Origin of the sequence: Citrobacter sp. MGH 55, assembly GCF_016906145.1 — a bacterium.
Taxonomy (GTDB): domain Bacteria; phylum Pseudomonadota; class Gammaproteobacteria; order Enterobacterales; family Enterobacteriaceae; genus Citrobacter_A; species Citrobacter_A amalonaticus.
Genome location: NZ_CP070239.1, coordinates 4,419,261 through 4,475,997 on the forward strand (window position 1 = coordinate 4,419,261; position 56,737 = coordinate 4,475,997).

Annotated in this window: 56 protein-coding genes and 1 tRNA gene (2 of these 57 only partly in view); 27 read left to right on the plus strand and 30 right to left on the minus strand. The window is 54.8% G+C overall.

Annotation, left to right across the window (positions count from 1 at the left end; genetic code table 11):
- Together JTI98_RS18285 and JTI98_RS18290 are read left to right on the plus strand one after the other, a co-directional pair.
- Window positions 1-660, plus strand: partial view of a pirin family protein gene (locus tag JTI98_RS18285; RefSeq protein ID WP_216082265.1) — the 3' portion only. The gene continues 201 nt to the left of window position 1, outside the view; only the last 660 of its 861 coding nucleotides appear in the window; its start codon lies off the left edge, out of view; its stop codon occupies window positions 658-660.
- A 194-nt stretch (window positions 661-854) separates the two neighbouring features.
- Window positions 855-942 (plus strand) — tRNA-Ser (locus JTI98_RS18290).
- A gap of 229 nt (window positions 943-1,171) precedes the next feature.
- Here JTI98_RS18290 and clpA read toward each other — a convergent pair.
- The 3 genes from clpA to JTI98_RS18305 form a co-directional block, all read right to left on the minus strand.
- A complete protein-coding gene (gene clpA, locus JTI98_RS18295; RefSeq protein WP_043001212.1) occupies window positions 1,172-3,448 on the minus strand; it encodes an ATP-dependent Clp protease ATP-binding subunit ClpA in 2,277 nt (758 codons plus the stop codon).
- A gap of 31 nt (window positions 3,449-3,479) precedes the next feature.
- Complete coding sequence (gene clpS / locus JTI98_RS18300; protein ID WP_042320277.1) at window positions 3,480-3,800, minus strand: ATP-dependent Clp protease adapter ClpS; 321 nt, start codon at window positions 3,798-3,800, stop codon at window positions 3,480-3,482.
- A gap of 98 nt (window positions 3,801-3,898) precedes the next feature.
- Window positions 3,899-3,973, minus strand: coding sequence for a hypothetical protein (locus JTI98_RS18305; protein ID WP_212807582.1), 75 nt, complete (start codon window positions 3,971-3,973; stop codon window positions 3,899-3,901).
- Between the two features lie 150 nt (window positions 3,974-4,123).
- Here JTI98_RS18305 and cspD point away from each other — a divergent pair, with 150 nt between their 5' ends.
- Window positions 4,124-4,345 carry a cold shock-like protein CspD gene (gene cspD / locus JTI98_RS18310; protein WP_042284847.1) on the plus strand — a complete coding sequence of 74 codons (222 nt, stop codon included), beginning with the start codon at window positions 4,124-4,126 and terminating at the stop codon, window positions 4,343-4,345.
- 75 nt (window positions 4,346-4,420) lie between these two features.
- Here cspD and macB read toward each other — a convergent pair whose 3' ends face one another.
- Both macB and macA read right to left on the minus strand, forming a co-directional pair.
- Complete coding sequence (gene macB / locus JTI98_RS18315; protein ID WP_216081635.1) at window positions 4,421-6,367, minus strand: macrolide ABC transporter ATP-binding protein/permease MacB; 1,947 nt, start codon at window positions 6,365-6,367, stop codon at window positions 4,421-4,423.
- Entirely contained in the window at window positions 6,364-7,482 is a 1,119-nt protein-coding gene (gene macA, locus JTI98_RS18320; RefSeq protein WP_043001214.1) for a macrolide transporter subunit MacA, read from the minus strand. The genes macB and macA overlap by 4 nt, the downstream gene beginning before the upstream one ends.
- Window positions 7,483-7,627: 145 nt before the next feature.
- On the opposite strand from macA, the gene JTI98_RS18325 reads away from it, so the two are divergent.
- Entirely contained in the window at window positions 7,628-8,578 is a 951-nt protein-coding gene (locus JTI98_RS18325; RefSeq protein WP_043001215.1) for a VirK/YbjX family protein, read from the plus strand.
- Here JTI98_RS18325 and JTI98_RS18330 read toward each other — a convergent pair.
- Window positions 8,575-10,233, minus strand: a complete 1,659-nt coding sequence (locus tag JTI98_RS18330; protein ID WP_044327091.1) for an ATP-dependent endonuclease — start codon at window positions 10,231-10,233, stop codon at window positions 8,575-8,577. The two genes, JTI98_RS18325 and JTI98_RS18330, sit on opposite strands and share 4 nt — an antisense overlap.
- A gap of 413 nt (window positions 10,234-10,646) precedes the next feature.
- On the opposite strand from JTI98_RS18330, the gene aqpZ reads away from it, so the two are divergent.
- From aqpZ to hcr, 4 genes are all read left to right on the plus strand, one after another.
- Window positions 10,647-11,342, plus strand: coding sequence for an aquaporin Z (aqpZ, locus tag JTI98_RS18335; protein WP_099433467.1), 696 nt, complete (start codon window positions 10,647-10,649; stop codon window positions 11,340-11,342).
- Window positions 11,343-11,488: 146 nt separating this feature from the next.
- Window positions 11,489-12,388 carry a lysine exporter LysO family protein gene (locus tag JTI98_RS18340; protein WP_043001217.1) on the plus strand — a complete coding sequence of 300 codons (900 nt, stop codon included), beginning with the start codon at window positions 11,489-11,491 and terminating at the stop codon, window positions 12,386-12,388.
- Between the two features lie 143 nt (window positions 12,389-12,531).
- A complete protein-coding gene (gene hcp / locus JTI98_RS18345; RefSeq protein ID WP_216082266.1) occupies window positions 12,532-14,184 on the plus strand; it encodes a hydroxylamine reductase in 1,653 nt (550 codons plus the stop codon).
- Window positions 14,185-14,194: 10 nt separating this feature from the next.
- A complete protein-coding gene (hcr, locus tag JTI98_RS18350; RefSeq protein ID WP_104446272.1) occupies window positions 14,195-15,163 on the plus strand; it encodes an NADH oxidoreductase in 969 nt (322 codons plus the stop codon).
- Window positions 15,164-15,196: 33 nt separating this feature from the next.
- Here hcr and JTI98_RS18355 read toward each other — a convergent pair whose 3' ends face one another.
- Complete coding sequence (locus JTI98_RS18355; protein ID WP_044327093.1) at window positions 15,197-15,631, minus strand: DoxX family protein; 435 nt, start codon at window positions 15,629-15,631, stop codon at window positions 15,197-15,199.
- Window positions 15,632-15,782: 151 nt separating this feature from the next.
- On the opposite strand from JTI98_RS18355, the gene poxB reads away from it, so the two are divergent.
- From poxB to JTI98_RS18375, 4 genes are all read left to right on the plus strand, one after another.
- Window positions 15,783-17,501, plus strand: a complete 1,719-nt coding sequence (gene poxB / locus JTI98_RS18360; protein ID WP_044256366.1) for a ubiquinone-dependent pyruvate dehydrogenase — start codon at window positions 15,783-15,785, stop codon at window positions 17,499-17,501.
- Window positions 17,502-17,539: 38 nt separating this feature from the next.
- Window positions 17,540-18,541 carry a low-specificity L-threonine aldolase gene (gene ltaE, locus JTI98_RS18365; protein ID WP_044327094.1) on the plus strand — a complete coding sequence of 334 codons (1,002 nt, stop codon included), beginning with the start codon at window positions 17,540-17,542 and terminating at the stop codon, window positions 18,539-18,541.
- Window positions 18,542-18,551: 10 nt separating this feature from the next.
- A complete protein-coding gene (locus JTI98_RS18370; protein WP_043001222.1) occupies window positions 18,552-19,988 on the plus strand; it encodes an SDR family oxidoreductase in 1,437 nt (478 codons plus the stop codon).
- 92 nt (window positions 19,989-20,080) lie between these two features.
- A complete protein-coding gene (locus JTI98_RS18375; RefSeq protein WP_043001223.1) occupies window positions 20,081-21,094 on the plus strand; it encodes an NAD(P)-dependent oxidoreductase in 1,014 nt (337 codons plus the stop codon).
- On the opposite strand, the gene JTI98_RS18380 is transcribed toward JTI98_RS18375, so the two are convergent.
- Entirely contained in the window at window positions 21,091-21,921 is an 831-nt protein-coding gene (locus JTI98_RS18380; protein ID WP_044256372.1) for an N-acetylmuramoyl-L-alanine amidase, read from the minus strand. The two genes, JTI98_RS18375 and JTI98_RS18380, sit on opposite strands and share 4 nt — an antisense overlap.
- Window positions 21,918-22,241: a heavy metal-binding domain-containing protein gene (locus JTI98_RS18385; protein WP_042320310.1), complete on the minus strand. Its 324-nt coding sequence runs from the start codon at window positions 22,239-22,241 to the stop codon at window positions 21,918-21,920. Before JTI98_RS18385 ends, JTI98_RS18380 begins: the two co-directional genes overlap by 4 nt.
- A 128-nt stretch (window positions 22,242-22,369) precedes the next feature.
- Between JTI98_RS18385 and JTI98_RS18390 the strand changes: the two genes are divergently transcribed.
- From JTI98_RS18390 to artJ, 6 genes are all read left to right on the plus strand, one after another.
- A complete protein-coding gene (locus JTI98_RS18390) occupies window positions 22,370-22,885 on the plus strand; it encodes a lipoprotein (RefSeq protein ID WP_216081636.1) in 516 nt (171 codons plus the stop codon).
- A gap of 229 nt (window positions 22,886-23,114) precedes the next feature.
- Window positions 23,115-23,843 (plus strand): arginine ABC transporter ATP-binding protein ArtP, encoded by a 729-nt coding sequence (gene artP / locus JTI98_RS18395; RefSeq protein ID WP_043001226.1) that lies wholly within the window; start codon window positions 23,115-23,117, stop codon window positions 23,841-23,843.
- Between the two features lie 16 nt (window positions 23,844-23,859).
- Window positions 23,860-24,591, plus strand: coding sequence for an arginine ABC transporter substrate-binding protein ArtI (gene artI, locus JTI98_RS18400; protein ID WP_043001227.1), 732 nt, complete (start codon window positions 23,860-23,862; stop codon window positions 24,589-24,591).
- Window positions 24,592-24,597: 6 nt separating this feature from the next.
- Complete coding sequence (artQ, locus tag JTI98_RS18405; protein WP_043001228.1) at window positions 24,598-25,314, plus strand: arginine ABC transporter permease ArtQ; 717 nt, start codon at window positions 24,598-24,600, stop codon at window positions 25,312-25,314.
- Window positions 25,314-25,982 carry an arginine ABC transporter permease ArtM gene (artM, locus tag JTI98_RS18410; RefSeq protein ID WP_042320323.1) on the plus strand — a complete coding sequence of 223 codons (669 nt, stop codon included), beginning with the start codon at window positions 25,314-25,316 and terminating at the stop codon, window positions 25,980-25,982. Before artQ ends, artM begins: the two co-directional genes overlap by 1 nt.
- Window positions 25,983-26,151: 169 nt before the next feature.
- Window positions 26,152-26,883 carry an arginine ABC transporter substrate-binding protein ArtJ gene (gene artJ / locus JTI98_RS18415; protein WP_216081637.1) on the plus strand — a complete coding sequence of 244 codons (732 nt, stop codon included), beginning with the start codon at window positions 26,152-26,154 and terminating at the stop codon, window positions 26,881-26,883.
- A gap of 94 nt (window positions 26,884-26,977) precedes the next feature.
- Here the strand turns inward: artJ and rlmC are convergent, their stop codons facing one another.
- The 10 genes from rlmC to JTI98_RS18465 all read right to left on the minus strand — a co-directional run bounded on the left by rlmC (window position 26,978) and on the right by JTI98_RS18465 (window position 35,747).
- Window positions 26,978-28,123: a 23S rRNA (uracil(747)-C(5))-methyltransferase RlmC gene (gene rlmC / locus JTI98_RS18420; RefSeq protein WP_216081638.1), complete on the minus strand. Its 1,146-nt coding sequence runs from the start codon at window positions 28,121-28,123 to the stop codon at window positions 26,978-26,980.
- Between the two features lie 40 nt (window positions 28,124-28,163).
- Entirely contained in the window at window positions 28,164-28,652 is a 489-nt protein-coding gene (locus JTI98_RS18425) for a YbjO family protein (RefSeq protein WP_043001232.1), read from the minus strand.
- A 59-nt stretch (window positions 28,653-28,711) separates the two neighbouring features.
- Entirely contained in the window at window positions 28,712-29,557 is an 846-nt protein-coding gene (gene potI / locus JTI98_RS18430; protein ID WP_044326564.1) for a putrescine ABC transporter permease PotI, read from the minus strand.
- Window positions 29,554-30,507 carry a putrescine ABC transporter permease PotH gene (gene potH, locus JTI98_RS18435; protein WP_043001233.1) on the minus strand — a complete coding sequence of 318 codons (954 nt, stop codon included), beginning with the start codon at window positions 30,505-30,507 and terminating at the stop codon, window positions 29,554-29,556. Before potH ends, potI begins: the two co-directional genes overlap by 4 nt.
- A gap of 9 nt (window positions 30,508-30,516) precedes the next feature.
- Complete coding sequence (potG, locus tag JTI98_RS18440) at window positions 30,517-31,650, minus strand: putrescine ABC transporter ATP-binding subunit PotG (RefSeq protein ID WP_044264253.1); 1,134 nt, start codon at window positions 31,648-31,650, stop codon at window positions 30,517-30,519.
- A gap of 96 nt (window positions 31,651-31,746) precedes the next feature.
- The gene (potF, locus tag JTI98_RS18445; protein ID WP_104446265.1) at window positions 31,747-32,859 is read right to left on the minus strand and encodes a spermidine/putrescine ABC transporter substrate-binding protein PotF; all 1,113 of its coding nucleotides are present in this window, start codon (window positions 32,857-32,859) and stop codon (window positions 31,747-31,749) included.
- Between the two features lie 364 nt (window positions 32,860-33,223).
- Window positions 33,224-33,700: a YbjN domain-containing protein gene (locus JTI98_RS18450; RefSeq protein ID WP_043001235.1), complete on the minus strand. Its 477-nt coding sequence runs from the start codon at window positions 33,698-33,700 to the stop codon at window positions 33,224-33,226.
- Between the two features lie 90 nt (window positions 33,701-33,790).
- On the minus strand, window positions 33,791-34,693 hold the full coding sequence (rimK, locus tag JTI98_RS18455; protein ID WP_044256380.1) for a 30S ribosomal protein S6--L-glutamate ligase: 903 nt from the start codon (window positions 34,691-34,693) through the stop codon (window positions 33,791-33,793).
- Between the two features lie 60 nt (window positions 34,694-34,753).
- A complete protein-coding gene (nfsA, locus tag JTI98_RS18460; RefSeq protein WP_043001237.1) occupies window positions 34,754-35,476 on the minus strand; it encodes an oxygen-insensitive NADPH nitroreductase in 723 nt (240 codons plus the stop codon).
- Window positions 35,460-35,747: a DUF1418 family protein gene (locus JTI98_RS18465; protein ID WP_125339575.1), complete on the minus strand. Its 288-nt coding sequence runs from the start codon at window positions 35,745-35,747 to the stop codon at window positions 35,460-35,462. Before JTI98_RS18465 ends, nfsA begins: the two co-directional genes overlap by 17 nt.
- A gap of 172 nt (window positions 35,748-35,919) precedes the next feature.
- On the opposite strand from JTI98_RS18465, the gene JTI98_RS18470 reads away from it, so the two are divergent.
- Window positions 35,920-36,183 (plus strand): GrxA family glutaredoxin, encoded by a 264-nt coding sequence (locus tag JTI98_RS18470; protein WP_000495514.1) that lies wholly within the window; start codon window positions 35,920-35,922, stop codon window positions 36,181-36,183.
- A gap of 39 nt (window positions 36,184-36,222) precedes the next feature.
- Here JTI98_RS18470 and JTI98_RS18475 read toward each other — a convergent pair whose 3' ends face one another.
- The gene (locus JTI98_RS18475) at window positions 36,223-36,600 is read right to left on the minus strand and encodes an inner membrane protein YbjM (RefSeq protein ID WP_099433408.1); all 378 of its coding nucleotides are present in this window, start codon (window positions 36,598-36,600) and stop codon (window positions 36,223-36,225) included.
- A gap of 268 nt (window positions 36,601-36,868) precedes the next feature.
- Here JTI98_RS18475 and JTI98_RS18480 point away from each other — a divergent pair, with 268 nt between their 5' ends.
- On the plus strand, window positions 36,869-38,554 hold the full coding sequence (locus JTI98_RS18480) for an aspartate:alanine antiporter (protein WP_043001240.1): 1,686 nt from the start codon (window positions 36,869-36,871) through the stop codon (window positions 38,552-38,554).
- A 292-nt stretch (window positions 38,555-38,846) separates the two neighbouring features.
- Here JTI98_RS18480 and JTI98_RS18485 read toward each other — a convergent pair whose 3' ends face one another.
- On the minus strand, window positions 38,847-39,386 hold the full coding sequence (locus JTI98_RS18485) for a TetR/AcrR family transcriptional regulator (protein ID WP_044256387.1): 540 nt from the start codon (window positions 39,384-39,386) through the stop codon (window positions 38,847-38,849).
- Window positions 39,387-39,467: 81 nt separating this feature from the next.
- Between JTI98_RS18485 and JTI98_RS18490 the strand changes: the two genes are divergently transcribed.
- Together JTI98_RS18490 and JTI98_RS18495 are read left to right on the plus strand one after the other, a co-directional pair.
- Window positions 39,468-40,676 carry an MFS transporter gene (locus tag JTI98_RS18490; protein ID WP_043001242.1) on the plus strand — a complete coding sequence of 403 codons (1,209 nt, stop codon included), beginning with the start codon at window positions 39,468-39,470 and terminating at the stop codon, window positions 40,674-40,676.
- Complete coding sequence (locus tag JTI98_RS18495) at window positions 40,677-41,489, plus strand: Cof-type HAD-IIB family hydrolase (RefSeq protein ID WP_216081639.1); 813 nt, start codon at window positions 40,677-40,679, stop codon at window positions 41,487-41,489.
- Between the two features lie 96 nt (window positions 41,490-41,585).
- Here the strand turns inward: JTI98_RS18495 and JTI98_RS18500 are convergent, their stop codons facing one another.
- Entirely contained in the window at window positions 41,586-42,818 is a 1,233-nt protein-coding gene (locus JTI98_RS18500) for an MFS transporter (RefSeq protein ID WP_043001244.1), read from the minus strand.
- Window positions 42,819-43,112: 294 nt separating this feature from the next.
- Here JTI98_RS18500 and ybjG point away from each other — a divergent pair, with 294 nt between their 5' ends.
- The gene (gene ybjG, locus JTI98_RS18505; protein WP_043001245.1) at window positions 43,113-43,721 is read left to right on the plus strand and encodes an undecaprenyl-diphosphate phosphatase; all 609 of its coding nucleotides are present in this window, start codon (window positions 43,113-43,115) and stop codon (window positions 43,719-43,721) included.
- Window positions 43,722-43,792: 71 nt separating this feature from the next.
- Window positions 43,793-44,551: a DNA-binding transcriptional repressor DeoR gene (gene deoR / locus JTI98_RS18510; RefSeq protein ID WP_043001246.1), complete on the plus strand. Its 759-nt coding sequence runs from the start codon at window positions 43,793-43,795 to the stop codon at window positions 44,549-44,551.
- Between the two features lie 48 nt (window positions 44,552-44,599).
- Here the strand turns inward: deoR and dacC are convergent, their stop codons facing one another.
- Window positions 44,600-45,802 carry a serine-type D-Ala-D-Ala carboxypeptidase gene (gene dacC, locus JTI98_RS18515; RefSeq protein WP_044256495.1) on the minus strand — a complete coding sequence of 401 codons (1,203 nt, stop codon included), beginning with the start codon at window positions 45,800-45,802 and terminating at the stop codon, window positions 44,600-44,602.
- 247 nt (window positions 45,803-46,049) lie between these two features.
- Here dacC and JTI98_RS18520 point away from each other — a divergent pair, with 247 nt between their 5' ends.
- Complete coding sequence (locus JTI98_RS18520) at window positions 46,050-46,676, plus strand: glutathione S-transferase family protein (protein WP_044264227.1); 627 nt, start codon at window positions 46,050-46,052, stop codon at window positions 46,674-46,676.
- 5 nt (window positions 46,677-46,681) lie between these two features.
- Here JTI98_RS18520 and JTI98_RS18525 read toward each other — a convergent pair whose 3' ends face one another.
- Window positions 46,682-47,797: a PQQ-dependent sugar dehydrogenase gene (locus JTI98_RS18525; protein ID WP_216081640.1), complete on the minus strand. Its 1,116-nt coding sequence runs from the start codon at window positions 47,795-47,797 to the stop codon at window positions 46,682-46,684.
- A gap of 105 nt (window positions 47,798-47,902) precedes the next feature.
- The gene (gene bssR, locus JTI98_RS18530; protein ID WP_043001249.1) at window positions 47,903-48,286 is read right to left on the minus strand and encodes a biofilm formation regulator BssR; all 384 of its coding nucleotides are present in this window, start codon (window positions 48,284-48,286) and stop codon (window positions 47,903-47,905) included.
- A gap of 230 nt (window positions 48,287-48,516) precedes the next feature.
- Here bssR and rimO point away from each other — a divergent pair, with 230 nt between their 5' ends.
- Window positions 48,517-49,842 carry a 30S ribosomal protein S12 methylthiotransferase RimO gene (gene rimO / locus JTI98_RS18535; RefSeq protein WP_043001250.1) on the plus strand — a complete coding sequence of 442 codons (1,326 nt, stop codon included), beginning with the start codon at window positions 48,517-48,519 and terminating at the stop codon, window positions 49,840-49,842.
- Between the two features lie 87 nt (window positions 49,843-49,929).
- Here the strand turns inward: rimO and gsiD are convergent, their stop codons facing one another.
- Genes gsiD through iaaA form a run of 5 tightly spaced genes read right to left on the minus strand, consistent with a single transcriptional unit; the run spans window position 49,930 to window position 56,172 of the window.
- Complete coding sequence (gene gsiD / locus JTI98_RS18540; RefSeq protein ID WP_044326543.1) at window positions 49,930-50,841, minus strand: glutathione ABC transporter permease GsiD; 912 nt, start codon at window positions 50,839-50,841, stop codon at window positions 49,930-49,932.
- Window positions 50,842-50,843: 2 nt separating this feature from the next.
- Window positions 50,844-51,764, minus strand: coding sequence for a glutathione ABC transporter permease GsiC (gene gsiC / locus JTI98_RS18545; RefSeq protein WP_043001252.1), 921 nt, complete (start codon window positions 51,762-51,764; stop codon window positions 50,844-50,846).
- A 17-nt stretch (window positions 51,765-51,781) separates the two neighbouring features.
- Window positions 51,782-53,320 (minus strand): glutathione ABC transporter substrate-binding protein GsiB, encoded by a 1,539-nt coding sequence (gene gsiB, locus JTI98_RS18550; RefSeq protein WP_216081641.1) that lies wholly within the window; start codon window positions 53,318-53,320, stop codon window positions 51,782-51,784.
- A 28-nt stretch (window positions 53,321-53,348) separates the two neighbouring features.
- Window positions 53,349-55,220, minus strand: a complete 1,872-nt coding sequence (gene gsiA, locus JTI98_RS18555) for a glutathione ABC transporter ATP-binding protein GsiA (protein WP_058587844.1) — start codon at window positions 55,218-55,220, stop codon at window positions 53,349-53,351.
- Complete coding sequence (gene iaaA / locus JTI98_RS18560) at window positions 55,207-56,172, minus strand: beta-aspartyl-peptidase (protein WP_216081642.1); 966 nt, start codon at window positions 56,170-56,172, stop codon at window positions 55,207-55,209. The genes gsiA and iaaA overlap by 14 nt, the downstream gene beginning before the upstream one ends.
- A gap of 184 nt (window positions 56,173-56,356) precedes the next feature.
- Here iaaA and moeA point away from each other — a divergent pair, with 184 nt between their 5' ends.
- Window positions 56,357-56,737, plus strand: partial view of a molybdopterin molybdotransferase MoeA gene (moeA, locus tag JTI98_RS18565; RefSeq protein WP_058587843.1) — the 5' portion only. Its footprint extends 855 nt past the window's final position; the window shows 381 of its 1,236 coding nt (coding positions 1-381); its start codon is at window positions 56,357-56,359; the stop codon falls past the right edge of the window.

Consider the following 56,737-nt stretch of genomic DNA (forward strand, 5'->3'; position numbering starts at 1 on the left):
ACGGTGACAATTGTGTACCGCGGTGAAGTTGAGCATCGCGACTCCACCGGTCGCGGCGGCATTATCGGCCCCGGCGACGTACAATGGATGACCGCTGGTGCAGGTATTCTGCATGAAGAATTTCATTCTGAAGCCTTCTCCCACAAGGGAGGAGAACTGGAGATGGTGCAACTGTGGGTGAACCTGCCAGCAAAAAACAAAATGACTGCTCCGGGTTATCAGAGCATCACCCAGGATTTCATCCCGACCGTTGAGCTGCCGGACAATGCCGGGACAGCGCGAATTATTGCCGGTCAGTATCAGCAAACGACCGGTCCGGCACACACGTTCTCGCCGCTGAACGTCTGGGATATGCGGTTACAACAGGCGCGCCCGGTGACGCTTTCACAGCCTGAAGGGTGGAGTACCGCGCTGGTCGTCCTGAAAGGCTCAATCGCGGTAAATGGATCGACAACAGCAAGCGAGGCGCAACTGGTGGTATTAAGCCAGCAAGGGGACGCACTGCATCTGGAAGCCACCCACGATGCCAGCGTGTTGTTACTGTCGGGAGAGCCGCTGAATGAACCGATCGTCGGCTACGGTCCGTTTGTCATGAATACCAGACAAGAAATCGCAGAAGCCGTTCGCGATTTTAACGCGGGCCACTTTGGTCAACTCTGAGCGTGAGAAGGTCGTGAAGAGCCGCGAAAAGTGGATTCACAACGCCAAATCGCTTCCCCGACGGCTTACGTTGGGGAAGATGTACAATGCGTAACCAAACGAGAAGCAAAGCGTAAATACTGCTTGACCGTTTTAGCGCAACTCCCTATAGTAGCGCCCCGTTGCCCCCAAGTGGTCAGGCAGCAATACAATATGGTGAGGTGTCCGAGTGGCTGAAGGAGCACGCCTGGAAAGTGTGTATACGGCAACGTATCGGGGGTTCGAATCCCCCCCTCACCGCCATCTTTCAGAAAAGAGCCGGTACTTATGTATCGGCTCTTTTCTTTTATATTCCTCAATGGGGGGGATGAGAATCCCCGACCGGGGGTCGACAACGGGCGAGCGAAGCGAGTCAATCCCCCCCCCTCACCGCCATATTCGAGAATGAGCGCGTACGCAAGTACGGGCTTTTTTTCGCATAAAAAAACCGGGCACACGGCCCGGTTTATCAACCAGTTATAGAGAGGTGAGATTAATGCGCGGCTTCCGGTTTGTGCTTCTGGGCACTCTGGAAACCATAGGTCAGCTCATTTTTCTCTTTATCCAGTGCCACGGTCACCTGCCCGCCATCCACCAGAGAACCAAACAGCAGCTCGTTCGCCAATGGTTTTTTCAGGTTATCCTGAATCACGCGCGCCATTGGACGTGCGCCCATTGCCCGATCGTAGCCTTTCTCAGCCAGCCAGTTACGCGCTTCCTGGCTGACTTCCAGGGAGACACCTTTCTGATCCAGTTGAACCTGCAGCTCGACGATGAACTTATCGACAACCTGGTGGATCACCTCAGTAGACAGGTGCTCGAACCAGATAATATTGTCGAGACGGTTACGGAACTCCGGCGTGAACACTTTCTTGATTTCGCTCATCGCGTCAGTGCTGTTGTCCTGATGAATCAGGCCAATCGATTTACGCTCCGTTTCACGGACACCGGCGTTAGTCGTCATCACCAGCACCACGTTGCGGAAATCGGCTTTACGCCCGTTGTTATCCGTCAGCGTGCCGTTGTCCATCACCTGCAGCAGCAGGTTAAAGACATCCGGGTGCGCTTTTTCAATTTCATCGAGCAGCAGTACCGCATGGGGATGCTTGATGACCGCATCCGTCAGCAAACCGCCCTGATCGAAACCAACGTATCCCGGAGGCGCGCCAATCAGGCGGCTGACCGTATGACGTTCCATATACTCGGACATGTCAAAACGCAGCAGTTCAATTCCCAGCGCTTTGGAAAGCTGCACTGTTACCTCGGTTTTCCCGACACCGGTCGGACCGGCAAACAAGAAGGAACCGACGGGCTTATGCTCATGTCCCAGACCTGCACGGCTCATCTTGATGGCTTCGGTCAGCGCCTCAATGGCTTTATCCTGCCCAAAGACCAGCATTTTCAGACGGTCGCCAAGGTTTTTCAGCGTATCACGATCGCTTTGCGACACGCTCTTCTCCGGGATACGCGCAATACGCGCCACGACGGACTCGATATCGGCCACGTTGACGGTTTTCTTACGCTTGCTGACCGGCATCAGGCGCGCACGCGCCCCCGCTTCATCAATGACGTCAATCGCTTTATCCGGCAGATGACGGTCGTTGATGTATTTCACCGCCAGTTCAACCGCTGCACGTACCGCTTTCGCGGTGTAACGGACGTCATGGTGCGCTTCATACTTCGGTTTCAGGCCGTTGATGATCTGTACGGTCTCTTCTACCGACGGTTCAGTAATATCAATTTTCTGGAAACGACGGGCTAACGCACGGTCTTTCTCAAAAATGTTGCTGAACTCCTGATAGGTCGTGGAGCCGATCACACGGATCTTACCGCCGGAAAGCAGCGGTTTAATCAGGTTTGCTGCATCTACCTGACCACCCGACGCCGCCCCGGCCCCGATGATGGTGTGGATCTCGTCGATAAACAGAATGCTGTTGCTATCCTGCTCCAGCTGTTTCAGCAGCGCTTTAAAGCGTTTTTCAAAGTCACCGCGGTACTTGGTACCCGCCAGCAGCGAACCGATATCCAGCGAGTAGATGGTGCAATCGGCCATCACTTCCGGCACGTCGCCCTGCACGATACGCCAGGCCAGGCCTTCGGCTATCGCCGTCTTCCCGACGCCAGATTCCCCCACCAACAATGGGTTATTTTTACGCCGACGACACAGTACCTGAATGGCGCGCTCCAGTTCTTTGTCACGGCCGATCAGCGGGTCAATACCGCCAACCCGGGCAAGCTGGTTAAGGTTAGTCGTGAAGTTCTCCATACGTTCCTCCCCGCCAGCTTGCTCGTCGGTATTGGGCTGACTGCCAGGATCAGACGACTGACTCGGCTCATCTTTGCGCGTACCGTGAGAAATAAAGTTGACCACATCAAGACGGCTGACCTCATGTTTACGCAGCAGGTAAGCGGCCTGAGATTCCTGTTCGCTAAAGATGGCGACCAGCACGTTCGCGCCAGTCACTTCACTGCGCCCGGAGGACTGAACGTGGAAGACCGCACGTTGCAGTACGCGCTGAAAGCTCAGCGTCGGCTGCGTGTCGCGTTCTTCTTCGCTGGCAGGCAATACGGGTGTGGTTTGTTCAATGAAGGCTTCGAGTTCCTGACGGAGCGCCACGAGGTCCACGGAACACGCTTCCAGCGCTTCGCGGGCCGATGGGTTACTGAGCAGCGCCAGTAACAAGTGCTCGACGGTCATAAACTCATGACGGTGCTCGCGCGCTCTGGCGAAAGCCATATTTAAACTGAGTTCCAGTTCTTGATTGAGCATAGGCACCTCCCCCCAATTTTTATGCCTGCATTCAGGCTTTTTCCAGCGTACACAGCAACGGGTGCTCGTTCTCCCTCGCATACGTGTTCACCATCGCCACTTTGGTCTCCGCGACCTCTGCGGTGAAAACGCCGCAGATGGCTTTACCGTGATAGTGAACCGCAAGCATCAGTTGCGTTGCACGTTCTACATCATAAGAAAAGAATTTTTGTAACACGTCAATAACAAACTCCATCGGAGTGTAATCATCATTGACTAATATCACTTTATACATAGATGGCGGTTTTAGCGCGTCACGCACTTTATCAGCCGCCAGCTGGTCGAAATCCAGCCAGTCGTTCGTCTTACCCATTGTCAGTCGTCATCTTCAGTTACGGTTACCGGCAGAACAGTCTGCCGCTGACAAGAGCGGATGTGCACAATCAATCTACCTCAATTAATAGATAACTATCATCTATCACTGGCATCCGCGACATCTGTCACATTCCCGCCAATAGCGTTAACTGCTTCAAATTTTTGATTCATTTTTACCCACCGACCCCCGTCTGACGCTTGACGCCCCGCCTGATTTCTCTAAATTGTAATTTCGAGAGTTGGCGAGGTTTTGAACAACCCCCACTCCACCACCGGTTCATTCCATCTTACTTATATAAGATTTACGAAGGATGTCGAAGCATGGAAACGGGTACTGTTAAGTGGTTCAACAATGCCAAAGGGTTTGGCTTCATCTGCCCTGAAGGCGGCGGCGAAGATATTTTCGCTCACTATTCCACCATTCAGATGGATGGTTACAGAACGCTAAAAGCCGGACAGTCTGTCCAGTTTGATGTTCACCAGGGGCCAAAAGGCAATCACGCCAGTGTCATCGTGCCTATCGAAGCAGAAGCTGTTGCATAGCTCTTCTGTCTCATTGTGTACATCCCGCAGGTAAAATGCCAGCCCGATCGGCTGGCATTTTTATTTCCCGGGACGTTACTCTCGCGCTAACGCATCGACCGGATCCAGTCGCGCCGCGTTGCGCGCCGGTAACCAGCCAAACAGGACGCCAGTAAAGGTAGAGCACAAAAATGCCGTCAGCAGCGCGACCGGCGAGAAACCAATCTCCCAACCGGGCAGAAACAGTTGCAGCGTGAAGGCAATCAGCATCGACAGGCTGATACCCAGCGCGCCACCCACCAGACAAACCAGCACCGCTTCAATCAGAAACTGCTGCAGCACATCACTGGCGCGCGCGCCAACCGCCATCCGGATGCCGATCTCCCGCGTACGCTCTGTGACCGACACCAGCATAATATTCATCACGCCGATCCCGCCAACCACCAGCGAAATCACCGCCACCAGCGTCAGGAATAATTGAAGAGTACGTGTGGTCTTTTCGGCGGTTTTCAAGACACCGTCCATATTCCAGGTGAAGAAATCCTTTTTGCCATGACGCAGCGTCAGCAGTCGGGTGAGTTGCTGTTCGGCCTGTGCGCTGTCGAAGCCTTCCTTCACTCGTACGGTGATCGAGTTCAGCCACGACTGCCCCATGATGCGCCCGGACATCGTGCTGTAAGGCAACCAGACGCGCAGGATTTTGCTGCTGCCAAACATCGACTGCTTCTCTTCCGCCACGCCAATGACCGTCGCAGGCATGTTGCCCACGAGGATCACCTCGCCCACCACGTTCGCCTTATGCGGGAACAACTGACGTCGGGTGTTGCTGTCGAGCACCACCACCTGCGCACGGCCGTTAAGCTGTTCGCGGTTGAACGTTGTCCCTTCGCTGAACGTCATGCCATAAACGTTAAAATAGTCGCCGCTGACCCCGTTCGCGCTGGCGGCGACGTCGATATTGCCATAGCGTAAGCGCAGGTTCTGCGACACCGCGGGCGTCGCAGAAGTCACCCAGGGTTGTTTTTGGATCGCCGCAAGATCGTCGTATTTCAGCGCCTGCTGATACTGTGGATCGTCATCGCCAAAATCTTTGCCGGGGTAGATATCAATGGTGTTGGTCCCGATGGCGCGGATGTCTGCCAGCACCAGCTGTTTCGCTGCGTCGCCGACCACCACAATCGACACCACCGACGCGATACCGATGATGATCCCGAGCATCGTCAGCAGCGTGCGCATTTTGTTGGCCGCCATCGCCAGCCACGCCATTGTCAGTGCCTCGCGAAACCCGCTGACAAACTGGCTCCAGCCGGACGCCGTTTTCACCGTCGGTTCCTGAATGCCCTGCCCCTGCGCGGTGTGCTTTGCGGGCGGATTGCGCACAATTTCGCCGTCATGGATCTCAATCACCCGCTCAGCCTGGGCGGCAACCTGGGGATCGTGGGTGACGATAATGACCGTATGCCCGCGATCGCGCAGCTGGTGCAGAATTGCCATCACCTCTTCACCGGAACGGCTGTCGAGCGCACCGGTGGGTTCATCGGCGAGGATCACTTGTCCGCCGTTCATCAGCGCTCGGGCAATACTCACGCGCTGCTGCTGACCGCCGGAAAGCTGCGAGGGTTGATAATCAACGCGATCGCCCAGACCAAGCCGCTGGAGCAGCTCCTGCGCGCGCGCCAGACGCTGTTTCCTTTCCGTACCGGCGTAAACGGCAGGGACTTCGACGTTTTGTGCTGCCGTCAGATGTGACAGCAAATGGTAGCGCTGGAAAATAAAACCGAAATGCTCCCGACGCAGTTGCGCCAGCGCATCGCGGTCCAGCGTTGAGACATCGCGTCCCGCGACCCGGTAGGTGCCGCTGGTGGGTTTATCGAGACATCCCAGAATGTTCATCAGCGTGGATTTGCCGGAGCCAGACGCCCCGACGATCGCGACCATCTCCCCGGCATTGATCTGTAGCGTGATGCCTTTCAGCACCTCCACCTGCTCTTCTCCCGAGGGATAACTGCGGCGAATATTGCTCAGTTCAAGCAATGCCGTCATTGCGCGACTCCTGGTTTGCCCTCGCCCGTCACCACTTCATCACCGGCTTCCAGCCCTTTTACAATCTCTACGTCGGTGTCATTGCGCGCGCCAATTGACACTTCGCGTTCACGAGTTTCACCGTTACGCAGTAAGGTCACCTTGTAGCGATTGTCCCCGACCGGATCGCCCAGCGCGGAAAGCGGGATCGTCAGAACGTTTTTCACATCCGTTAGCTGAATATGGACCTGTGCGGTCATCTCCAGGCGCAGAATACCTTTGGGGTTGGGCACTTCAAATCGGGCGTAATAGAAAATGGCATCATTCACTTTTTCCGGCGTCGGCAGCACATCTTTCAGCGTCCCTTCGTAGCGGGTCTGCGGATCGCCCAGCACGGTAAACCAGGCTTTCTGCCCCGGTTTAAGGTGAATCACATCAGCTTCAGAAACCTGTGCTTTCACCAACATCGTACTCATGTCCGCCAGTGTCAGAATGTTCGGCGCCTGCTGCGCGGCAATCACCGTCTGCCCCTGTAGGGTGGTGATCTGCGTGACTTCACCAGCCATCGGCGCAACGATGCGGGTGTAGTCGAGGTTGGTCTTCGCGGTATCCAGAGATGCCTGATTGCGTTTGATCTGCGCATCAATGGTGCCGATTTGCGCCTGTTTCACCGCCATCTCCGTCGCGGCGGTGTCCAGATCCTGTTGCGACACAGCCTGAGTTTTTGCCAGTTGTTGCTGGCGGGCGAGCGTCACGCGCGCCAGCTTCCACTCGGCTTCAGCCTGCTGGCGTTGAGCGCGAAGCTCCATCAGCGTCGCTTCCACCTCTTTGATCTGGTTTTCCGCCTGTTCGGGGTCGATAACGCCCAGCAACTGGTCTTTCTTCACTTTATCGCCAATTGCTACTGACAGCGTTTTGAGCTGACCACTCACCTGCGCGCCCACGTCAACTTTACGTAAGGCGTCGAGTTTGCCGGTTGCCAGTACGCTCTGCTGCAAATCTCCCGGCCGCACAATCAGCGTCTGATAATTTGGCACCGGCGCATTAAGCGTCCGCCAAAGGGCAAATGCCCCCAGGATGAGAATGAAAATAAGCAACAGATAGCGCTTTTTAATTTTATTTCCCTTAATACCCATAGCGATCCTGATGGTAAGTTTTCAGCTGAAATTCAACAGTATCTAAACAAACCGCAAGCGAAAAGGATAGCGCTCGAGGCATTGATGATTGGTTAAGATTCAGCGTGTTTCAATTTCCACAATCATCGCATTGCGGATTATGATCATGTCACAGATTACTGATAATACCTTTTACACTTCAGACGTTGCGTCTCCTTTACAATTATTTATGCGCCTGACAAGGGGTCAATTACTGCCGGGTAAATTCTGGCGGAAGGCCAGCTTTCGCCGTAAGTTTTTAATTCGCTCGTTACTGATGCCAAGGGCTACCCGTCAGTTGCTGGAAAACCTGACCCAATGGCCTGAGCTGAATACGCTGCTGGCCCGACAACCCCGGTTGCCAATTCGTCTGCATCGCCCGTATATGGCGGTGAATATTAAGCGCGAAACCGCACTGACCGCGCTCTGTAGTCATTATGACCTGCTGCGTCAGTTATTCAGCCGCGAACAACTGGCCCGTTATTTAAGCCAGAACGGTCTCAATCTGGCAAAATTTGAGGCCAAAGACGGTGCGTCATTCCAGCTTGATTTAGTCAGCCTGGTCTCACTGGATAAAGAAGGTGAAAGTACCGTCGTGATCCGCGACGAGCAGATGCGTATTCTGGCAGAAATTACCTTCACATTCTGCACGCTAAACGGAAAACGCACCCTGTTTATTGGCGGCTTGCAGGGCGCGGCAAATGATGTTCCACATGAGGTTATTCAGCAGGCCACGAAAGCCTGTTACGGCCTGTTCCCCAAAAGAGTGGTAATGGAAGCGCTGTGTCAGTTCGCGCACATCGCCAGGGCGGAGCAGATTCTGGCGGTCAGCAACGCGGTGCATGTTTATCGCAGTTGGCGCTATATGGACAAAAAAACGCAAATGCATGCCGACTACGACGCCTTCTGGGCGTCCCTGGGCGGTGAAAAAACGCAAGGAGATTACTTCTCGCTACCGCTGACCATTGCGCGAAAAAGCGAGGCGGATATCGCCAGCAAAAAACGGGCTGAATACCGCCGCCGCTATGCGCTGCTCGACAGCGTTGTCACGCAGGTTCCGCAGTGCTTACAGGGTTAGTCCGCTCTGCCGCGCGCCAGCCACAGCACCCGGGAGAACATTTTTCTCAGCAGCGTCGGCACCGCATCCACACCTCGCCGCCCGGCTTCCATCGCCACTTCGATGGCTAAGTCGGGCTTCGATGAGCGATGGATCGCCTTCGAAATGATTTTGCGCATATTCATTGGCACATTTTCCGGGATTTGCGCCACCCGGTGAAAAACATCGGCAAACCCCTGCCGGTACATAAAGTGTTCCATATCCAGCGCTGGCAGCGTCGTCAGGTGTTCGCGCTCCTCTTCCCGGTCATTATTCAGCAGGCTGCGCACCGTGGCGGCATATTTTTTCCCGGCTTCATCACCATCCACCAGCACGTGCCACTCAATGCCCATCCGCCGGGCAAATTTCACCAGCGGTTTAAGACCGGACTGCGCGAATTCGATCACCTTAATCCCTTCGGCATCAAAGTGATGACCGCACTGACGGGCCAGTTCGTTAATCACCCAGGTTTCTGTTTCGCCTTCCACCAGCAGCCAGCAGCGGGCAAACAGCGAGGAAGCACGGTTAAAGCGAATGTGGAACGCAATGCGTCGACCATCCTCTGCGCTCAGCCCCCCCGGTCCCAGACGCCAGGCCGCCACGCGCGAGGATTCACGCACCAGACGGCAGACATGTTCCACCGGGGTCAGCGAGAGCAACTCGCCCGAGTTGGTGGTGGTGATACGCTGAAGCGGTAGCAGATTCAGCAACTGCCACGCCACTGACAGCATGATGGGATGCAGACGCGTTTCCGGATCTTCTACCAACAGCAGTGGTCTGGCGTCTTTATGCAGCCTGACCGTGCCCTTCGCCTGCAACAGCGTGGAGAACAGCCCCAACAGAATCACCCGGTGAGTACGTCCTCCCGGTTTGTCGATCATCCGGTTGATAATATCGAGATAGCGCCAGCTTCGCTGTTCGTTGGTGGAGCGTCGGCGCATTAAGCGGTGGCGGGACTGCGAAGTGCCCTGCTCGGTAAAATAGTGCTCAAGCAGTTGCACCATCGCCGAGAGTCCCTGCCGAATCTGTCCGTCGGTGAGATTCTGCGGACGCATCGCCAGTTCGCGGGCGAGAAAATCCAGTTGGCGGGCGGTGACTTCGACATCAGAAACCTCCGGCACCGTGCCGTTACGAATACGGCGCATAAACCGCGCATCGCGTAAACGCAGCACCGGCATCAGGCGCACCAGATGCCGCGCCTGTTCGTTGATATCGTCTACCGCCAGCGGATGCCCGTCACCGTCGAGAAAACTGCGCAGCGTCATCACGCTGCCATCCTCGCCACATTCGCCTTCAAGTCGATAAAAGATGCGTTGAAAACCATCGTGACACGGTGCCCAGCACGCCTCGAGCGGCCGATAGCGGCGAACCCGGTAGCGCCCAGGCTGAGATTCACGAAACGTCAGTACGATATGCAGATGATGTTCGCGGCCTTTGATATCACCAGGAGGAAACCAGAAATCATCGCGGTCAAAATGATACAACTCAGATTCGGGTGACAGCAGCAGTGTTAACGCATCCAGTAAACTTGATTTACCCCAGGCGTTCTCACCGATCAGGACGTTATTCTGCTCGAGCATCAACGACAGTCGATTGATACCGCGAAATCCCACTATCTCAACGCGTTCGAGAATCATGTATCCTCCAGAAAATCTTCACTTTCCCTTTACTCTCCTCGCAGTATAACCGCAAAACCCGGCGCGAGACGTGACAGGCATATTATTACGCAGGCTAACTGTCTGAAGGATGAACGATTTATTCTTTACTCTTTCATTCGTAATACAGAAACGCAAGTTTTGCAGGATGCAAAAAATAAATCCGTTTTTGACAATCCATTTTCACAGGACTTTGCACTACACTTCCCTTAAGAGAAATCTATGGAAGGAATGACGCCGCATTGCCCTAAATCAAACTAACGGGTTTTATTTGACTAGAGAACGGATGACGATCGTTTTTAAAATAGCGAGCTATTTATTTGTCGTCATTCAGGCAGACAATAAATATTGATTACCACTATTTTTTTGTGGTTATTTTTTACATTGAGGTGGATATGTTGAGAAAATTAGCAGCCGAATGTTTTGGTACATTTTGGCTTGTTTTTGGTGGCTGCGGCAGCGCCGTTCTGGCAGCAGCGTTTCCGGAATTAGGTATTGGTTTTGCGGGTGTTGCCCTGGCCTTCGGCCTGACCGTATTAACCATGGCCTTTGCTGTTGGCCATATTTCCGGCGGGCATTTTAATCCGGCGGTGACATTAGGCTTATGGGCTGGCGGCCGTTTCCCGGCAAAAGAGGTTATTGGCTACATTATTGCCCAGGTAGTCGGCGGTATTATTGCAGCGGCAGTCCTGTATTTAATTGCCAGCGGTAAAGCCGGTTTTGATGCAACCGCCAGCGGTTTCGCCTCCAACGGTTATGGCGAGCACTCTCCGGGTGGCTACTCCATGCTGTCCGCGATTATTATCGAAATCGTGCTGACTGCCGGCTTCTTGCTGGTGATTCACGGCGCAACGGACAAACACGCACCGGCAGGTTTTGCGCCGATCGCTATCGGTCTGGCACTAACCCTTATCCACTTGATCAGCATTCCGGTGACCAATACGTCTGTGAACCCGGCGCGGAGTACCGCGGTCGCTATCTTCCAGGGCGGTTGGGCGTTAGAACAACTGTGGTTATTCTGGGTGATGCCAATTATTGGCGGGATTCTCGGCGGTCTTATTTACCGTACGCTGCTCGAAAAACGCAATTAATGTCAGAACGCCCGACGGCGCATACCCGTCGGGTCAAACGCGCTTCAGCCGGACCTTGTCCGGCTTTTATTTTGCATCTTTACTGAACCCGCGTAATTGGGTAGTGTCATGGCGCTGTCTCGCTAATTCAAAGGACCCGGCTGTTCATGTTTTCAGGACTTCTCATCATTCTGCTTCCGCTGATAGCAGGTTATCTCATTCCGCTTCGGCACACCGCAGCATTAAAACTGATCAATCGACTATTGAGCTGGATGGTTTATCTGATTCTCTTTTTTATGGGGATCAGCCTGGCCTTTCTGGATAATCTGGCGAGCAATCTGCTGGCGATATTTCACTATTCCGCCGTTAGCATTACCGTTATTTTGCTGTGTAATATTGCCGCATTACTGTGGCTGGAACGCGCATTACCCTGGCGACATCATCATCAACAAGAGAAACTGCCCTCCCGTATCGCGATGGCGCTTGAGTCGCTGAAACTGTGCGGCGTGGTGGTGGTTGGCTTTTTGCTGGGATTGAGCGCGCTGCCCATTTTGCAACACGCCACAGAAGCAAGCGAATATACGCTGATCCTGCTGCTGTTGTTGGTCGGCATCCAGTTACGCAATAGCGGGATGACGTTAAAGCAGATTGTCCTGAACCGGCGAGGCATGATTGTGGCGGTCGTGGTCGTCGCCAGCTCCATGATTGGCGGCCTGATTAACGCGTTGATTCTCGGTCTGCCAGTGAAAACCGCGCTGGCGATGGCGTCGGGTTTTGGCTGGTACTCCCTTTCTGGTATTTTGCTGACCGAATCCTACGGTCCGGTGATCGGCAGCGCCGCGTTCTTTAACGATCTGGCGCGCGAACTGCTCGCGATTATGCTGATCCCGGGTCTGGTACGCCGCAGTCGTTCTACTGCACTGGGACTGTGTGGCGCCACGTCAATGGACTTTACCCTGCCGGTTTTACAGCGTACCGGTGGGCTGGAGATGGTTCCAGCGGCGATTGTTCACGGCTTTGTCCTCAGTTTGCTGGTGCCCATTTTGATGGCTTTTTTCTCCGCTTAACGCCCTCTTTGGCGGTAGGCCACTGCCGCCAAAATTGCGCTAAATCAATCTCCCTGTAAGTTGTATCAGAAATCCCTTTTATCCCTCTGCGCACAGGCATAATCTTAAACATGTATATCAAATATAACTTTAAAGGTGTGACCATGTTTTGTGTGCAATGTGAACAAACCATCCGTACTCCGGCAGGAAACGGCTGCTCTTACGCGCAGGGTATGTGCGGTAAAACGGCTGAAACCTCTGATCTGCAGGATCTGCTGATCGCCTCCCTACAAGGTCTGTCTGCATGGGCGACTAAAGCTCGTGAATATGGCATCATTAATCATGACGTTGATAACTTTGCCCCGCGTGCTTTCTTCTCCACGCTGACCAACGTTAACTTCGATTCTCCACGTATCGTTGGCTATGCACGCGACGCTATCGCGATGCGTGAAGCGCTAAAAACCCAATGCCTGAGCGTTGACGCCAATGCGCACTGCGATAACCCAATGGCTGACCTGCAACTGGTTAGCGACGATCTGGGCGACCTGCAGCGTCAGGCCGCCGAATTTACCCCGAACAAAGACAAAGCCGCGATTGGCGAGAACATTCTCGGCCTGCGTCTGTTGTGCCTGTACGGCCTGAAAGGGGCGGCGGCCTATATGGAGCACGCGCACGTTCTCGGGAAGTACGACAACGATATCTACGCGCAGTACCATAAAATCATGGCGTGGCTGGGCACCTGCCCTTCCGATATGAACGCTCTGCTGGAGTGCTCAATGGAAATCGGCCAGATGAACTTCAAAGTGATGAGCATTCTGGATGCCGGTGAAACCACTAAATACGGCCACCCGACGCCGACCCAGGTTAACGTGAAAGCGACCGAAGGGAAGTGCATCCTGATCTCAGGTCATGACCTGAAAGATCTGTATAACCTGCTGGAACAAACCGAAGGTACGGGCGTTAACGTCTACACCCACGGTGAAATGCTGCCCGCGCACGGTTATCCGGAACTGCGTAAATTCAAACATCTGATTGGTAACTACGGTAGCGGCTGGCAGAACCAGCAGGTCGAATTCGCCCGCTTCCCTGGCCCTATCGTGATGACCTCTAACTGCATCATCGACCCGACTGTTGGCAGTTACGACGATCGTATCTGGACTCGCAGCATCGTCGGTTGGCCGGGTGTGAGCCACCTGGAAGGCGATGACTTCGGTCCGGTTATCGCGCAGGCCCAGCAAATGGCAGGCTTCCCGTACAGCGAAATTCCACACCTGATCACCGTCGGTTTCGGTCGTCAGACCCTGCTGGGCGCGGCGGACACTCTGATCGATCTGGTGAGCCGTGAAAAACTGCGTCATATCTTCCTGGTCGGCGGCTGTGACGGCGCGCGCGGCGAACGTAACTACTTCACCGATTTCGCCACCAGCGTACCGGATGATTGCCTGATCCTGACCCTGGCCTGCGGTAAATATCGCTTCAACAAGCTGGAGTTCGGCGATATCGAAGGCCTGCCGCGTCTGGTTGATGCCGGTCAGTGTAACGATGCGTACTCCGCTATCATTCTGGCAGTGACGCTGGCAGAGAAACTGGGCTGTGGCGTAAACGACCTGCCGCTGTCGCTGGTGCTCTCCTGGTTTGAACAGAAAGCGATTGTCATTCTGCTGACCCTGCTGTCTCTCGGTGTGAAAAACATCGTAACTGGCCCGACGGCGCCTGGTTTCTTCACGCCGGATCTGCTGGCGGTACTCAACGAGAAATTTGGTCTACGTTCCGTGACCACCGTTGAAGAAGACATGAAGCAGTTGCTGAGCGCGTAAGGAGTAAAAAATGACAATGCCAACTCATCAGTGCCCATGGCGGATGCAGGTTCATCACATCCATCAGGAAACGCCGGATGTATGGACAATTTCGTTGCTGTGCCACGACTATTATCCGTATCGCGCCGGGCAGTATGCACTGATCAGCGTGCGTAATTCGGCGGAAACGCTGCGCGCTTACACGCTCTCTTCAACGCCGGGCGTCAGCGAGTACATTACGCTGACCGTTCGCCGGATTGACGACGGTGCGGGCTCACAGTGGTTAACCCGCGACGTGAAGCGCGGCGACTACCTCTGGCTGTCCGATGCAATGGGCGATTTCATCTGCGAAGACAAAGCCGATGATAAGTTCCTGATGCTGGCAGCCGGTTGTGGCGTCACGCCGATCATGTCGATGCGCCGCTGGTTGGCGAAGTACCGTCCGCATGCTGACGTACAGGTGATCTTCAACGTGCGCTCGCCGCAGGATGTCATTTTTGCCGAAGAATGGCGTCAGTATCCGGTCACGCTGGTGGCGGAAAACAACGCCACGGCCGGTTTTGTCGCCGGTCGCCTGACCACTGCGCTGTTGCAACAGGTACCGGATCTGGCCTCCCGCACGGTGATGACCTGTGGCCCGGCGCCGTATATGGATCTGGTCGAGCGGGAAGTGAAAGCGCTGGGCGTCACGCGCTTCTTTAAAGAACAGTTCTTCACCCCGGTAGCGGAAGCGGTAACCAGCGGTCTGAAATTCACTAAGCTGCAGCCAGCGAAAGCATTTTACGCGCCGGTCGGTACGACGCTGCTGGATGCGCTGGAAAGCAACAAGGTGCCCGTCACCGTTGCCTGCCGCGCGGGCGTCTGCGGTTGCTGTAAAACCAAAGTGGTTTCCGGCGACTATACGGTCAGCAGCACCATGACGCTAACCGATGCTGAAATCGCCGAAGGCTACGTACTGGCCTGCTCCTGTCATCCGCAGGGCGACTTAGTGCTCGCCTGAGTCAACAATGCCCGGTTCGTCCGGGCATTTTTTTTACCGCCAGGCTGAATTACCCGCAACCGAAAACCGTCCCGCACCGAGAAACGCCACCGCCAGTGCGCCGATAAAGAAATAGACCAGACTTTCAATTGCCCATGCGCCAGTTTTATCCAGCGCCCAGGTTTCATTCATCCCGACCATCAGCCACGCCACAATCATGGTGAATGCCAGCACCAGCGCCGCCGGACGCGTCAGGATCCCGAGAATAATCAGACAAGGCGCAATCACTTCCCCCACCAGTACGCCGTACGCAATAAAGCCCGGTAACCCTTTAGCAATCAGCATTCCGCTAATGCCATCAATCCCGGCAAACAGCTTATGCAGCCCGTGAAACAGCATCAATCCCCCCACCGCCAGGCGTAATAAAAACTTGCCAAAATCCTCGTGCGTCAGCATCCGATTCACTGCATTTAACAATGTGGTAAGCATCTGAATTTACCCCTGGTTCACTCTGATTTTTTCACGCTACGCGTTATCCCCCCTGAAAGGAAGCCGCTGAAAATAAGGGGGTGCCACGCAGCGTAATCACTATCTTCATCTAAACTTGTAACCGGTATCACAATTAAGGAGATGGAAAACCATGAAACAAACGGTTGCCGCTTTTATTGCTAAAACACTGGAACAGGCAGGTGTGAAACGTATCTGGGGCGTGACGGGCGATTCGCTGAACGGCCTGAGCGACAGCCTCAATCGCATGGGAACGATTGAGTGGATGTCGACCCGTCATGAAGAAGTTGCCGCGTTTGCGGCGGGTGCGGAGGCGCAACTGACCGGTGAACTGGCGGTTTGCGCAGGGTCTTGTGGACCCGGTAACCTGCATCTGATCAACGGTCTGTTTGATTGTCATCGTAACCACGTCCCGGTGCTGGCCATCGCCGCCCACATTCCGTCCAGCGAAATTGGCAGCGGCTATTTCCAGGAGACGCACCCACAGGAACTGTTCCGCGAATGTAGCCACTATTGCGAGCTTGTTTCCAGCCCGGAACAGATCCCCCAGGTCCTGGCGATTGCCATGCGCAAAGCGGTGCTCAATCGTGGCGTCTCGGTGGTGGTATTACCAGGCGATGTGGCATTAAAACCAGCGCCAGAAAGCGCCAGCAGCCACTGGTATCACGCGCCCTTGCCGATCGTCACGCCCGCAGAAGAAGAGTTAAGAAAGCTGGCTCAACTGTTACGCTACTCCAGCAATATCGCCCTGATGTGCGGCAGCGGCTGCGCGGGTGCGCATAAAGAACTGGTCGAGTTCGCTGCCAAAATTAAGGCCCCTATCGTTCACGCCCTGCGCGGTAAAGAACATGTCGAATACGACAACCCATATGATGTGGGGATGACCGGATTGATCGGCTTCTCATCCGGCTTCCATACCATGATGAATGCCGATACGCTGGTGCTACTCGGTACGCAGTTCCCTTACCGCGCGTTCTACCCAACTGACGCCAAAATTATTCAGATTGATATCAACCCCGCCAGTATCGGCGCGCACAGTAAGGTCGATATGGCGCTGGTAGGCGATATCAAAGCCACGCTGACGGCACTGCTGCCGCTGGTGGAAGAGAAAACCGAACGTAAATTCCTCGATAAGGCATTGAGCGATTATCGCGATGCGCGTAAGGGTCTCGACGATCTTGCCAAACCCAGCGAAAAGGCAATTCACCCGCAGTACCTGGCGCAACAAATCAGCCACTTTGCCGCCGATGACGCCATCTTTACCTGCGACGTCGGTACGCCGACGGTATGGGCCGCCCGCTACCTGAAAATGAACGGCAAGCGCCGTCTGTTGGGCTCGTTTAACCACGGTTCGATGGCTAACGCCATGCCGCAGGCGCTGGGCGCACAGGCCACCGCGCCGGGACGACAGGTGATCGCTATGTGCGGCGACGGCGGATTCAGTATGCTAATGGGGGATTTCCTGTCAGTGGTCCAGATGAAGCTCCCGGTCAAAATCGTGGTCTTTAACAACAGCGTGCTGGGTTTTGTGGCGATGGAGATGAAGGCCGGTGGTTATCTCACTGACGGTACGGAGTTGCACGACACTAACTTTGCGCGCATTGCCGAAGCGTGCGGCATCACCGGTATTCGGGTGGAAAAAGCCGCAGACGTTGATGAAGCACTACAGCGCGCCCTGTCAATCGACGGCCCGGTGCTGGTGGATGTAGTTGTTGCAAAAGAAGAACTGGCCATTCCGCCGCAGATCAAACTGGAGCAGGCCAAAGGCTTCAGCCTGTATATGCTGCGCGCCATCATCAGCGGTCGCGGCGATGAGGTGATCGAACTGGCAAAAACCAACTGGCTCAGGTAAAACAATGCACATCGCCTTTCAAACAATAGGGATGTGCAATGATTGATCTACGCAGTGATACCGTCACCCGTCCGAGTCGCGCCATGCTTGAAGAAATGATGGCCGCCCCGGTGGGGGACGACGTGTACGGGGATGACCCTACCGTTAACGCTCTCCAGCAATACGCCGCTGACCTTTCAGGTAAAGAAGCGGCGTTATTTTTACCCACCGGCACCCAGGCCAACCTCGTGGCGCTACTGAGCCACTGCGAGCGTGGCGAAGAGTATATCGCCGGTCAGGGGGCCCATAACTATCTGTATGAAGCCGGTGGCGCGGCGGTGCTCGGCAGCATTCAGCCGCAGCCGATTGACGCTGCGCCAGACGGAACGTTACCGCTGGATAAAGTCGCCGCCAAAATAAAGGCAGATGACATCCACTTTGCCCGTACCCGCCTGCTAAGCCTCGAAAATACCCACAACGGCAAAGTCCTGCCACGAGAGTATCTGAAAGAGGCATGGGAATTTACCCGTGAGCGCGGTCTGGCGCTGCATGTCGATGGCGCACGTATTTTTAACGCTGTCGTGGCGTACGGCTGTGAACTCAAAGAGGTCGTGCAGTATTGCGACTCCTTTACCATCTGCCTGTCCAAAGGGCTGGGGACGCCGGTCGGATCGCTACTGGTCGGCAGCCGCGATTACATCAAGCGCGCCATCCGCTGGCGCAAAATGACCGGCGGCGGCATGCGTCAGGCCGGTATCCTGGCGGCAGCCGGACTGTATGCCCTGAAAAATAACGTTGCGCGCCTGCAGGACGATCACGACAACGCGGCCTGGCTTGCAGAGCAGCTACGGGAAGCCGGGGCGGACGTGATGCGTCACGACACCAATATGCTGTTTGTCCGCGTCGGTGAGGCCAACGCCGTAGCGCTGGGTGAATACATGAAGGCACAGGGCGTGCTGATCAACGCGTCGCCGATTGTCCGTCTGGTGACCCATCTGGATGTTTCACGGGAACAGCTTGCTGATGTCGTCGCCCACTGGCGCGCGTTCCTGACTCGTTAAGGAGAGAGATGTGCCGCAACGCATAGTGGTTCTTGGCGCCAGTGGTTACATTGGTCAACATCTGGTGCAGGCGCTCAGCCAGCAAGGACATCAGGTACTGGCGGTGGCACGTCGCATTGAACGGCTGGACAAACAGCAGTTGCCCAACGTCAGCTGTCATAAGGTCGATCTGAACTGGCCGACGCAGCTTGCGTCTCTGTTGACGAATGTTGATACCGTCTACTATCTGGTACACGGTATGGGAGAAGGCGGCGATTTCATTGCCCATGAGCGTCAGGTCGCGCTTAACGTGCGTGATGCTCTGCGTGAAACGCCGGTCGGGCAACTGATTTTTCTCAGCTCCTTGCAGGCGCCGGAACACGAGCAGTCTGACCACCTGCGGGCGCGGCAGATCACCGCCGATACCCTGCGCGAGTCTGGCGTGCCGGTAACGGAACTGCGCGCCGGGATCATCGTCGGAGCCGGTTCCGCCGCTTTTGAAGTGATGCGCGACATGGTCTACAACCTGCCGGTGCTGACCCCGCCGCGCTGGGTGCGCTCACGTACCACGCCCATCGCGCTGGAAAACCTGCTGCATTATCTGGTGGCCTTGCTGGATCACCCGTCCCGTGAGCATCGGATCTTTGAAGCCGCCGGGCCACAGGTGCTTAGCTATCAGCAGCAGTTCGAACATTTCATGACGGTGAGCGGCAAGCATCGCTGGCTTATCCCCATCCCCTTTCCCACCCGTTGGATTTCCGTCTGGTTCCTGAATGTCATCACCTCGGTGCCGCCTACCACCGCGAAAGCGTTGATACAGGGCCTCAGACACGATCTGCTGGCCGATGACAGCGAATTGCGGGCGTTGATACCCCAAAAGCTTATCGCCTTTGACGATGCTGTACGCAGCACGCTGAAGGAAGAGGAGAAACTGGTGAACTCCAGCGACTGGGGTTACGACGCGCAGGCGTTTGCCCGCTGGCGACCGGAATACGGTTTTTTCGCCAAACAGGCCGGGTTTACCGTAAAGACATCCGCCAGTTTGCCGGCGTTGTGGCGGGTAGTGAACCGTCTTGGCGGCAAAGAGGGCTATTTCTTTGGCAATGGATTGTGGAAGATCCGCGCCGCGCTGGATCTGCTAGTCGGGCATCGGCTGGCAAAAGGTCGTCCTGAACACGAACTGCTTCAACCGGGCGATACTGTAGACAGTTGGAAAGTGATTATCGTCGAGCCAGAAAAACAGCTCGCGCTGCTGTTTGGCATGAAAGCGCCAGGCCTGGGACGGCTGAGCTTTACCCTTGACGATAAGGGCGATCATCGCGAAATTGACGTGCGTGCCTGGTGGCATCCGCACGGTATGCCAGGGCTTTTCTACTGGCTGCTGATGATCCCGGCGCACCTGTTTATTTTCCGGGGGATGGCAAAGAAAATTGCCAGACTTGCAGAACAAATCACAGATAAATCGTAAAAACTTACTGTATTGTTTCACGTTTCCCATTGCATACCGACGTAATTCACGGAAGAATGCGCACGACGTTTTATTAAACACAGTGGACTGATATGAAGGTACTGGTTACCGGCGCAACCAGCGGCTTAGGACGAAACGCGGTTGAGTTTTTGCGCAACAAAGGCATCAGCGTCAGAGCGACCGGTCGCAACGAAGCGATGGGTAAACTGCTCGAAAAAATGGGCGCGGAGTTTGTGCATGCGGATCTGACCGAGCTGGTCTCTTCGCAGGCGAAGGTTATGCTTGCGGGCATCGATACGCTGTGGCACTGCTCAAGTTTCACCTCACCCTGGGGAACTCAGGAAGCCTTTGATCTGGCAAACGTACGTGCGACCCGCCGTCTTGGCGAATGGGCCGTCGCATGGGGCGTGCGTAACTTTGTTCATATTTCCTCTCCATCGCTTTATTTCGATTATCACCATCATCGCGATATCAAAGAAGATTTTCGCCCGCACCGCTTTGCCAATGAATTTGCCCGCAGCAAAGCCGCTGGCGAAGAGGTCATCAGCCTGCTGGCCCAGGCAAATCCGCAGACCCGGTTTACGGTGTTGCGCCCACAGAGCCTGTTTGGCCCACACGACAAAGTGTTTATTCCCCGTCTGGCGCACATGATGCACCACTACGGCAGCGTGCTGTTGCCGCACGGCGGCAGCGCGATGGTCGATATGACCTACTATGAGAACGCTATCCACGCGATGTGGCTGGCGAGTCAGGAACTGTGCGACAGCCTGCCGTCCGGTCGGGTGTACAACATCACCAACGGCGAACCCAGAACCCTGCGCAGTATCGTGCAAAAGCTGATTGATGAACTGAATATACACTGCCGGATCCGTTCCGTGCCCTATCCGATGCTGGATATGATTGCCCGCAGCCTGGAGCACTTTGGCAATAAGTCTGCCAAAGAACCGGCGTTAACCCACTACGGGGTGTCGAAGCTGAATTTCGATTTTACGCTGGATATCAGCCGTGCCGAAACGGAACTGGGGTATAAGCCGGTGGTGACGCTGGATGAAGGTATTGTGAAAACGGCCGCGTGGTTGCGCGACCACGGAAAACTGCATCGCTAACCTTGCCCATACTTTTCCAGTAACGCCTCAGCAATCGCCTGCGTTTCGGCATCGGCAACGCCGTTCCACAACGTCGGGCGGAAGTGCATCTGAAACGCCATCACAACGCGCTGCTGTTCACGCGCGGTCATTTCAGGCTTCACCTCATACCCATAACGCGACAACAGATCCAGCAGTGAGGCCATCTCAACGGGCGTATGCGGCGCCCGCCCAGCGAGGTAGAAATTTACCCGCTGCGCATCGGGCCAGGCGCCAATGCCTTGTGCTGCCAGCGCTCGCCAGGGAAACAGCGGACCGGGATCGTCTTTTCGCTGTGGGGCAATATCCGCATGCGCGACCACGTTCTGTGGCTTGATGTCGTAACGGGCGATAATGTCTTTTGCCAGCGGGATCAGCGCCTGAATCTGCGCAGGCTCAAACGGGGCAAAATATTTATCACCCGCCGATTTTTGCCAGCCGCGATTTTCCAGCTCAATGCCAATTGAGGTGTCGTTGATGCGCGTCGCGCCGCGCCAGAAACTGATACCGGCATGCCACGCCAGATCCTGTTCCGGCACCAGTTGCCAGATACGCGGTTTACCACGATGCAACGGCGGCACGGACGGGATCAGATAATGCGAACTGACGTTTTTATCCGTCAGCGTCGCCAGCGAGCTATCGAAGTCATCCGCGGTATAGTGGATCACCAACACTTTGATGCGCGGATATGCCGCCTGCGCCTGATGACGGGTATCAAGCTGATAACCGTCTTTATCAACGATCCCTTTTTCGCCCGCGCATCCCGTCAGCAGTAACGCAAAGGCCGCCAGCCATAACCCCTTTCTCATCGACGCGTTTTCACCGCCGTCCCGCTGACGCTGACCATCAGCATGCTGCTATCTTTGCCGACCGTTTCATAATCGATATCAATGCCCACGACGGCGTCAGCGCCCAGCGCTTTCGCCTGCTCGCCCAGCTCTGCGAAAGCAATTTCACGCGCTTTGCGTAACTCTTTTTCGTAAGCGCCTGAACGACCGCCGACGATATCGCGGATACCGGCAAAAAAGTCCCGGAAAATATTCGCGCCCAGAATGGCTTCGCCTGTGACCACACCGCAGTATTCCACGATGCTTTGTCCTTCGAGCGTGGGGGTTGTCGAAAATTGCATGATGTCTCTCCTGGTTACATTCAGCACATTATCAGCGCCATACACTATCATTGAAAGGATATAATTGATTATCGTAGATGACTGTTATCTTAGAAGACTCATGGCAGAACGCTTATAAGGAAATCACTATGCGCTATTCGAAACTCTCCCTGCTCATCCCTTGCGCGCTGCTGCTCAGCGCCTGCACTACCGTCACGCCAGCCTATAAAGACAACGGGCCGCGTGCGGGGGCCTGTGTGGATGGCGGCCCGGACAGTGTGGCTCAACAATTCTTTGACTATCGTATCCAGCACCGCAGTAATGATCTCACCGCCCTGCGCCCTTATCTGAGCGACAGCCTGGCGAAACTGCTGTCGGATGCCAGTCGTGACAGTGCGCATCGTCAATTGATGAGCAGCGATCCGTTCTCCAGCCGCGCCACGCCGCCGGACAGCGCCAGTGTTGCCAGCGCTTCGACCATTCCGAATAGTGATGCACGAAACATCCCGCTACGCGTTGCGCTGAAACAGGGCGATCAGAACTGGCAGGATGAAGTGCTGATGATCCGTGAAGGCCAGTGCTGGGTCATTGATGATGTTCGCTATCTCGGCGGCAGCGTGCATGCCCCGGCCGGTACGCTTCGTCAGTCGGTTGAAAACCGTTAATCTCTCCGCTTAAACGCGCTAAAAATTGTCCCCCCCGTAAATTGTCCGGCATTCTGCATGGAATGCCGACAATTGTTCTTACCGACCCTCCCCCTCGCTATTTTGTGCTATGTTTAATGAGAAATGCGCGTTATATTTAACTTTTAAAGCATAAATATTGCATAACTATTCTGTCAAAGGTACTATCTGCGGCTTCAATAGCTATCAGACGGCCAGTATACGAGCATCAATGAGTATTCAATTAAACGGCATTAACTGCTTCTACGGCGCGCATCAGGCGCTGTTCGATATCACGCTGGATTGCCCGCAGGGTGAAACACTGGTGTTACTGGGCCCAAGCGGGGCCGGTAAAAGCTCACTGCTGCGGGTACTCAATCTGCTTGAGATGCCGCGTTCCGGTACGCTTAACATTGCGGGAAATCACTTCGATTTCCGCAAGACGCCGTCAGATAAAGCAATTCGCGAGCTGCGTCAGAACGTCGGAATGGTCTTTCAGCAATACAATCTGTGGCCGCACCTCACCGTGCAACAGAATCTGATTGAGGCACCCTGCCGCGTGCTGGGTCTGTCGAAAGATCAGGCACTGGCGCGCGCCGAAAAGCTGCTTGAACGCCTGCGCCTGAAACCTTACAGCGATCGCTATCCGCTGCATCTCTCCGGCGGACAACAGCAGCGTGTGGCCATTGCCCGCGCGTTGATGATGGAGCCGCAGGTGTTGCTGTTTGATGAACCCACCGCCGCGCTGGACCCGGAAATTACCGCGCAGATCGTCAGCATCATTCGTGAACTGGCGGAAACTAAAATTACACAAGTGATCGTGACGCACGAAGTGGAAGTGGCGCGTAAAACCGCCAGCCGCGTCGTGTATATGGAAAACGGTCATATCGTCGAGCAGGGTAATGCGAGTTGCTTTGCCGACCCGCAGACCGAAGCATTTAAAAACTATCTCTCTCACTAAGATTCGGGACAACACAATGAAAAAAGTTCTGATTGCCGCGCTTATCGCAGGCTTTAGCCTTTCCGCTACAGCAGCCCAGACCATTCGTTTTGCGACCGAAGCGTCCTATCCTCCGTTTGAATCCATGGACGCTAATAACAAGATTGTCGGCTTTGATGTCGATCTGGCCAATGCGCTGTGTAAAGAGATCGACGCGACCTGTACCTTTACCAACCAGGCATTTGACAGCCTGATCCCAAGCCTGAAATTCCGCCGTTTCGACGCGGTGATGGCCGGGATGGATATCACGCCCGAGCGTGAAAAACAGGTGCTGTTCACGACCCCTTACTATGACAACTCCGCGCTGTTCATTGGTCAGCAGGGTAAATTCACTGGCGTTGATCAGCTGAAAGGCAAGAAAGTGGGCGTGCAGAATGGCACCACTCACCAGAAATTCATCATGGATAAGCACCCGGAAATCACTACCGTTCCGTATGACAGCTACCAGAATGCGAAACTGGATCTGCAAAACGGCCGTATTGACAGTGTGTTCGGTGATACCGCGGTGGTCACAGAGTGGCTGAAAGACAATCCGAAGCTGGCGCCGGTTGGCGACAAAGTGACGGATAAAGATTACTTCGGCACCGGCCTCGGCATCGCCGTACGCCAGGGCAACGAGGAACTGCAGCAGAAATTCAACACTGCGCTGGAAAAAGTGAAGAAAGATGGGACTTACGAGACCATCTATAACAAATGGTTCCAGAAGTAAGCCTTGATGAACGAATTTTTCCCACTTGCAAGCGCCGCCGGGATGACCGTCGGCCTTGCCGTTTGTGCACTGATCCTCGGCCTGGCGCTGGCAATGCTTTTCGCCGTCTGGGAGTCAGTGAAATGGCGTCCTGTCGCGTGGACGGGTTCCGCGCTGGTCACCATTTTACGCGGCCTGCCGGAAATTCTGGTGGTGCTGTTTATCTATTTCGGCTCCTCTCAACTGCTGCTGATGCTCTCTGATGGCTTTACGATCAATCTGGGCGTCGTGCAGATTCCGGTACGAATGGAGATCGAAAACTTCGACGTCAGCCCCTTCCTGTGTGGAGTGATTGCCCTCTCTCTGCTCTACGCAGCCTATGCGTCTCAAACGTTGCGCGGCGCGCTAAAAGCGGTACCGCTGGGACAGTGGGAATCCGGCCAGGCGTTGGGACTGTCGAAGACCGCCATTTTCTTCCGGCTGGTGATGCCGCAAATGTGGCGTCATGCGCTGCCGGGGCTGGGCAACCAGTGGCTGGTATTGCTGAAAGATACCGCGCTGGTGAGCCTCATCAGCGTCAACGACCTGATGCTGCAAACCAAGAGTATCGCCACGCGAACCCAGGAACCGTTTAACTGGTACATCATCGCTGCGGCGATCTACCTGGTGATTACGCTGGTGAGCCAGTACATTCTCAAACGCATTGACCTGCGCGCGACACGTTTTGAGCGGAGACCGGGCTGATGTTTGAGTATTTACCTGAACTGCTGAAAGGACTGCATACCAGCCTGACCCTGACGGTGGCGTCCATTGTCGTTGCCCTGATTCTGGCGTTGATTTTCACGATTGTTCTGACGCTGAAAACGCCGGTGGTAGTCTGGCTGGTGCGTGGCTATATCACGCTGTTTACCGGTACGCCGCTGCTGGTTCAGATCTTCTTGATCTACTACGGACCGGGTCAGTTTCCGTCTCTGCAGGAGTATCCGGTTCTGTGGCATCTGCTGTCAGAGCCATGGTTGTGCGCCTTGATTGCACTGTCGCTGAACAGCGCAGCTTATACCACTCAACTGTTCTACGGGGCGATTCGCGCGATTCCGGAAGGCCAGTGGCAGTCCTGCGGCGCGCTGGGGATGAGCAAGAAAGACACGCTGGCAATCCTGTTGCCGTATGCCTTTAAACGCGCCCTCTCCTCGTATTCCAACGAAGTGGTGCTGGTGTTCAAAAGTACCTCTCTGGCATATACCATCACGCTGATGGAAGTGATGGGTTATGGTCAGCTGCTGTACGGTCGCACCTATGATGTGATGGTGTTCGGCGCAGCGGGAGTCATCTACCTGATCGTCAACGGCCTGTTGACGTTAATGATGCGTCTGATCGAGCGCAAAGCGCTGGCATTCGAACGTCGAAACTAAGCACTTTATTGCATAAATCACAACCAACAAGACGGACAAGTTTCTAACCTGTCCGTCTTTTTTTATTTATCACAAAATAGTTAATCATTTTTATTGCATACAAATTCATTTACTGGCATTGTAAATCCATGCCGCAGAAACGGCGCCTCATCATAACGGGAGTCCAACCATGAAAAAGTTAGTTCTGGCCGCATTACTTGCCTCTTTCGCCGTCGGTGCCTCTGCCGCTGAAAAAATCAGTTTTGGCGTCTCTGCGACCTATCCACCGTTCGAATCTATGGATGCCAATAATCAAATCGTCGGCTTCGACCTCGATCTGGCAAAAGCCTTATGCAAACAAATGCAGGCAGAATGTACTTTCACCAACCATGCATTTGACAGCCTGATCCCGGCGCTCAAGTTCAAAAAATATGACGCCGTGATTTCCGGTATGGATATCACTCCAGAGCGGAGCAAACAGGTGGCGTTTACGACCCCCTACTATGCCAACTCGGCGCTGGTAATTTCGAAGAAAGATACCTATAAAACCTTTGCCGACCTGAAAGGTAAACGTATCGGGATGGAAAACGGCACCACTCACCAGAAATACTTGCAGGACAAGCACCCGGAAGTGAAAACCGTGGCCTATGACAGCTATCAGAATGCGTTTATCGACCTGAAAAATGGCCGTATTGATGGCGTATTCGGTGATACCGCCGTGGTGAACGAGTGGCTGAAAACTAACCCGCAGTTGGGTGTGGCAACCGAGAAAGTCACCGATCCACAGTACTTCGGTACCGGCCTCGGCATCGCGGTTCGCCCGGATAATAAAATGCTGCTCGATAAACTGAACGCTGCGCTGGCGGCGATCAAGGCCGATGGTACGTACCAAAAAATCAACGACCAGTGGTTCCCGCAGTAAGACAGAGAGTTGGCTGTAGAATGCCTGATGACGCGACGCTTATCAGGCCTACAAAATACACTTCACTCGCAAGCCGGATAAGGCACCATCGCCGCTATCCGGCAATCAATGACTCGTCCTTCAGCAACAATGTCAGCACTTCATAATGCGCGGTATGTGGGAACATATCGAAAAGCTGTACCCGTTCAATGCGATAGCCTGGCAATGCGGCAATGTCTTTCGCCATCGTCTGCGCATTACAGCTGGAATAGATGATAAATTGCGGTGCCATTCGGCTGAGGTAATCACACAAGGATTTACCAATTCCGCGGCGCGGCGGGTTCACCAGCACCAGATCCGGCACAGCCCCCTGCCCGGTGGCAAACTGCGTCGAATCCAGCGCCTGAAAATGTAGATTGGTTAAGCCCAGTTCCGCCGCTGACTGCTTCGCACAGGCAATGGCTTCCGGCGCAATTTCAATTCCCGTCAACTGCATCTGCGGCGTCGCGCAGTGCAGACCAAACCCACCGACACCACAGAACAGATCCCACATGTGGTTCACCGGCAACTGCCGCACCCAGTCACGCGCTGTGGCATATAATTGGCTTGCCACCGCCGGGTTGGTCTGGAAGAAACTGTGCGGGCGGATCCACAGCGGCACGTCGTTAAACCGCTCCGCCAGCGCCTGCTGTTCAGTCAGGAAGATTTCTGTTTCCCCTTCCATAATCGCCATATGTACCGGCTGAAGATTGACGCTGATGACCTTCAGTTGCGGCAGTTGCGCCTGCAACCACGGCAGCGCAGCACGCAACTGCGCCAGTTTACTGTCGGAACGCAGAACAAAGCGCAGCATCATACCGCCATCAAACTGACTTTCCGTCAGCAAAAGGTACTTAAGCTCTCCCCGCTTGCGTGCCACGTTGTAGGGTGTTAGTCCGGCCCGCGCAATAAACGGTTTCAGCACAGCAAACACCGGGGCAAACGAGGCCGGATAGAGCGGGCAATCGCACAGATCTTCTGGCGTACCATCGCGATGCAACATGCCCAGCAACGGTTTTTCCACGCTGCCGCTGACCACCATCTTCGCTTTATTGCGAAACGCCTGCTCCGGGCCGCTGACCGGCACGCACCATTCTCCGATGGGAAAACCGGCAAGCAAATTTCGCAGATCGGCGGTTTTGGCGGTGAGTTGCTCGCCCACGGGCTGCGTGATCCACTGACAGGAACGACAACGACCGGCGTCATAGAGTGCGCACTGCATACGGAAACCTTTATCTAAACAGGGGCGAGGATTATACACATTATTGTAAGCGGAAGAAGCGACGACTGGCTGCGGGCACAAACAGTAATAACAGCACCAGCATATCGGGCAGTTTTTGCATTACCAGCGTACGCAGAATCTCCCGCTTTGACTCACCCGCAATGCTGAACAGCTCTGGATAGCCGTAGCCCAGCGAGGCCGCCCACAAATAGCTGGCGGCAATCACCTGCGTGAGGAGATAGATCCAGCGCGCCCAGTTACGCCCTTTCACCAGTGAAAACGCACACCAGATTTCAATAAATACCAGCATCAGGCTGCCGAGAAAAACCAGCGTTAAATTCCATGTCTGCACGCTGCGATGAATAAACTCGCCCAGTCCGCGAATGCCAAGGGTGTTGAAAATCATCAGCAGATCGAGCCCACGGATCATAATAATGGCGAGCGCCGCCACCTGCACCAGCGTGGGCACATTCAGGCGGGCATGTGATGAGGATGTTTTATTAAAAAATCCCAACGAATCGTCTTCCATGAAAACAATGCCGCGACGAGCGCGGCATTATGTAGCCAGGTTGGCAGATTTTAGTGTCTTCAGTCACGTCTTGCACGTTGGATATCGCGGATCCGCTGTTTTTCCGTGCGAGCCATCAAATACCAGGCGATAAAACCAACAATTCCCACCACCCCGAGTATCAGCGTCGCCAGGGCGTTGATTTCCGGATTAACTCCCATCCGCACGCTGGAGAAGACCAGCATCGGTAACGTGGTCGCGCCCGGTCCGGAGACAAAGCTGGCAATGACCAGATCGTCCAGCGACAGGGTAAACGCCAGCAGCCAGCCGGAGACCACCGCTGGCATAATCATCGGCAGCGTAATCACAAAGAACACCTTCAGCGGCGTCGCCCCCAGATCCATCGCCGCTTCCTCAATGGAGCGATCCAGTTCACGCAGGCGCGAGGAGATCACCACCGCCACATACGCCGTACAGAACGTGACGTGCGCCAGCCAAATAGTCAGCATGCCACGATCCGACGGCCAGCCAATAGCGTGCCCCAGTGCGACAAACAGCAGCAACAAAGAGAGCCCGGTGATCACATCCGGCATCACCAGCGGCGCGGTGATCATAAAGGCAAAGCCGTTCGACCCGCGAAAGCGACCAAAACGCACCATCACCACCGCAGCAATCGTGCCGAGTATCGCCGCCATGGTCGCCGCGCAGGCGGCGATGGTCAGACTCAACCCCACCGCGCTCATCATTGCGCTATCGCGGAACAGTTCGCCGTACCAGCGCGTTGACCATCCCGCCCACACCGTGACCAGTTTGGAACTGTTAAACGAGTAGATGACCAGCATCAGCATCGGCGCATACAGGAAAGTAAACCCGAGCACCAGAATCATAATCCGCCAGGGCGAACGAATTACCGGTAAGTTGTTCATCCGTGGGCCCCTCCGCTTTTTTGCTGATGTTTGTGAAACCACATAATCGGGACGATCAGCAGCAGCAACATGACAATCGCGACCGCAGACGCCACCGGCCAGTCGCGGTTGTTAAAGAATTCCTGCCACAGCACGCGACCAATCATGATGCTGTCTGGCCCGCCGAGCAGTTCCGGGATAACAAACTCGCCCACCGCCGGAATGAACACCAGCATAGAACCGGCAATAATGCCGCCTTTGGTCAGCGGGACGATCACACTAAAGAACGTTTTCAACGGACGCGCGCCCAGATCCAGCGACGCTTCCACCAGCGAGTAATCAATCCGCGTCAGTGCGGTATAAATCGGCAGCACCATGAACGGCAGATAGGCGTATACAATGCCAATATACACCGCCAGATTGGTGTGCAGAATGGTCAGCGGCTGGTCGATCACTCCCAGCCATAGCAAAAAGTTATTCAACACGCCATTATTTTTCAGTATCCCCATCCAGGCATATACGCGGATCAAAAACGAGGTCCACGACGGCAGGATCACCAACAACAGCAGAATATTACGCGTTGACGGCTTGCTGTGCGCCACCGCCCACGCCAATGGATACCCCAGCAGCAGACAGCAGAGCGTCGAGATCCCCGCCACCTGTAGTGACTGCAGATAAGCATCAAAGTAGAGAGGATCGTCCGTCAACTGCAGGAAGTTACCGAGATTAAGGGTGATCGACAGTTGCCCGTCGGCCCACTCCATCAGCTCCGTATACGGCGGGATCGCTCGCGCCATCTCCGCCAGACTGATTTTAAAGACGATCAGAAAAGGCAGCAGAAACAGCAGGATCAGCCAGACGTAAGGCAGCGCTATCACCAGTTTGCGCCCGTGTTTCATCTGCACGCGCGCCAGCCAGAACGTAAAGCCGCCTGGTTTTTCTACGCGTGCCGGAGGTTCAAGTGTACTCATCTTCGCTCCTTAAACCGTCAACACCACACAACTGTCCGCATCCCAGCACAGACGCACCTCATCGCCCCAGGTCGGCAGACCTTTGCGATAACGGTGAGCGTTTTGCAACTGGGCGCTGATCATCTGTCCGCTTTTCAGGCGAACGTGATAGATGGAGAGATCGCCAAGATAGGCAATGTGCACCACTTCACCGACGGCGAAGTTAAAACCGTCGGCAGGCGGCTCTTCGCAGAGCATGATTTTTTCCGGACGCAGCGCCACGTGCACCGGCACGTTATCCACCACCGACGCATCCGGATCGACCTTCAACGGATGCACCAGCCCAGGAGAATAGAGCACCAGACCGTCTTCCTGGCGCTCTTTAATTACGCCCTCAAAGACATTGACCGAGCCGATAAACTCTGCGCTGTAGCGCGTGGTCGGGTGCTCGTAAATTTCTTCCGGCTCACCGATTTGCACAAACTTGCCACGGTTCATAATGGCGATACGCCCGGCCATGGTCATCGCCTCTTCCTGATCGTGCGTCACCATCACGCAGGTTACGCCGACGCGCTCAAGGATATCGACGACTTCAAGCTGCATACGGTCACGCAGCTTTTTATCCAGTGCGCCCATCGGTTCGTCGAGCAGCAGAAGTTTAGGCCGTTTTGCCAGGCTTCTCGCCAGCGCCACACGCTGACGCTGACCGCCGGAAAGCTGATGCGGTTTGCGTTTAGCGAACTCCTGCATATGCACCAGACCTAACATCTCGTCGACCCGGCTGGCAATTTCTGCTTTCGGCAGTTTGTCCTGCTTCAGGCCAAAGGCGATATTCTGCTCCACCGTCATATGGGGAAACAGCGCATAGGACTGAAACATCATATTGATGGGCCGTAAATAAGGCGGCACCTGGGACAGGTCGACGCCATCCAGCATGATTTGTCCGGTAGTAGGTTGTTCAAACCCCGCCAGCATGCGCAACAGCGTGGATTTTCCACAGCCTGATGCGCCCAGCAGGGCAAAGATTTCGCCTTTATAAATGGTCAGACTTACGTCATCAACAGCGTGCTGACCATCGAAGGACTTGGTCAGGTTGCGGATTTCGAGGAGCGGCGTCAGCGCTTTACGGGTTTTCGCCTGCGGGCGTGGGGTGGCATCATTCACGGGGTGCTCTCCGGCAGAAACAATCATGGTGCAGGCGCACCAGAACGGTGCGCCGGTTGCCGGGGGCGCTTCGCTTGCCCGGCCTACGGTAAAAGGTTATTTACCGCTTTTCACCTTGGTCCAGGCACGCGTACGGACGCGGTCAATCTTCGGATCCTGAACTTTCAGGGTGAACATCTTCGCGCGCACGTCTGCTGGCGGATAAATACCTGGATTATCACGCACTTCTGCACTCACCAACGCCGTTGCCTCTTTGTTGGCATTCGCGTAGAACACGTGGTCAGAGATATGCGCAATCACATCCGGGCGCAACAGGTAGTTGAGGAACTGATAGGCCTCGTCTTTATTTTTGGCATCTGCTGGCATCGCGAAGACATCAAAGAAGGCCATCGCCCCTTCCTTCGGAATCGAGAAGGAGATATTGACGCCATTCTTCGCCTCTTTCGCCCGGTTGGCGGCCTGCCAGACATCTCCTGCCCAGCCAATCGCCACACAGGTATCGCCGTTAGCCAGGTCGTTGATGTACTGCGAAGAGTGGAAGTAACGGATATTCGGCCGCAGCTTGAGCAGCAGATCGGTAGCCGGTCCGGTATAGTCGTCTGCTTTGGTGCTGTTCGGATCTTTACCCAGATAGTTCAGCACGGTGGCAAACACCTCTTCCGGCGCATCGAGGAAAGAGACGCCACAGCTCTTGAGTTTTTCAAGATTTTCCGGCTTCAGCACCAGATCCCAGCTATTAACCGGGGCATCAGCGCCGAGCACCGCTTTCACTTTATCGACGTTGTAGCCAATACCGGTGGTCGCCCACATATACGGCATCGCGAATTTATTGTCCGGGTCGTGTTTGGCGACCAGTTTCAGCAATTCCGGATCGAGGTTTTTCCAGCCCGGCAGTTTGCTCTTATCCAGCGGCTGGAAAACGCCTGCCGTCAACTGACGTTCAAGAAAGCTCGCGGAAGGCACTACCAGATCAAAACCGGTGCTGCCTGCCATCAGTTTGCCTTCCAGCACTTCGTTGGAGTCAAAAACGTCATAGACCACTTTGATGCCGGTCTCTTTTTCAAAATTAGCAACCGTATCCGGCGCAATATAATCAGACCAGTTATAGATATGGAGTGTTTTTTGTTCTGCAGCGAGCGTGCCGGCAGAGACGGCCATCAGAGCACCCGCAACCAGACCCGATAGCCATTTTTTATTTAAGGCGGTCATAATCTCTTTCCTTATCAAAGTTCGTTAACAAACGAACCAAAAAAGTTGCACTCAATGCTATGCAAGAAACGTGCATAGTTTGTCACTCGGCAAAAACCAGGAAGAGTGGACGCTCCCCCGACCGTTATTGCTCGCTGTAATTAAGCTTCGCAAGAATAACTTTAGCCAGGGTTTCAGGCTATAGCCCAGATTAAAAAACGCCTTTTATCAATTTTTTATGCAATTTATGTCTATGTGATAAAGCGAAATAGCGGGAAAGGAGGTGAATAATTCTTTAAAGAAAGGTTAAATGCAGAATAAAAGAACGTAAACCGCAGCCGCTCTGGCAGCGACTGCGCTATACGCGCCATACTTCACGTTAAAATCAGTGAAGAAAATGGTTCTCAACGCTGCTTTTTTGCGCGTCTTCTTCGGCGGTAAACAGCATCTGGTGCGCGCCCGCTTCAAGAATGACCATGGATATCTGCTCTTCGCTCTGGCGCACGAACCACTCGAACTGCGCGTAAGTTACCCCTTGCATAACGGATAAAGACTGGCAAACCACCAGCTTTGGCAGATTATCATCCTGCATATCCAGAAACGCCTTCACGGTGAGGGAACTGGCATTGATGGCAGACAGATCCGCGGCCAGCGGCAGTAACGCAGAAGGCCTCACTTCAGCCATCGCGGAAAACAGCAGCGTATTATCGACGAGATCTAATTTCGCATCGTAGATGCCGTCAAAATTTTGCATGTGTGGTAAATGCAGTGCCTGACAGGTATCACATTCAAAAAAACTCATGCCCAGGTCGTCGAGCCATTGCCGCAACGTATCCAGAGTGGGAACGACCAATTCTGTCATAATAATGTGCTACCTCTTACGATAAAAAAATACCGGCACAGCTTACGCAAAAAGTGTTCGTCATGCCACGATCATCGGCGATATTAAAGACTAGCCACCCGTTTTGAGACAAAATTCAGCCGTCGCGTGGCGTTCGATCCACTGAATCATCCGCCCGGCGATATCGATACCGGTGGTTTTTTCGATCCCTTCCAGACCCGGAGAAGCATTCACTTCCATCACCAGCGGGCCGCGCTCGGCGCGTAAAATATCAACACCAGCGACATCAAGCCCCATCGTCTGCGCGGCTTTTATCGCAATTTTGCGCTCACGGGGAGTAATGTTGGCAATGCAGGCGACGCCGCCGCGATGGAGATTAGAACGAAAATCGCCGTCCTTCGCCCGTCGTTCGATGGCAGCAACCACCTCATCCCCCACCACCAGACAGCGAATATCGCGGCCTTTGGCCTCTTTAATATATTCCTGAACCAGAATGTGGGCGTTAAGCCCCCGGAACGCATCCACGACGCTCTCGGCAGCCTGACGGGTTTCTGCCAGTACCACGCCAATTCCTTGCGTTCCCTCCACCAGTTTCACCACCAACGGCGCGCCACCAACCATATCGATCAGATCGCTGGTGTCATCCGGCGAGTGCGCAATGCCGGTAATCGGGAGATCGATACCCTGACGCGCCAGCAACTGCAACGAACGCAGCTTATCGCGGGCGCGGGTAATCGCTACAGATTCATTCAACGGATAGCTGCCCAGCATCTCAAACTGGCGTAGCACCGCCGTACCATAAAAGGTAATCGCCGAACCAATACGCGGAATGACGGCATCAAAATGAGGCAACTTGCGTCCTTTATAATGAATTGAGGACGCCGCCGGATTGATGTTCATATAGCAGGAAAGCGGGTCGAGTATTTCAACCAGATGACCACGCGTCATCGCCGCTTCACGCAGGCGCTTACACGAGTAGAGCGTTCCATCCCGGGACAATATGGCAATTTTCACCCTGCACCTCTCTGCATCACTCGATCTCTATCCCGCGTATCATACACAGCGGCAGAATTTTTAGCGCGTGGCCCAACCCTGTTTATGCAAATATTCCAGGATAAAGGGACGATTTTCCTTAATCAGCGTGCGGCGAATATGATCGCTCCAGGTGTCACGGCGGGTATTGCTGCCACGGCTGAGATAATACTGCGCGAGCTGTTCGTCATAATCAGCCAGCACGTCCTTGTCGAGCGGCTGATAACGATTTTCGTGCATCACTATCGCTGCGGGCAGGCGCGGCTTCAGCTCCGGGTTATCAGCAGGCCAGCCCAGGCACAGCCCAAACAGCGGCAGTACGTGTTTTGGCAACGCCAGCAACTCGGTGACAGATTCGATGTTATTGCGCAATCCGCCGATATAGACACCACCCAGACCCAGCGATTCCGCCGCCGTCAGCGCGTTTTGCGCCATCATCGCCGTATCAACGACGCCCAGCAACAACTGCTCTGCAAGGCCTAATTGCGCTTCAGGGCAAATCTGCAAATGACGGTTGAAGTCGGCGCAGAAGACCCAAAACTCAGCGGCCTGCGCGACGTGCTGTTGACCGCCGGTTAAGGGTACCAGTGCGTCACGTAGTACCGGATCCGTAATACGAATAATGGACGTACACTGCAAAAAGCTGGAGCTGGAGGTCGCCTGAGCGGCGGCCAGAATCGCCTCTCGCTGTTCAGGCGTAATCGGTTGATCGGTATAATGGCGAATCGAACGGTGACGACGCAGAAGGTTAATGGTTGGAGTCATTCTCTTTTTCTCTGTCAGAACGGGATGAATCGGATGAGGGCTTCATCAGCTGGGGCGCCAGCCGCTGCGCGACTTGCCAGACGAATGCCAGTGCGGCGGGGATCATCAACAGCACGCCCAAAAAAAGCATGATAATGACCGCTAACGGGCTGTTAAACGGGGCGGGAAGCGTCAGGTAGTGGTTCAGCAACAGCAAAGCCAGCGCCAGGAGCACCATACCCACCATTTCCAGAATCAATACACTTTTCGGTAACGCGCCGGTCATACGCACAGGAAGCCCCCTTTTGTGAGACATAGTGTAAGGCGTTCAGCGTGAATGTGTTTAACAGATATAGACTAAATGTATCGAAGTAAAAGGTGCAACCTACTGTTCAAGACTGACGATTAGCGTCATCATAGCAGCCATTCGCCGTCAGGCTTTGAGTTCGAGGAGAGAGACTACAATGTTTACCGTTATTTTTGGTCGCCCGGGTTGCCCTTACTGTGTACGCGCAAAAGAACTGGCAGAGAAACTGAGCAACGAGCGCGATGATTTCAACTATCGCTACATCGACATCCACGCGGAAGGCATCACCAAAGCGGACCTGGAAAAGACCGTCGGCAAACCGGTTGAAACCGTGCCGCAGATTTTTGTTGATCAGAAACACATCGGCGGTTGCACCGATTTTGAAGCCTGGGCGAAAGAGAATTTGAACCTGTTCGCCTGAGTACTGTGAGTGATGTCATAACGCCCTCTCCGGAGGGCGTTATTGGTTTTTACGCTGTCGCGGTCTGAACAAACTGCTAATGAACAGGAAGCATAAGGCTCCCAAAGCGCACCAGAATACGGCGCTGAATAACCACGCCATCTCCTGCCACAGCGAGCGAGTGGGCGTAAAGAAAAGACGCGTGAGCAGCAAACAACAAGGTGCCGCAAGCATCGCGCCAAGGAGCGGTTTGATCACCTCCCGGCGATGAGAGCAAAAACTGGCGACCGCGCCTGGCAGCGTAAAAAACAGTAGCCCAATTTCAGGATGCCCGGCCGCCCGAAATGCCCCTTTCATGTTCATCGTCAGAAAAAGACAGACAACCATAAAGAGCACAAAGCAGCAGACCGCTCCTACCCAACCATGCTTATATTTCAATCTTTTCTCCTGACACTGTCTCTATCGAACACACTTTTCGCCAAAGGCGTCCAGTCAGATAAAGCCGTTCAGCATTCCGTGCCAAAATACGCCAACACGATTCTTATAGCCGTTGATACGTAATGAGATTAAACTAGCCAGATTATATTGTTGTGCCGCTTATATTCGGGCTGTGAATATGTCACAATCGCCCTTATTTGATGGCAAAACAGTAGCCTAAATTACCATTTCTTTCAACAGCTTACTCGTAAACAAGAAGTTAGTCTCCGTGAATATAAACGTCGCCGATTTGTTAAATGGGAATTACATCCTGTTATTATTCGTTGTACTGGCTCTCGGCCTGTGTCTCGGTAAATTGCGTCTGGGTTCCATCCAACTGGGTAATTCCATTGGCGTTTTAGTCGTCTCTCTCTTATTAGGGCAACAGCATTTCAGTATTAACACTGACGCACTGAATCTGGGCTTTATGCTGTTTATTTTTTGTGTCGGCGTTGAAGCGGGTCCTAACTTTTTTTCCATTTTTTTTCGGGACGGGAAGAATTACCTGATGCTGGCTCTGGTGATGGTCGGCAGCGCGCTGCTGATCGCCCTCGGTTTGGGGAAGCTATTTGGCTGGGACATCGGCCTGACGGCCGGTATGCTGGCTGGCTCAATGACGTCTACCCCGGTTCTGGTCGGTGCTGGCGATACGCTGCGCCATTTTGGAATGGAGAGCGCACAGCTTTCCCGGGCGCTGGATAACCTGAGCCTGGGCTACGCACTGACCTACCTGATCGGTCTGGTCAGCCTGATCGTCGGCGCACGCTATCTGCCAAAATTACAGCATCAGGATCTGCAAACCAGCGCCCAGCAAATCGCCCGTGAACGCGGTCTGGACACCGACACGAACCGGAAGGTGTACCTGCCGGTCATTCGTGCTTATCGCGTCGGCCCGGAACTGGTCGCCTGGACGGACGGAAAGAACCTGCGGGAGCTCGGCATTTACCGCGCAACTGGCTGCTACATTGAACGCATCCGTCGTAACGGTATTCTGGCAAACCCGGACGGTGACGCCGTGCTGCAGATGGGTGATGAAATCGCGCTGGTCGGCTATCCGGATGCTCATGCCCGCCTCGACCCCAGCTTTCGTAACGGCAAAGAGGTGTTCGACCGCGACCTGCTCGATATGCGGATCGTCACGGAAGAGATCGTGGTGAAAAACCACAATGCCGTGGGACGCCGTCTTGCGCAACTGAAGCTCACCGATCACGGCTGCTTCCTGAACCGCGTGATTCGTTCGCAGATTGAAATGCCGATTGATGACAACGTGGTGCTCAACAAAGGCGACGTATTGCAGGTCAGCGGCGACGCGCGCCGGGTGAAAACAATCGCGGATCGTATTGGCTTTATCTCGATTCACAGCCAGGTCACCGATCTGCTGGCCTTCTGTGCGTTCTTCATTATTGGTCTGATGATCGGCATGATCACCTTCCAGTTCAGCAACTTCAGTTTCGGCATCGGTAACGCCGCTGGATTGCTGTTCGCCGGGATCATGCTGGGGTTCCTGCGTGCTAACCATCCCACATTTGGCTACATCCCGCAGGGAGCGCTGAATATGGTGAAAGAGTTCGGCCTGATGGTCTTTATGGCAGGCGTTGGCTTAAGCGCGGGCAGTGGCATCGGTCAGGGGTTAGGGGCGATTGGCGGTCAAATGCTGATTGCTGGTCTGATCGTCAGCCTGGTGCCGGTGATCATTTGCTTCCTGTTCGGCGCCTATGTCTTGCGCATGAACCGGGCGCTTCTTTTTGGCGCCATGATGGGGGCGCGTACCTGCGCACCGGCAATGGAAATTATCAGCGATACCGCGCGTAGCAATATCCCGGCACTCGGTTACGCAGGTACCTACGCGATAGCCAACGTGCTGCTGACACTGGCGGGGACACTCATCATCATCATCTGGCCAGGCCTAGGATAAAACTGAAGTTGTCCCTTAAGTGAAAATTTTTTGCAGATATGTAGAACTTTTCCTCAAGGTGTCAGTCATAACTAGTGCCACTGCTTTTCTTTGATGTCCCCAATTTGTGGAGCCCATCAACCCCGCCGTTTTGGTTCAAGGTTGATGGGTTTTTTGTTGCCTGCATTTCTCCTCTCCCGTCTTTACCCCCTTCCTCAACCATACTGACTGATGATCGGCATGAAGAGCAGGATCGTGTGGCGCAAGACATTTGTGTCGCCGGGGAGACAACCACTATCACCCTCAACGATGCTCACCCGGCGATGCGTTTAACCATCTGCAGGATCTCTTCGCGCGTCATCGGCGTCCGGTCAGTCACAAAATGCAACGTCATCCCTTCAATAAAAGCGTCCAGCGCCCGGGCGGTAATAGGATCAAACCACTGCTCAAGCGTTCTCTGACTGGTTTGCATCCAGTCCTGCATCACACTTCTTAGCGTCGGCTTACGATTCATCATCGCGTACAGCTGATACATCAGCTCCATATTATGCGGCGTCGTCACTTCTGAACTGTAAATGAGGGTGGTGATCGATTCGCAAGCCATTTCCGGACCGGTCACCCCGGCAAAAAAATCACGATATTGCTGCGCCATATCGCACGTAAAACGCGTGAACGCTTCTTCAATCAACGAGTCCATACCCTCGAAGTAATATGTCATGGATCCCAGTGGAACCCCTGCACAGCTGGCGATTTTACGATGCGTTACAGCACTAATCCCATGCTCAGCAATTGTCTCCAGAGTTGCCTGAAGTATCCTTTCCCGACGCTGCGGATCGTTTGGTCGTCTGCTCATAAATTCCCCTTCTGATTTATGTACAAATGTACACAAACTTGCTAGTGTTGTCGCTATTGTTGTACTTTTGGTGCTTCCCTGATGACATTGACTTCCTCCCGCAAAGCCCTGCAACGCCGTACCTGGGCGCTTTTTATGTTCTTCTTTTTGCCCGGCTTGCTGATGGCCTCCTGGGCCACGCGCACGCCCGCTATTCGTGACACGCTTTCGGTCTCGACGGCGGAAATGGGGGCCGTACTGTTTGGTCTCTCGATTGGTTCGATGAGCGGCATCCTTTGTTCGGCCTGGCTGGTGAAACGATTTGGCACCCGAAAGGTGATTCGCACCACCATGTCCTGCGCAATTGTAGGGATGCTGGTGCTAAGCCTGGCGCTTTGGCTCACCTCCCCGGTGTTGTTCGCGCTGGGTTTAGGTGTATTCGGCGCCAGTTTTGGTTCCGCAGAAGTGGCGATCAATATTGAAGGGGCGGCCGTCGAACGTGAGATGAACAAAACCGTTTTGCCGATGATGCACGGTTTTTACAGCTTCGGCACGCTGGCGGGCGCGGGTATCGGGATGGCACTGACAGCCTTCGGCGTCGCGGCAACCACGCATATTGTACTGGCTTCGCTGGTGGCGATTGCGCCGATTTTTATTGCCATCCAGGCCATTCCTGACGGGACGGGCAAAAACGCCAACGACGGTTCTCATCACCAGGAAAAAGGCGTCCCCTTCTGGCGCGATATTCAGTTGCTGCTGATTGGCGTTGTGGTGCTGGCGATGGCCTTTGCTGAAGGGTCCGCCAACGACTGGTTACCGCTGCTGATGGTCGACGGTCACGGGTTCAGCCCGACTTCCGGCTCGCTGATTTACGCAGGGTTCACGCTCGGGATGACCGTCGGGCGCTTTACCGGTGGCTGGTTTATTGACCGTTACAGTCGTGTGGCGGTGGTTCGCGCCAGCGCCCTGATGGGCGCGCTCGGTATTGGTCTGATTATTTTCGTCGACAGCGCCTGGGTGGCCGGCGTCTCTGTGATACTGTGGGGCCTGGGCGCATCGCTCGGTTTCCCGTTAACCATTTCTGCGGCCAGCGACACGGGGCCGGATGCACCGACACGCGTTAGCGTCGTGGCAACTACCGGCTATCTCGCCTTTCTCGTTGGCCCTCCGCTGCTCGGCTACCTCGGCGAACACTACGGTTTACGTAGCGCCATGCTGGTGGTGCTGGCGCTGGTACTGCTGGCCGCCGTTGTCGCCAGAGCCGTCGCCAAACCAAATTCAACTACGCAAACTGCGATGGAGAAGGGATAAATGGGTATTAAGTTAATTGCAGTCGATATGGATGGCACTTTTCTGAGCGATCAAAAGACCTATAATCGCGAACGTTTTCTTGCACAGTATCAGCAGATGAAAACGCAGGGTATTCGTTTTGCGGTCGCCAGCGGCAATCAGTACTACCAGCTCATCTCTTTCTTTCCTGAGATTGCCCATGAGATCTCCTTTGTCGCCGAAAACGGCGGTTGGGTGGTAAGCGAAGGCCAGGATATCTTTAACGGCGATCTGGCGAAATCCGATTTTACCGCCATCGTCGATCACCTGTTAACCCGCGCCGATGTCGAAATCATCGCCTGCGGTAAGAACAGTGCGTATACCCTGAAAGCGTACAACGACGAGATGAAAGCCACCGCCGGCATGTACTATCACCGCCTCGAATTCGTGGATGATTTCAACAATATCAATGACGTGTTTTTCAAATTTGGCCTGAACATCTCTGATGACCGGATCCCGGAAGTTCAGCAAGCCCTGCACAACGCCATTGGCGATATCATGGTGCCCGTTCATACCGGCTATGGCAGCATCGATCTCATTATCCCCGGCGTACACAAAGCGAACGGGCTGCGCCTGCTCCAGCAGCGTTGGGGAATTGACGATAGTGAAGTCGTGGTGTTTGGGGATGGCGGAAATGATGTTGAAATGCTGCGCCAGGCGGGCTTTAGTTTTGCAATGGAAAATGCGGCAGATACGATTGCGAAGGCCGCGAAATATCGAGCTGGCTCAAACAACAAAGAAGGCGTCCTCGACATCATTGATTGTGTCCTGAAGAACGAAGCGCCATTTAATTAACAACGACTTGCGTTATTCACCAGGCTAAGGTGTTTACACCGCCATCCGACTTTATTGCCTGATGGCGGTGCGCTTAGCGGGCCAACAATGTCGCCATTACCCTTCCCGGGTATTCCCTGCCTGTTTATCTTTAAGGAAGATAAACATCAGCAACAGCCACAGCATGCCGCTCGCCAGATTAAACAGGCTGAACAGCCCATTCCCGCCGAGCAGATAAGCGTGCTTACTCAGTTCAATCCCGACAGTAAAGATCAGCATTTGCAGCATTCCCATCGCCGCAGAGACCGTGCCTTTACTCATGTCGCTGGCGAACAGGGTGAGGCGCACCAGTCCGGCGTTGGCCACACCGATGCCAAAAGCGTAAACGCTCAGACCGGCCGTCATCCACAAATACGCATGGGACGAGACGACGGTGGCCGCCGCGGCGATGAGCAGTCCCAGCACAATCGGCCAGCCGCCCATGATGATGAGCGAACGCACCGTACGCCGAGCGGTCAGGCGCGCCAACATCAGGTTCCCGGCGATCAGCGCGCCAAAAATCGGCACCTGTAGCAGGCCATACTCGTAGCTACTGAGCTGTTCGCCGCTGATGATAATAATCGGTGACTGGGCGATCCAGGCCAGCAACGGCAGGCTGACGAATCCCAGCGCCAGCGCGCCGGCGACAAAGCGCCCGTTTTTCAGCACCAGTCTGTAATCATTACCCAGCGCCTTTAGCGATAGCGGCTCGCCGATCCGCGTGGCGGTCTCCGGCATCGCCCGCTGCAGACCAAAGAACGCAATCGCTGCCAGTGCGGCGAACAGCACAAACATGCCTTCCCACGGCAGGACATGCACCCACGCCGCTCCCACCAGCGGTCCGAGCAGTGGCGCTATCAGCGCGACGTTCGCCATCAGGGCGGTGATTTTAATACACACGGCCTCTTCAAAGGACTCCTGGATAGCCGCGTAGCCCACCGCGCCAATAAAGCACAGACTGATGCCCTGCAAAAAACGCAGCAGGGTAAATTGTTCGATGCTTTGCGCCAGCAGCGTTGCCAGGCAGGTGACAATAAACCACACCACGCCCGCTAACATCACCGGACGACGGCCAATGCGATCCGACAGTGGCCCTAACAGCCATTGCAAAAACATACCGCCGGCCAGATAGGCGGTCATGGAGGTGGGTACCCAATCGATCCCCGCCTGATATTGTTCCACCACCGCCAGCATGCCGGGTTGGATCATATCGTTGCCAATGTAGGTGGAGAATTCGTAGAGCACCAGACAGAGAGGGAAAAGCAGCGCCTGACGTCCAAGACGGGCACCTTGTTGTAAACGGTTTTGCATGCAATCTCTTCGACAATAAAAAATCGCGCAAAGTGTAATGAAAGAGCCTCACCTGAGATAGTGAATTATGCGTGGTAAAAGCAAAATGCGCACATTTTTACCCGCTCATGAAAATCCTTCCCTGGGTTTAAGGTTAGTCTACGTTGACGCGGTTATGCTGAGTGAAAAATCACGAGCGATGTCTGAAACACCTTCTTTTACAGGTAAATAAGACAATCCCTCTTTACCCTGCGGACGGACACTTTTATTCTCGGCCTGCCTGGATTTTCATTAAACGAACTGAGTCTGACTGCTATGCTGGAAAATATTAACTATTCGCTGTTCTACTTTATCAATGCCACGCCGGACTCGGCATCGTGGATGATTTCCCTCGCCATTTTTATCGCCAAAGATCTGATCAACATCGTCCCGCTGTTAGCCATTGTTCTCTGGCTGTGGGGACCGCGTGAACAGGTTTGCGCGCAGCGGCAGTTGATCGTCAAAATGGCGATGGCGCTGGTCGTTAGCCTGCTGGTGTCATGGGTAATGGGACACCTGTTCCCACACGATCGTCCGTTTGCCGATCGCATTGGCTACAATTATCTCCAGCATGCGGCAGATGACTCGTTCCCCAGCGATCACGGCACGGTGATATTTACCTTCGCGCTGGCGTTTTTGTTCTGGCATCGTCTCTGGTCCGGCGTTCTGTTGATGGTGTTGGCCGTCACCATCGCCTGGTCCCGCGTCTATCTTGGCGTGCACTGGCCGCTCGACATGCTCGGCGGACTGCTGGCTGGGATGATCGGCTGCCTGAGCGCGCAGATGATCTGGCAAAAATTCGGTCCGGCCCTCTATCGTGGCCTGCAACACGGTTACCGCATCTGCTTCGCCCTGCCGATTCGTAAAGGCTGGGTACGTGACTAGACGAAGGAAAAAAGAGTAATATTAAGCGCACTGAAAGAGACAGAGCGCTTAATTATTCATCCAGGGGAATTATGGAAACACGTCGCGAAGAGCGTATTGGTCAATTGCTGCAGGCACTGAAACGCAGCGATAAACTCCATCTTAAGGAAGCCGCGACCCTGCTGGGCGTCTCTGAAATGACCATTCGCCGCGACCTGAATAACAACAGTGCGCCGGTAGTGCTGCTCGGTGGCTATATTGTGCTGGAACCCCGCAGCGCCAGCCACTATCTGCTCAGCGATCAAAAATCCCGCTTAGTGGAAGAAAAACGTCGTGCGGCGCAGCTGGCGGCAAGTCTGGTGCAGCCGCATCAGACGCTATTTTTTGACTGCGGTACGACGACGCCGTGGATCATCGAAGCGATCGATAATGACATCCCGTTTACCGCCGTCTGCTATTCCCTGAATACGTTTCTGGCATTGCAGGAAAAACCGCTGTGCCGGGCAATCCTCTCCGGCGGCGAATTTCACGCCAGCAATGCGATTTTCAAACCGCTTGATGCTCAGGAAACCCTGAACAATATCTGTCCGGATATCGCCTTTTATTCCGCTGCCGGCGTTCATATCAGCAAAGGGGCGACCTGTTTTAATCTGGAAGAATTGCCGGTGAAACACTGGGCAATGTCGATGGCGCAACACCACGTACTGGTGGCCGATCACAGCAAATTTGGCAAGGTCCGTCCGGCGCGGATGGGAGATTTAAAACACTTTGACATCGTGGTAAGCGACTGCTGCCCTGACGATGAATTTGTCAGCTTCGCCAAAGCGCAGCGAATTAAGCTTATGTACTAATTGCCGTTTGCCGGACAGGCGTCAGCGCTATCCGGCAATCATCAGGACTTAAGAGAACCAGCTACCGAACCACTGATGAAATTTCATCAGTACGAAATCCCACATCCGGCCAAAGAAGCCGCCCTCTTCTACCGCCTCCATCACGATCAACGGACGCTGTTCAATCGATTTGCCGTTCAACTGGAAGTCAATCGTCCCGACCACCTGGCCCTTTTTCAGCGGCGCGGTGAGCTGCGGTTCCGTCAGCGTAAAGCTGGCTTTCAGGTTTTTCAGTTGACCGCGCGGAATCGTCACAGAACCGGCTTCGCCAGCCCCCAGATTCACCTCACTCTTGTCACCAAACCAGACGCGCTGGGTCACAAAGGTGGCATCCGGTTTGATAGGCGTTACGGTCTCAAAGAAGCGGAACCCCCAGGTCAACAGTTTTTCTGATTCATTAAAGCGGATACGGTCAGTTTTGGTGCCTAATACCACCGAAATCAGACGCATATCGCCCTGGGTGGCCGACGCGACCAGATTGTATCCGGCCCCGGCCGTGGTGCCTGTTTTCATGCCGTCAACGTTCAGGCTGGAGCTCCAGAGCAGACGGTTTCGGTTGGGCTGGCGAATCTTGTTAAAAGTGAACTCTTTTTCTTTATGGATCGCATACTCTTCCGGCACATCGTGGATCAGTGCTTTACCCAGCAGCGCCATATCACGCGCGGTGCTGAACTGGCCCGGCGCATCCAGACCGTGTACCGTCTGGAAGGTGGTGTTCGTCAACCCAAGCTTTTTCGCATAACCATTCATCAGACCGATAAACGACTCCTGGCTCCCTGCGACATAGTCTGCCAGTGCGATACAGGCGTCGTTGCCGGACTGAATAATCACCCCTTTATTGAGATCGGAAACCGCCACCTGATCGCCGGGCTTCAGGAACATGACCGAGGAGCCGCGCAGCGCCGGGTTACCGGTCGCCCACGCGTCTTTGCCTATCGTCACCATGTCGGTCAGTTTAATTTTGCCCGCTTTGAGTGCCTGCCCCACCACATAGCTGGTCATGATTTTCGTCAGACTGGCCGGATCCAGTTTCTCATCGGCATTGCCTTCAGCCAGCACCTTACCGCTGGCGTAATCCATTAAAATCCACGCGCGCGCATCGACGCTCGGCGGTTCAATGGTCTGTTCCGCCGCCATCACCGTCGGCGCAAAGAGAAAGAGAAGGGCTGAACCCGCTGCGAAATTACGAAGGGAAGAAACGTATTGCGTCATAAATGCCACCCGAGTATCCATTCAAAAAATATACGTCATACCACCGTATAATAAGTGCGGTGAGTAATAACGCACTAAGAAGCGTAAGTGAACCGTAAGTTGGTAAAGTTTTTAAAGTTTATGCAATAACCCCCCGCTATGCCGCAACGGAGAGGAATTTTTTGTTGGCTGTTGCGTAAATGTTAGCTTTATCTCACCATGTGGAGTGAACGCAGCCCTGAGGCTGTCCATTTTTTGAGGGGTAATTATGATTACGCTGTGGGGCCGGAATAACTCAACCAACGTCAAAAAAGTATTGTGGACGCTCGAAGAACTGGAATTACCGTTTAATCATATCCTGGCGGGAGGACAGTTTGGCCTGAACCATGATGCCGATTATCTGGCGATGAACCCGAACGGTCTGGTGCCTTTGCTACGTGATGATGAAAACGACCTGCTGCTGTGGGAGTCCAACGCCATCGTGCGTTACCTGGCTGCCCAGTATGGACAAAAACGCCTGTGGGTCGAGTCACCGGCACGTCGGGCTGAAGGCGAAAAATGGATGGACTGGGCGAATCAAACCCTCAGTCCAGCACACCGTGTGGTGCTTTTTGGTTTAGTGAGAACACCGCCGGAACAGCGCGATCACGCCGCTATCGATGCCGGAGCGAAACGCTGCGACGAGCTGTTCGCGATCCTCGACGCGGCGCTGGCCGACCAGTTATGGTTCTCGGGAAAAGCGTTTGGCACCGGTGACATCGCCATCGCGCCGTTTGTCTACAACCTGTTCAACGTGGGACTGACATGGACACCGCGTCCGCATCTTGAGCGCTGGTACCAGCAGCTCAGCGAGCGCCCGGCGTTTCGTAAAACGGTCATGATCCCGGTCAGCTAAGCCGTTCAGGTACGCGGGCTGACTTTAAGCAACTCGCCATCGGACTCGTCGGTTAAGACATACAGATAACCGTCGGGCCCGACGCGTACGTCGCGGATCCGCTGTTTTCGCTCACCCAGAATGCGCCCCTCTTCAGCGACCGTATTGCCATTCACCCTCATCACAATCACATTCTGGTCCTTCAGTGCGCCAATAAACAGTTTCTGCCGCCACTGAGGGAAAGTATCGTGGTCATAAAAGGCCATCCCGCTAACGGCAGGTGATTTCTGCCAGTAGAAAATGGGCTGTTCGGTACCTGCCACCTTTTCGCCCTGCGCTTCCGGGATTTTCAGCCCGCTATAGTTAATGCCCCATGTCGCCAGCGGCCAGCCGTAGTTTTTGCCTTTTTCGGGGATATTGATCTCATCTCCGCCGCGCGGCCCGTGCTCATTGAGCCACAGCGTATCGCTCCACGGATTCATCGCCATCCCCTGCGGATTGCGGATCCCATAAGACCAGATTTCCGGGCGCGCGCCAGGCTGATTAACAAACGGATTGTCCGCCGGGATTTTCCCCTGATCGGTCAGACGCACCACTTTCCCCTGCAGTTTGTTGAGGTCCTGTGCGGTCGGCCGCTGGTTGTTTTCTCCCAGTCCGATGAACAGATGCCCCTTACCGTCAAACACCAGTCGCCCGCCAAAATGATTGCCGGTAGAGAGTTTTGGCATCTGCCGGAAGACCGTCTGGAAGTTTTCCAGCCGCGAAAGGTCGTCGCTGAGTCGACCATAGCCCACCGCGGTTCCTGCTTTTCCCTCTGCATCAGCCTGGGAAAAACTGAGCCAGACGCGCCGGGACTGGCGAAAGTCCGGAGCCAGCGCCACGTCCAGCAGACCGCCCTGCCCGTTTGCCCACACCTTTGGCACCCCAGGCAGCGGGTCAGAAAGCCCTTTTCCTGCCTGCCAGTGGCGCAACTGCCCACCCTTCAGAGTGATCAGCATGCCGTCGTCGCCCGGCAGAAAGGCCAGCGCCCACGGGTGGTCAAGTTTGGTTTGCAGCACCTCAACATTGACCACAGGCGTTTTCGCCTGAGCAAACCAGGGGAAAATTAGCAATGTCATTACTGGGATAAGCGAACGACGCATAACGCCTCCTTGTTGACTCTGGTTAAAGCGTAGTCAGCAAGGAACGTCAGGAAGGCATATTTACAAAAACTTAACGATGAAAGGGGGAGTCGCCTCCCCCTGGAATCAAGCATCTTCAAGCGTGGAATGAGCCTGCAGACTCTGAATGCTCAGCGTTAAGGTTGTCAGGCAGGTATTGAGTTTTTCTGCATTGACGGCAATAAAATTCGGACAGTCGTGGTGTCCGCTCATCAGGCACACCGCCGCAGCGGCGAGTGCGCCTTCGGCATGGTGCAAAGCATCCCACTCTTCCTGATCGAGATGCAGATTCAAGCGCAACGATTTATCGTGCAGCTCTCGGTTCAGTTCGAAAAAGTTCTCACGTAGATGATCATTCTCGCTGACTGACATGTATCCTTTCGCCATCCTTAGCTGCAGATACGCAGCGAGGTCGATCCTGGCATTGATAAGCTTATTCAGCAGATCGGTTCTCAGTCTGTCAACGAACATACTTCGTTCCTCCTCTTCCAGCCATGGTGCAACATAATAGTATGGCTATTTTTTGTACAATGTGATGCCTGAGATCAATAATTCACCCGCCATTAACATAATTTACAAAGTCGCTATAAGCCAATACCGACTTTCCCGCCCTTATCGGGTGAGATAGCAATACAATTTTTGTGCGGAACTCTGTAGAATCCCTGCCCTGAACATTCCAATAACTGAACAATTTTTAAGCTATGAGCAAAGTAACCCACCAGCCGAAAATCGGCTTCGTTTCCCTCGGCTGTCCGAAAAACCTCGTCGATTCGGAACGTATCCTGACTGAACTGCGTACCGAAGGCTACGATGTCGTCCCGAGTTACGACGACGCCGATATGGTGATCGTCAATACCTGCGGTTTTATCGACAGCGCAGTGCAGGAATCACTGGAAGCCATTGGCGAAGCGCTGAACGAAAACGGCAAAGTGATCGTCACCGGCTGTCTGGGCGCGAAAGAAGATCAGATCCGTGAAGTCCATCCGAAAGTGCTGGAAATCACCGGGCCGCATAGCTATGAGCAGGTTCTGGAACATGTTCACCACTACGTGCCGAAACCGAAGCACAATCCGTTCCTGAGCCTGGTGCCGGAACAAGGCGTGAAGCTGACCCCGCGTCATTACGCCTACCTGAAAATTTCTGAAGGCTGCAATCATCGCTGCACCTTCTGCATCATTCCGTCCATGCGCGGCGATCTGGTTAGCCGTCCAATTGGTGATGTGCTGAGCGAAGCAAAGCGTCTGGTCGATGCCGGTGTGAAAGAGATCCTCGTGATTTCTCAGGACACCTCCGCCTATGGCGTGGATGTGAAGCATCGTACCGGGTTCTATAACGGTGAACCGGTGAAAACCAGCATGGTCAGCCTGTGTGAACAACTGTCTAAACTGGGTATCTGGACGCGTCTGCACTATGTCTACCCGTATCCGCACGTTGATGACGTGATCCCGCTGATGGCGGAAGGTAAGATCCTGCCATATCTGGATATCCCGCTTCAGCACGCCAGCCCACGTATTCTCAAGCTGATGAAGCGCCCCGGCTCGGTTGACCGCCAGCTGGCGCGCATCAAACAATGGCGTGAAATCTGTCCGGAGCTGACCCTGCGCTCAACGTTTATTGTTGGCTTTCCGGGTGAAACGGAAGACGATTTCCAGATGCTGCTCGACTTCCTGAAAGAAGCGCGTCTCGACCGCGTAGGCTGTTTCAAATACAGCCCGGTAGAAGGCGCTGGCGCCAATGCGCTGCCGGATCAGGTACCGGAAGAGGTGAAGGAAGAGCGCTGGAACCGCTTTATGCAACTGCAACAGCAGATCTCTGCGGAACGTTTGCAGGAAAAAGTTGGTCGCGAAATTCTGGTGATCGTCGATGAAGTCGACGAAGAAGGCGCGATTGGTCGCAGCATGGCCGACGCCCCGGAAATCGACGGCGCAGTCTATCTGAACGGTGAAACCAACGTGAAGCCGGGCGACGTGATCCGCGTGAAAGTGGAAAACGCCGACGAGTACGACCTGTGGGGCACCCGCGCTTAACTCTTACTGACCCAGCCGGATAAGGCATTTATGCCCCATCCGGCAATGCCTGATAACGACGCCAACGCGTCTTATCAGGCCTGTGGTTCACCCTTTTATCTTCGGGTCCAGCGCGTCGCGCAGGCCATCGCCTAACAGATTAAACGCCAGTACCGTCAGGAAAATCGCCACCGCCGGGAACAGCGCCACATGCGGCGCAATCACCATATCCGCCCGCGCTTCATTCAGCATCGCGCCCCACTCCGGCGTCGGCGGCTGTGCGCCCAGTCCCAGAAACGACAGACTTGCCGCAGAGATGATCGACGTACCAATACGCATGGTAAAAAAGACCACAATCGACGAGACGGTTCCTGGCAGGATATGACTGAAAATAATGGTCGCATCGCTGGCACCAATACTGCGCGCCGATTCGATAAACGTCTGGCGTTTCAGCACCAGCGTGTTGCCGCGCACCAGACGCGCAAATGCCGGGATCGAGAAGATCGCCACCGCGATAATCACGTTGGCAATGCCGCTACCTAATACCGCGACCACAGCAATCGCCAGCAGGATACCCGGAAACGCAAACAGCACGTCGCAGATGCGCATGATGACCCGGTCCCACCAGCCTTCATAGTAACCCGCGAGCAGCCCCAGTACGGTGCCAATAGCCGCGCCAATCAAAACTGCAAATACCCCTGCCGCCAGTGAAATTTGCGCGCCAACCAGCACACGGCTGAAGATATCTCTGCCCAGCGAATCTACGCCGAACCAGTGCATCATCGACGGCCCGTCATTCAGCCTGTCGTAATCGAAATAGTTTTCCGCATCGAACGGCGTCAGCCAGCGGGCGAAGATTGCCACCAGGATCAGCAGCAGCACAAACAGGCCTGCTATCAACGCCACATGCTGACGGCGAAAACGTCGCCAGAATTCGTGCCACGGCGTGCGTACCCGCTCGGGTTTCACCATTGGCATGGCATCTAAAATCGCCTGACGGCGCCAGTTAAGTAAACGCATCCTTACTTGTACCTGATAGCCGGGTTAATGGCGGCATACAGCACATCCACCACTAAGTTGATAAGTATAAATTCCAGTGAGAACAACAGGACTTCCGCCTGAATCACCGGATAATCGCGCATCTCTACGGAGTCCACCAGCAGACGTCCGAGACCGGGCCAGTTGAAGACCTTTTCGACCACGATAGACCCGCCGAGCAAAAAGCCGAACTGTAACCCCATCATGGTGACGACAGGGATCATCGCATTGCGCAGCCCATGCTTGAGCACCACCCAGGTTTCGCTGACCCCTTTCGCCCGGGCGGTACGCATATAGTCTTCACTGAGCACATCGACAAATGAGGCGCGGGTAAAGCGAGCCATCACTGAGGCCACCGCCGCGCCAAGGGTGACAGACGGCAGAATATAGTGCTGCCAGCTATCGGCCCCGACGGTCGGCAACCAGCCTAACTCCACGGAGAACACCTGCATTAACAACATCCCCAGCGCGAACGCCGGAAAGGAGATCCCGGTAACGGCCAGCGTCATGCTGAGGCGATCCGGCCAGCGATTACGCCATACCGCCGCGACAATTCCCGCCGCCATACCGAACAGAACGGCCCAGATCATACTGCTCAACGTCAGCCACAGCGTCGGCATAAACCGACTGGCGATCTCCTCCGAGACCGGCCGACGGGAAACCATCGAGAGGCCAAAATCGCCCTGCAACACGTTAGTCATGTAATGCCAGAACTGGACGTGCAGCGGCCTGTCGAGACCGAGTTGCTGACGAACCAGCTCAATCACCTGCGAGTCGGCTTCCGGCCCGGCAATCAGCCGCGCCGGGTCACCGGGCAACAGGTGAACAAATAAAAACACCAGCACCGCAACAATGAACAGGGTCGGAATCAACCCCAGCAGGCGTTTAAGGATATAGTTAAGCATCCGATTTCCGCTGTGGCTTATTTCAAATCTGCATCATCAAAGCTGAACCCGGTATCTGGCATGATCCAGAAACCGGTCAGTTTGTTACTGTGCGCCGAGACCAGTTTTTCCACCACCAGCGGGATCCACGGCGACTCTTTCCAGACGATATCCTGCGCCGCTTTGTACAGCCGCGCTTTCTCTTGCGGATCGGTCGTTTTCAGCGCGTCGGCGAGGTCAGTGTCAACCTGCGGATTGCTGTAGAACGCGGTGTTAAACAGCGTTGGCGGCCAGTTTTGTGAGGCAAACAGCGGCGACAATGCCCAGTCGGCTTCACCGGTCGACGCCGACCAGCCGGTGTAGAACATTCTCACGCCGCTCTCTTTCTGCCCTTTGCCCTCAACTTCCGACGCGCGCTGACCGGCATCCATCGCCGTCACCTGCACTTTAACCCCCACCTGCGCCAGTTGCTGTTGGGTAAACTGCAACACTTTCTGGGCGGTACTGTGATTGTGCGATGACCATAGCGTGGTGCTAAAACCGTTTGGATAACCCGCTTCTTTCAGCAGTTCACGCGCTTTTGCCGGATCGTAAGGCCAGGGCGTGTAGCTTTGCGCATAAGCAATCGACGGCGGCACCACGCCGGTAGCCGGGGCCGCATAGCCGGCAAACGCCACTTTCACCAGCGCCTGACGGTTGATGGCGTAGTTTAACGCCTCGCGGACTTTCGGGTTGTCGAACGGTTTTTGCGTCACGTTCATGCTGATGTAACGCTGCATGATCGACGGACTGGCGACCAGCTGCAGATTTTTGTTTTTCTCTAACAGCGCCGCCTGCTCGTAGGGGATCGGGAAGGCAAATTGTGCTTCCCCGGTTTGCAGCATCGCCGCACGGGTATTGTTATCGGTGACCGGACGCCAGGTGATGCTATCCAGCTTCGGTAATCCCGGCTGCCAGTAATCGGCAAATTTCTTCACCTTCACAAAATCGGTTTGATTCCAGGTGTCCAGCACATACGGACCAGTGCCGACCGGATGAAAGCCAATCTCTTTGCCGTATTTCGCCAGCGCGGCTGGTGAGATCATCGCCGTTGCCGGGTGCGCCAGAATATTAATAAACGCGGAGAACGGCTGCTTCAGAGTGATTTTTACCGTCGCGTGATCGACAGCCTCTGTTTTGGCGATGTTTTTATACAGGTTATAACGCTTAAGGCTATTGGCGGGATCGCTGGCGCGATCGAGGTTTATTTTCACCGCCTCGGCGTTAAAGTCGGTCCCGTCCTGGAATTTCACCCCCTGACGCAGTTTAAGGGTATACACCAGGCCGTCGTCAGAGACGGTGTAACTTTCTGCCAGCACGTTCTTCAGCTTCATCTCTTTATCAAGGCCAAACAGCCCCTGATAAAACGATTTTGCCACCTGCTGCGATAAGGTGTCATTCGCATCATATGGATCGAGCGTGGTGAAGTTGGACCCCACCGCGACCACTACATCTTTCGCGGCAAACGCCGGGGAGGCTGCCAGCGCGGTCGTCGCGCCTAATGCCAGCAGCCAATGTCGGGCGAGTAATTTTGTCATCTTTTTTCTCCTGAACCCTGCCTGATTGTTATAAACGCAATAGCGCATTTTCTTGTTGTGGACGCGCGACATAATGTCCGGGCCCGACTAACTGCAATGAAACCGGTGCGGGCGCTTCGCCGCGCTGGTAAATGTTGCTGGGCAGATCGTCCGACAGCAGCACCCGCTGCGGGCGGTGATGTCCGGGGTCGGCAACCGGAACCGCCGCCATGAGCTTGCGGGTATACGGATGCTGAGGATCTTCAAACAGCGCAGCGCGTGGGCCGATCTCAACAATCTGCCCCATATGCATCACCGCCACGCGGTGGCTGATCCGTTCAACGACGGCCATATCATGCGAGATGAACAGCCAGGCAATCCCCAGCTCTCGCTGCAAGTCGAGCAGCAGGTTGATAATTTGCCCGCGAATCGACACATCCAGCGCGGAGACCGACTCATCGGCAATAATCACTTTTGGATTGAGCGCCAGCGCGCGGGCAATACAGATCCGCTGGCGCTGTCCGCCGGAAAACTCATGCGGGTAACGCCACGCATGTTCAGGTTTCAACCCGACACGCTCCAGCAGCCACGCCACCCGATCGGCCGCCGCCTTCCCCTGCAACAACCCGTGGACGCGCAGTGGCTCCATGATCGAATAACCCACGGTTTGTCGCGGGTCGAGTGAGGCGTATGGATCCTGAAAAATAAACTGAATATCGCGACGCAATGGCTGCAATTGACTGTCGGACAACGTATCGATTCGCTGACCGTTGAAAATAATCTCGCCGGACTGCGACTCCACCAGGCGCAGTAGCGCACGTCCGGTGGTGGATTTGCCACAGCCTGACTCACCGACCAGCGACAGCGTCTCGCCAGGCCAGAGATCAAAGCTGACATTTTCCACCGCATGCACTTCGCGAGTCACCCGATTAAGGATACCGCTACGTAACGGGAAACGAGTCACCAGATTGCGTACCTGCAAAATGGGCTCTCCCTCGACCACCGTATTTTGATCGACAGGCCGCTCACGCTTTTCCGGCTCGCTCAGAGAGATCAACGGGAAGCGGCGCGGATAAGGGAGACCTTTCATCGCCCCAAGTTGCGGTACCGCCGCTAATAATGACTGCGTGTAAGGATGCTGTGGCGCGCGGAAGATCTGTTCCACAGTGCCGGTCTCCACCCCTTCGCCCTGATACATCACCAGTACACGATCGGCGACATCCGCGACCACGCCCATATCGTGAGTGATGAAAATCACTCCCATCGACATCTCTCGTTGCAGGACTTTGATCAGTTGCAGGATTTGCGCCTGAATCGTGACGTCCAGCGCGGTTGTCGGTTCATCGGCAATCAGCACCGCCGGGCGACACGAGAGCGCCATCGCAATCATTACCCGCTGGCGCATGCCGCCGGATAGCTGATGGGGATAGCGTGAAAGGATCGCTTTCGCCTCCGGAATGCGAACCTGATCGAGCATCCTCTTCGCCTCCGCCATCGCCTCTTCACGTCCCGCCCCCTGATGCAGGCGAATGGACTCGGCTATCTGCTCACCCACGGTAAACACCGGATTGAGCGACGTCATCGGCTCCTGAAAGATCATGGCGATATCGGCGCCACGGACCCGCTGAAGCTGTGACGTACTCTGTTCACCCAACTCAATCACCTCGCGGTTCCGACGACGCAGCAGCATCTGCTCGCACTGCACCTCACCACCAGACTGTTCAATCAGTCGCATCAGCGACAGCGCGGTGACCGATTTTCCTGAACCGGATTCACCGACAATCGCCAGCGTTTCGCCACGCCTGAGACGAAACGACAGGTTCCGCACCGCCTCAGTACGCTGCTGGTCCTGTTGAAAGGCTATATTCAGATTGCTGACGGCCAGCACGTCGCTGGCATCAAGCGCATCACTGTGTGGCAACGGTGTCCCCTTTTTCCCGGTAAATCCCGGTCGTTGGTGTATCCCCGGCATAACCCCAGGCGCGATACATGCCTTCGCAATTAAACGGCAAGGCCACATTCCCCTCATGATCGATGGCGATCAGCCCGCCGCTCCCGCCGAGTGCCGGTAACTTCTCCATCACTACCCGCTCGCAGGCCTCCGATAAGCTCAGCCCGCCGTAATCCATCAACGCCGCAATATCGTAAGCCGCCAGCGCGCGGATAAACACTTCGCCGGTACCGGTGCAGGAGACCGCCACACTGGCATTATTGGCATAACAGCCCGCCCCAACAAGCGGACTGTCGCCGACGCGGCCCGGTAATTTGTTGATCATGCCTCCAGTCGACGTCGCTGCCGCCAGATTGCCATGCTCATCCAGCGCTACCGCGCCCACGGTGCCCATTTTTTTGCCTTCGTCCAGCGGCGCGCCGCTGTGATCCAGCACGGTTTCGCCGCTTGAGCGCGCGACCAGCAGTTGTTGATAACGTTCAGGCGTCGAAAAGAGATCCGCAGACACCAGCGCCATCCCTTCTCCGGCCGCAAATTTTTCAGCGCCTGCGCCAATCATCATGACATGCGGGCTACGCTCCATTACTAGTCTGGCAGCAAGGATCGGGTTACGCAGATGGCTGACGCCCGCCACCGCGCCGGCTTTCAGGGTATTGCCATCCATGATGCAGGCATCCAGCTCATGGGTCTCATCACGGGTATACACCGCGCCGATCCCGGCATTAAACAGCGGACACTCTTCAAGCAGTCGCACGGCTTCAGTGACCACATCCAGCGCGCTTTCTCCCGCTTCCAGCATCTTTTGGCCGACGTCGACAATGTCGGAAAGCGCCTGGATATAGCGTAATTCCTGCTCCTGGCTCATCTGCGCGCGGGTAATCGCCCCTGCACCGCCGTGAATTGCAATGACTGCTTTGCCCATATTTGCCGTCCGTCTTCTACAAATATCAGAATTCTGTAGAGTTATTGATTCGATTTTTGACTATAGAAAGATGCGATTAGCATGTAAAGCATTCACACCCTTCCTAAGTCCGAGGTGGCATACAGTCCCCTCGCATTTTCTGACATAATAGACGGATTCGATTTTGCCCCGCAGGAGTGTTTTCATGGAATTTACCGCCGGACTGATGCCGCTGGAAACGGCGCTTACCGAAATGTTGTCGCGTGTTACCCCGCTCACCGCCGTCGAGACGTTACCGCTGGTGCAGTGCTTTGGCAGAATTCTGGCGACTGACGTGGTTTCGCCGTTGGACGTCCCGGGTTTCGATAATTCGGCGATGGACGGTTACGCGGTACGTCTGGCCGATCTCGCCAACGGACATCCGCTGCCAGTCGCTGGCAAAGCGTTCGCCGGTCAGCCGTTCCAGGGAGAATGGCCTGCGGGCAGCTGTATTCGCATTATGACCGGTGCGCCAGTACCGCCGGGATGTGACGCGGTAGTGATGCAAGAGCAGACTGAACAGACAGACAACGGCGTGCGTTTTACC

What these genes read in the sequence shown, in the direction of transcription:
- potI (WP_044326564.1), bottom strand. Translation starts at nt 29,557, where the DNA reads ATGAACAACTTACCGGTAATTCGTTCGCCCTGGCGGATTATGATTCTG.
- artJ (WP_216081637.1), top strand. Translation starts at nt 26,152, where the DNA reads ATGAAAAAGTTAGTTCTGGCCGCATTACTTGCCTCTTTCGCCGTCGGT.
- JTI98_RS18490 (WP_043001242.1), top strand. Translation starts at nt 39,468, where the DNA reads ATGACATTGACTTCCTCCCGCAAAGCCCTGCAACGCCGTACCTGGGCG.
- gsiC (WP_043001252.1), bottom strand. Translation starts at nt 51,764, where the DNA reads ATGCTTAACTATATCCTTAAACGCCTGCTGGGGTTGATTCCGACCCTG.
- JTI98_RS18450 (WP_043001235.1), bottom strand. Translation starts at nt 33,700, where the DNA reads ATGACAGAATTGGTCGTTCCCACTCTGGATACGTTGCGGCAATGGCTC.
- JTI98_RS18380 (WP_044256372.1), bottom strand. Translation starts at nt 21,921, where the DNA reads ATGAGAAAGGGGTTATGGCTGGCGGCCTTTGCGTTACTGCTGACGGGA.
- JTI98_RS18340 (WP_043001217.1), top strand. Translation starts at nt 11,489, where the DNA reads ATGTTTTCAGGACTTCTCATCATTCTGCTTCCGCTGATAGCAGGTTAT.
- rlmC (WP_216081638.1), bottom strand. Translation starts at nt 28,123, where the DNA reads ATGCAGTGCGCACTCTATGACGCCGGTCGTTGTCGTTCCTGTCAGTGG.
- gsiD (WP_044326543.1), bottom strand. Translation starts at nt 50,841, where the DNA reads ATGCGTTTACTTAACTGGCGCCGTCAGGCGATTTTAGATGCCATGCCA.
- JTI98_RS18485 (WP_044256387.1), bottom strand. Translation starts at nt 39,386, where the DNA reads ATGAGCAGACGACCAAACGATCCGCAGCGTCGGGAAAGGATACTTCAG.
- JTI98_RS18495 (WP_216081639.1), top strand. Translation starts at nt 40,677, where the DNA reads ATGGGTATTAAGTTAATTGCAGTCGATATGGATGGCACTTTTCTGAGC.
- gsiB (WP_216081641.1), bottom strand. Translation starts at nt 53,320, where the DNA reads ATGACAAAATTACTCGCCCGACATTGGCTGCTGGCATTAGGCGCGACG.
- dacC (WP_044256495.1), bottom strand. Translation starts at nt 45,802, where the DNA reads ATGACGCAATACGTTTCTTCCCTTCGTAATTTCGCAGCGGGTTCAGCC.
- hcr (WP_104446272.1), top strand. Translation starts at nt 14,195, where the DNA reads ATGACAATGCCAACTCATCAGTGCCCATGGCGGATGCAGGTTCATCAC.
- JTI98_RS18330 (WP_044327091.1), bottom strand. Translation starts at nt 10,233, where the DNA reads ATGATTCTCGAACGCGTTGAGATAGTGGGATTTCGCGGTATCAATCGA.
- hcp (WP_216082266.1), top strand. Translation starts at nt 12,532, where the DNA reads ATGTTTTGTGTGCAATGTGAACAAACCATCCGTACTCCGGCAGGAAAC.
- JTI98_RS18375 (WP_043001223.1), top strand. Translation starts at nt 20,081, where the DNA reads ATGAAGGTACTGGTTACCGGCGCAACCAGCGGCTTAGGACGAAACGCG.
- ybjG (WP_043001245.1), top strand. Translation starts at nt 43,113, where the DNA reads ATGCTGGAAAATATTAACTATTCGCTGTTCTACTTTATCAATGCCACG.
- cspD (WP_042284847.1), top strand. Translation starts at nt 4,124, where the DNA reads ATGGAAACGGGTACTGTTAAGTGGTTCAACAATGCCAAAGGGTTTGGC.
- artI (WP_043001227.1), top strand. Translation starts at nt 23,860, where the DNA reads ATGAAAAAAGTTCTGATTGCCGCGCTTATCGCAGGCTTTAGCCTTTCC.
- JTI98_RS18325 (WP_043001215.1), top strand. Translation starts at nt 7,628, where the DNA reads ATGTCACAGATTACTGATAATACCTTTTACACTTCAGACGTTGCGTCT.
- aqpZ (WP_099433467.1), top strand. Translation starts at nt 10,647, where the DNA reads ATGTTGAGAAAATTAGCAGCCGAATGTTTTGGTACATTTTGGCTTGTT.
- bssR (WP_043001249.1), bottom strand. Translation starts at nt 48,286, where the DNA reads ATGTTCGTTGACAGACTGAGAACCGATCTGCTGAATAAGCTTATCAAT.
- macA (WP_043001214.1), bottom strand. Translation starts at nt 7,482, where the DNA reads ATGGGTATTAAGGGAAATAAAATTAAAAAGCGCTATCTGTTGCTTATT.
- artQ (WP_043001228.1), top strand. Translation starts at nt 24,598, where the DNA reads ATGAACGAATTTTTCCCACTTGCAAGCGCCGCCGGGATGACCGTCGGC.
- JTI98_RS18385 (WP_042320310.1), bottom strand. Translation starts at nt 22,241, where the DNA reads ATGCAATTTTCGACAACCCCCACGCTCGAAGGACAAAGCATCGTGGAA.
- ltaE (WP_044327094.1), top strand. Translation starts at nt 17,540, where the DNA reads ATGATTGATCTACGCAGTGATACCGTCACCCGTCCGAGTCGCGCCATG.
- clpS (WP_042320277.1), bottom strand. Translation starts at nt 3,800, where the DNA reads ATGGGTAAGACGAACGACTGGCTGGATTTCGACCAGCTGGCGGCTGAT.
- artP (WP_043001226.1), top strand. Translation starts at nt 23,115, where the DNA reads ATGAGTATTCAATTAAACGGCATTAACTGCTTCTACGGCGCGCATCAG.
- potF (WP_104446265.1), bottom strand. Translation starts at nt 32,859, where the DNA reads ATGACCGCCTTAAATAAAAAATGGCTATCGGGTCTGGTTGCGGGTGCT.
- JTI98_RS18390 (WP_216081636.1), top strand. Translation starts at nt 22,370, where the DNA reads ATGCGCTATTCGAAACTCTCCCTGCTCATCCCTTGCGCGCTGCTGCTC.
- JTI98_RS18500 (WP_043001244.1), bottom strand. Translation starts at nt 42,818, where the DNA reads ATGCAAAACCGTTTACAACAAGGTGCCCGTCTTGGACGTCAGGCGCTG.
- JTI98_RS18425 (WP_043001232.1), bottom strand. Translation starts at nt 28,652, where the DNA reads ATGGAAGACGATTCGTTGGGATTTTTTAATAAAACATCCTCATCACAT.
- JTI98_RS18355 (WP_044327093.1), bottom strand. Translation starts at nt 15,631, where the DNA reads ATGCTTACCACATTGTTAAATGCAGTGAATCGGATGCTGACGCACGAG.
- poxB (WP_044256366.1), top strand. Translation starts at nt 15,783, where the DNA reads ATGAAACAAACGGTTGCCGCTTTTATTGCTAAAACACTGGAACAGGCA.
- macB (WP_216081635.1), bottom strand. Translation starts at nt 6,367, where the DNA reads ATGACGGCATTGCTTGAACTGAGCAATATTCGCCGCAGTTATCCCTCG.
- JTI98_RS18525 (WP_216081640.1), bottom strand. Translation starts at nt 47,797, where the DNA reads ATGCGTCGTTCGCTTATCCCAGTAATGACATTGCTAATTTTCCCCTGG.
- potH (WP_043001233.1), bottom strand. Translation starts at nt 30,507, where the DNA reads ATGAGTACACTTGAACCTCCGGCACGCGTAGAAAAACCAGGCGGCTTT.
- rimO (WP_043001250.1), top strand. Translation starts at nt 48,517, where the DNA reads ATGAGCAAAGTAACCCACCAGCCGAAAATCGGCTTCGTTTCCCTCGGC.
- JTI98_RS18470 (WP_000495514.1), top strand. Translation starts at nt 35,920, where the DNA reads ATGTTTACCGTTATTTTTGGTCGCCCGGGTTGCCCTTACTGTGTACGC.
- iaaA (WP_216081642.1), bottom strand. Translation starts at nt 56,172, where the DNA reads ATGGGCAAAGCAGTCATTGCAATTCACGGCGGTGCAGGGGCGATTACC.
- clpA (WP_043001212.1), bottom strand. Translation starts at nt 3,448, where the DNA reads ATGCTCAATCAAGAACTGGAACTCAGTTTAAATATGGCTTTCGCCAGA.
- JTI98_RS18520 (WP_044264227.1), top strand. Translation starts at nt 46,050, where the DNA reads ATGATTACGCTGTGGGGCCGGAATAACTCAACCAACGTCAAAAAAGTA.
- artM (WP_042320323.1), top strand. Translation starts at nt 25,314, where the DNA reads ATGTTTGAGTATTTACCTGAACTGCTGAAAGGACTGCATACCAGCCTG.
- deoR (WP_043001246.1), top strand. Translation starts at nt 43,793, where the DNA reads ATGGAAACACGTCGCGAAGAGCGTATTGGTCAATTGCTGCAGGCACTG.
- nfsA (WP_043001237.1), bottom strand. Translation starts at nt 35,476, where the DNA reads ATGACTCCAACCATTAACCTTCTGCGTCGTCACCGTTCGATTCGCCAT.